Source organism: Streptomyces sp. NPDC006872, from assembly GCF_040635845.1.
In the GTDB taxonomy this organism is placed as follows: Bacteria; Actinomycetota; Actinomycetes; order Streptomycetales; family Streptomycetaceae; genus Streptomyces.
Genome location: NZ_JBEYIL010000002.1, coordinates 868,843 through 925,883, shown reverse-complemented (window position 1 = coordinate 925,883; position 57,041 = coordinate 868,843). Strand labels below are relative to the sequence as shown.

Below are 57,041 nucleotides of genomic sequence, written 5' to 3'. Positions count from 1 at the left end.
TTCACCGACGCCGACGGTCACCCCCGCACCTTCGTCGGCCGCAAGGATCTGGCGCCCGGCGCCCCGGCCCGTCTGTGGACCGACACGACCAGGCTGGCCTTCCGCGTCGTGAACGGACACGTCCACGAACCGGGCGGGACCGACGCCGAAACACTGGGCACGGGGACGGCGAGTCTCGGCGCCACCGATCTCGCCCGCCTGCTCACCACGTTCCGCACAACGGGCCCGCACGGCACCGCGGCACTCACTCGCTTCGGCCACTTCTTCGCCGGCGAACTCTGGAACGCCTACGCCCTGCGGCGCCCCTGAGAAGCTCAGGCCTTAGGCGCCGGGTGTCGTAGCCGTTGTCGGAGGCGGGGTCTGGGCGGCGATTCGGTGGTGTTCGTGCTCAGCCAATTCGGACAGGGCGAGGGTCCCGCAGGTGTCCGCCAGGGCTTTCATCTGTTCCAACTCGGCGAGTGCTTCGGCCCGGCGGCCGGAGGCGGACAGCGCGGTACCGGCGGTCAGCCGGGCCATGGCCTCGTTGAGGGGCATCCGGGCCGCGCGAAACTCGGCAGCGGCCCGGCACGCGGTGGGACCCGCCGCCGGGTTCTGCCGGGCGAGTTGTACCTCTGCGCGGGCCAGCAACGCGAAACCGCGCCGGCCGACCGGCAGGTCGAGCCCCGCGGCAGCGGCTGCTCGGTCGGCCCACATCTCGGCAGCTGTCACGTCGCCCAGGGCCAGTTCCGCGACAGCCAGCAGCCGAAACCACATCGGACGGACCGGGGCTTCGAACCCGAGCAGGTGCGGGCCGCCGCCCGCTTCGAGCACCTTGCTGACACAGCCCTCCGGATCGCCGTTGAGCAGCAGCGTCTGGCCGAGCATCCCGACCATCGCCGACCGGTGCGCGACCGGTGCGGGGCCGGCCGAAGAGAGCGACTCCTCACAGATCTTCAGTGCTCCGACGAAGTCTCCCCGCCACATCAGGACTGCCGCGCTCACCACCTCGGCCAACGAGCGCGGCTCGCCGCTGCCGACGAGTGACGCCGCCTCCAGGGCGTCTTCGGCGTAGGCCGCCGCATCGTCCAGGCGTCCGAGCCACAGGTAGGCATAGGCGGAGGCGGCGAAGAGATCGGCGAGCACGAGGCTCTGGCCGGTGCGGCGGGACACTTCCAGGCCTCGGCGGAGATGGCGCAGTGCGCGGTCGTAGCGTCCGTTGAGCGTCTCCGTCCAGCCCGTCATGACGAGCGTGTCCATCTGCCCGGCCAGTTCCCGGTCGTCGGTGTCGTCGAGCACTTCCACCACGGGGTCGAGGTGGTCGGCCACCCGGGCGTCGCCCGCGAAGGTGTGCGCCAGGGCCAGGAGAGCGCGGACCGCGGTGGTCTGCGGCGGGTCGCCGATACGTTCCGCCGAACGCAACGCGCGTTCGCCCCAATCGATCGCCGTGGAGAAGTCGTTCTTACGAAGCGCCACCACCGCGACCCCCAACTCCAAAGTGGCGGTCTCAGGCTGCAGTTGGCCCTCGTGGTCCGCCAACTCCCGCAGCAGCAGCGCCGTGGCCTCTTCGTACCGGCCGAGCGCCCACTCCATGGTGGCTCGGAGGGCGGTCACCCGGGCCCGTCGGCCCCGGGCCTGCGCGGGCAGTAGCGAGGCGGCCGTGCGCAGGATGTCGCGGCTTTCCAGCAGTCGTCCGGCCATGCCCAGCGCATCGGCCTGCTGGAGCCACAGTTCGGGCCGCATTCGGCTCTGTTCACCGAGCAGTCGCAAGGCTTCCTGTGTCCAATGCGCGGCAGCGGCCGGTGCGATGGTCATCACCTGACGGGCGGCCCGTACAAGGACGTCAACGGCATGTTCGTCTCCTACGCGCGCCGATCGCTGAACGTGCGACGCCTGGGCGGTCAGCGGTGCGCCGTGCAGTGCCAGGCCGTCCGCGGCCCGGGTGTGCGCCTCGATCCGCCAGCCGGCGCCCGCCCCCTGGTACACCGCTGCCCGCACCAGCGGATGGCGGAACCGGAACTGGCGCGTGGAGCCTATCTGGCGTACCAGGTCCCGCTCCGCGACTTCGTCCAGGGCGGCGAGGGCCTGTGCCTCACCGGTTCGCGCCACCACTGCCACCATCTCGGCTTCGAAAGAGTCGCCGAGCACCGCGGCCGCCTGTATGCAGACCCTCGCGGTGGCCGACAGACCTCCCAGCTCCTCCAGCAGCGCGGCACGCACCGGCTGCGGCAGATCGTCGGCCACAGGCACCGAGTCGGCCGGGGCCGCCGGCGGGCCTTCCCTCCCGGCGCTTCGGGTCAGCGCCTCCAGGTAGAACGGGTTGCCGCCGCTGGCCTCGTACAGTCGCTGGAATCGCCAGTGATCCGGCCTGGCCCCGCACAGCTCCGCTCCCTCGGCCGGGGACAGCGGACCCAGCTCGACCCTGGCCACTCTTCCCTCCGCTCCTGCCCGGGCCAGCGCCGCGGCCAGCCGCTGCGGGGCCTGCCGGGGACGGTAGGCGAGGGCGAGCAGCAGCGGTCCCCTTGGCGGGTGCCGTACCAGATGGTCGATCAGCTCGGCTGTACCGTCATCCGTCCACTGCAGGTCGTCCAGGCTGAGCACGAGCCCGCCGTCCATACTCAGCGTCTCCAGCAACGTCCGCACCGCCCGGTGGAACCAGTACCGTTCAACCGTCACCGGATCCGGCCCGGCCGGGAACCGGTCGCAGAGCGCGGGGAAGACCGTACTCAGCAGGGCGAACGCGCCGGGCGATGACCCGTCGTGCCGGAGCCGCAGGAAGTCCACATGGCCGAGGTGGTCGTCCAGGGCGTCCACGAACGCACCGTACGGAGCCTGGTCGAACTCCACGCTGCGGCCGGCCAAGGACACGAAACCGCGCTGTCTCGCGCGCTCGCCCAGTTCGCCGAGCAGCCGTGTCTTTCCGATACCCGGTTCCCCGACCACCTCGACCACCCCCGGCGCACCGGCCAGGGCATCCTCGATCGCGCCGTCGAGAACCGCCAACTCCGCGGCCCGCCCGATCAGGCGGCTCCCCGTGCGGGGCCGCCGCGGTGTCGGTGAAACGGGCAGGGCGCCGCCGTCCGGTGCGGTGGGCACCGGCGGCGGCGTGGGTAACGGGCGCGGCACGAGAGCGGGTACGGCTCCCGGAGCGCGCCCGGCAGCGGGACTGGGCTCTGGGACGGCGGCGGGGCTGACTGTTGGGACCGCGGCGGGACTGAGTGTTGGGACCGCAGCCGGGACGTTCAGTGCGGGGTCGGTGGTGAGGATCTGCTGGTGCAGCTGCCGCAGCGGGAGGCCGGGGTCACAGCCGAGTTCCTCGGCCAACAGCAGCCGGATCTGCTGGTAGTGGTGGAGGGCATCGGCCGGGCGACCACAGCGGTACAGAGCGAGGATGAACTGGCCGGCCAGCCGTTCGTCCAGTGGGTGCATCTCGACCCGGGCGGACAACTCGGCCAACAGTCCTCTGTGCTGACCGCAGCGAAGCCGAACGTCCGTGTGGTCCAGCTCGGCCGCAATCCGTTCTTGGCCGACCACGTCGCGCAGCGCGTTGATCCACGGAGTGTCCAGACCCGCGAAGGGGTTTCCCCGCCAGAGGCCGAGTGCCTGCCCGAACAGGGTTGCGGCCTGCTCGTCCTGCTCGTTGCGGGCGGCCTCGCGGGCCCGTGCGGTGACGTCATGGAAGCGGTGCAGATCCACTGCGGTCGCCTCGACGTCGAGGACATAGCCACCGGATCGCCGGACGATATCCGCCCCCTCGGCGACGGCCAATGCTTGCCGCAGACGGGAGAGGTAGCCGTAGAGCGTGTTCCGGACCCGCTGCGGATGACGGTCGGCCCAGACGCGCTCGACAAGCCGGTCCACCGAAACCACCCGGTTGGCATCCACCAGCAGCACTGCGAGCACACACCGCTGCCGGGCGTGACCCAGATCGACGATGCGGCCGTCCACACGCGCCTCGACGCTGCCGAGCAAAGCGAACTCAACCGTCACCGCACTCCCCCGAGTCTCAAGTCCCCACCCTGGCATAGCACCTTCGACCAGCCGATTCAACGTTTGTCCAAGATTCACCGACGGTCGGCCACGCACCTTGGTCCAGGACAGGAAAGAGCGCGACACACAACCCTCCGCCAGGACTCGAACCACCCGACCAGGGGAGCAAGCAGAATGCAGAGAATCCTTGCCAAGGCAGGCATCACGCTCGGCGCACTCGCGCTGGCAGTCGGAAGCGCCACTGTCATAGCGCCGACCGCCCAGGCGGCCGGGACGTCGACCATCGCACCGACTGCCCAGGCGGCCGGGACGTCGACCATCGCACGCTTCGAGGGCAAGACGATCGACCTGTCCAAGGGTTGGGGCGCTGCCAAGGCCTGCAACGTCCAGCGCGGCGTCATCGAGTGCTTCCGCACCGCCGAAGCGAGCGACACAAGGGCCGCTCAACAGGCCAAGACCGCAAGCCCCAGCGCTGCCCAGGGCTACTGCTCCACCCCGCTACGCCTGTACGAGCACGCCAACTTCAACTCTGCCCCCTTCCCCGCGGGTCGGATCCTGTCGTTCTACGACAGCGGTTACTGGCAGAACCTCGACGTCTACGGCTTCAACGACCAGACCTCTTCCTACAGGACCGGCAGCTGCTACACGTCCTTCGCGGTTGACAACGGTGGCTGGGGAAACCAGGCCGACGTCGGACCGTGGCAGTCCGACGGGTACATGGGAAGCGGCAGCTGGAATGACCTGGTGAGCTCGATCGCGCTCTACTGACCCATGGGCGCCGACCGCAGGAGGGCCGGTTCAGCATGGCGTACCTCCTCAGCCGGGCAGAGACCGCAAGAAGAGGGGGGTGTGCCACGGCTCGCCGACCACGACCACGGGACCTGCAACTGACAACTGACAGCTGACAGCGCACGCTGAGCGCACCATGCCCGTCCTCCCCAGGGAGGACGGGCCACCCGGCTCGCCAAGATGTTCGAGTTCTTCAACGAGCAACCCGCCGACCCGCCCGACATCTCAGCTGCGCGGGAGGTGCACCCGGCCTGATGACGCTGGGAACCTGGCTGCGCAGCACCGGATGGAAACCGAACCCGGGAAACGAGGAGACATGACCGATGGCCTGCTGCTGCCGCCGGGTGGCGGCCGCCGGATCCAGACCATGACCCTGAAAGCGGGTGCCGAACGGTCGACGACCTGGTCGACGTTCGAGGCCGAGGTCGCGCCGGGATTCGATGTCGGAGCGCACCTGCACCACCAGGCCGAGGAGGTGTTCTACGTCCTCGAAGGCGAACTTGACCTCCTCGCCTTCCACCCCACCCCTCAGGCCACGGGCGACTGGCGTTCCTGGGAGTCCGAGACCGGCGCGAAGGTGTTGCGGGGCGGACCCGGGAGCTTCATGTTCGTACCCGCCGGATGCCCTCACGCCTTCTCCAACCCTGGCGCCGAACCCGCCCGGATGCTCTTCCTCGTGTCCCCGGCCGGGCACGAGACCTACCTCCAGGAACTCACCGACCTGCTGAACGCCTCGGGGCCGCCGGACCAAGCCGAGATCGCGGCTCTACGGCTCCGCCACGACATCCACCAACTCACCCCGCTCACCTCACCAGCCGCCGACTGAGGCTGCATAGCTCACCGAACGTCAGCGCAGGTGAACCGGTCGGGGGCCGCGGGTTTCTCCCATGGCCGGCGGAGGACCCCGGTGAGAGGCCGGGCGAGCCGGAACCGGGCGTGGGCAATGATCAGGATGCAACGCCGGCGGTCGCCGATCCCCTACGCCGCAGCCGGGGCGTAGGCCCTCCGGGGCGGGCGCGTACCTGCGTAGGCTCAGCCCTCGGCCCGAGGCACCACCAGACCCGATTCGTAGGCCGCCACCACTGCCTGTGTGCGGTCGCGCAACCCCAGCTTGGCCAGGACACGGCTCACATGTGTCTTCACTGTCTCCTCGCCGACGTGCAGCCGGGCTCCGATCTCCGGGTTGGACAAGCCCCGGGCGACCAGCCTGAGCACCTCCGTCTCGCGGGGGGTGAGTCCGGGCAGCCCCGCCGGCAGCGGCGGGGACTTGGGCCGGTGCCTGGCGAACTCCTCGATGAGCCGCCGCGTCACCGTCGGCGCCAGCAGCGCCTCGCCGGCCGCGACCACGCGTACCGCGTCGAAGAGCCGCTCGGCGGTGACGTCCTTCAGCAGAAAGCCACTGGCTCCCGCGGCCAGCGCGTCGTAGACGTGCTCGTCCAGGTCGAAGGTGGTGAGGATGAGGATGCGCGGTCCGGCGCCGTCCGCGGTGAGGTGCGAGGTCGCCTCGATACCGTCCATACCGGGCATACGGACGTCCATCAGCACCACGTCAGGGCTGTGCTCGGCGCAGACGCGGACCGCCTCGGCGCCGTCGCGGGCCACGGCCACGACCGTGAAGTCCGGCTGGGTGCCGAGGAGTCCGGCGAAGCCGGCCCGTACCACCTCGTGGTCGTCGGCGACGACGATGCGGGTCTGTGCAGGGCTCACCGGGTGTCCTCCGTGGTGGCGGGCAGGGTGGCCTCGACCAGGAAGCCGCCGCCCGGCGCGGGCCCGGAGCGCAGCCGGCCGCCGACGGTCGCGGCACGCTCGCGCATGCCGAGCAGGCCGTGGCCGGAGCAGTCCGAGGCGGGCGTCTCGCGGTCGGGGCCGGGCCCGTTGTCGCGGATACGCAGGTCGAGGGAGTCGCCCGTGTAGTGCAGTTCGACGTCGACGGCGGCGCCGGGGGCGTGCCGACGGGCGTTGGTCAGCGCCTCCTGGACGATGCGGTACGCCGTGAGTTCGATGCCGGGGTCGAGCGGGGCGACCGGGCCGCTCACGATGAGCCGGGTGGAGGCCCGGCCGGCGTCGCGGGCCTCGTCGAGCAGCTCGTTGAGCTGGGTGAGGCCGGGCTGCGGGCGGCGGGGCTCGGCCGGGGTGCCCGCGTCCTCCCGCAACACGCCGAGCAGTCGGCGCATCTCGGTGAGCGCGGCGCGGGCCGTGTCGCCGATGTCCAGCAGCCGTTTGGCACCGGCCTCGGGCAGGTCGGGGGTGGTGAGGCGGGCGGTCTCCGCCTGTACGGAGATCATCGAGATGTGATGCGCGACGACGTCGTGCAGCTCGCGGGCGATCCGGGCCCGCTCGCCGCGCGCGGCATGCTCCAGCAGCGTCTCGGCGATGGCGCGCTCGGTGGCGCTCTGCGCCAGTGCCTCGCTGCGGGCGCGGCGGCCGATCGCCGCGGCGGCCACCGCGGCACCGCACGTGGCCAGCAGGATCGCGGGGATGCGGATGCCCGCGAGGTCGGGATTGCCGAGCGCCGCCGCCACATAGGGCGCCACCAGCAGCAGCGGAAGGAGGCGGGCGCCGGATCGGCCGAGCAGATAGAGGACGAGCAGCTGTGCCCCGGCCCCGCCGAGGGTCAGCGCCTGATAGCCGGTCAGGGCCAGCACGCTCATGCCGGTGACGCCGACGGCTGCCACCACGATGTTGGTGCGCACCAGCGCGAACGGCGTGGTGGTGCCCAGCGCCAGCAGCAGCGCGAGCGGAAGCTCGGTGTGCACGCTGTCCGCGCGGACGATCATCTCGAGCGACGCGAGCAGCGCGAGCACGGACGCGGCCGTCGCGGGGGTCTCGGGGGCGGAGTCCATCGCCATGCCGAACCGGCGTGCCAGACGGCTGCCCGACCGGATGCCCCGGGGCGGCCGCCCGGCCGGGGTCGTGCGCTCAAGTCCCGTGCTCACGACGACCATTGTCGCCGCGTCGGCCTCCTCCCGCGTCCCTCTGCGGACGTTCCGTACGTCCCTCGCGCGGGGGACGACGGGCGCTGCCGGTCCCTCACGCCAGGGACGGCGAAGTGTGCTCTGCCGCGTGACGACCGCGGTGCCCGCCGCTGCCTAACCTTCGTCGTCATGGAAGCAACGATCCAAGTGCAGGGACTGCAGAAACAGTTCGGGCAGACCGTCGCCGTGGACGATCTGTCCTTCACCGTGGAGCCCGGCCAGGTCACCGGCTTTGTCGGGCCCAACGGCGCGGGCAAGTCCACCACCATGCGCGTCCTGCTCGGCCTGGACTCGGCCGACGCGGGCCGCGCGCTGATAGGCGGCCGGGCCTACGCCGCACTGCGCCATCCGCTGACCGAGGTCGGCGCACTGCTGGACGCCGCCGCGGTACACCCCTCCCGGCGCGGCCGCGACCATCTGCTGTGGCTGGCCCAGACGCACGGGCTGCCGGCCCGGCGGGTCGACGAGCTGCTGGAGGTGGTCGGGCTCGCTTCGGTGGGGCGCAAACGGGCGGGCGGCTACTCGCTCGGCATGCGGCAGCGGCTGGGGATCGCCGCCGCGCTGCTGGGCGACCCGCCGGTGCTGCTCTTCGACGAGCCGGTCAACGGCCTCGATCCGGAGGGCATCCGCTGGATCCGCGGCTTTCTGCGGTCGCTGGCCCGCGAGGGGCGGGCGGTTCTGGTCTCCAGTCATCTGATGAGCGAGCTGGAGGACTCCGCCGACCATCTGATCGTGATCGGCAGGGGCCGGCTGATCACCGACACCTCCGTGGCCGAGCTGCTGGCCACGGCCTCCGGCGACCGGGTGGCGCTGCGCACCAGCGCCCGTACCGAGGCGATGGCGGTGCTGGCCCGCGAGGGGGCCACCGTCGCCGCCAACGGGAAGGAGAGCCTGTCCGTCACCGGACTGCCCGCGGAGCGGATCACCGCGCTGCTGGCCGCGGGTGGCGTGCCGTTCTCCGAGGTCAGCGCACACCGGGCGACGCTGGAGGAGGCGTACATGGAGCTCACGAGGGATGCCGCGGAGTTCCGGGCCTCGGCCGTCGAGGAGGACCTGCGATGACCGCGCCGGTGAAGACACCCCCGTACCGCTCCCAGCTGACCTCCGCCCGGGACGGCTTCGGGCAGCTGCTGCACGCGGAGTGGACCAAACTGCGCACCGTGCCCCGCTGGGGCCTGGTGCTGCTCTCCGCGATGACACTGACCGTGCTCATCTCCGTGCTGGCGGTCTCGGGAAGCTCGGTCGAGGGCGGCGGGCCGGCCGTGACCGTCGGCCCCGACGGCACGGCCGTCAGGGACACCATGCACCTCGTCCACGAGGAGCTGCCCGGCGACGGCAGCGTCACCGCCCGGGTCTCCGGTCTGAAGAACCTCAAGCCCTCCGCGCCCGACGGCGGACGTGCGGGCGCCTCGCCCGGGGTCTACACCCGCACGACAGCGGGCTGGACCAAGGCGGGCGTCGTCGTCAAGGCGAACACCAAGACCGGCAGCAGCTATGTAGCGGTGGTCATGACGTACGGCCACGGCGTACGCATGCAGTGGGACTACACGCACGACCTCGCGGGCAGCGCCACCCCGCCGCAGGAGGACCGCTGGCTGCGGCTGGTGCGCAAGGACGACGTCCTGACCGGCTACGAGTCGGCCGACGGCAAGGACTGGCGCCGAGTCGGTTCGGTCCGGCTCGCGGGACTGACCGGCACCGTCGAGGCCGGGGTGTTCACGGCCGCGGCGCCGAACACCAAGGCGGATCGCATGCTGGGCGGCACCAGGGTCGCCCAGGGCGCCGGACAGGCCACCGCGCACTTCGACGAACTGGCGGTGAACGGCGGTGAGGGCGGCCGGCAGCAGGCCTCGATCGGCGGGCCCGGCCTGCAGACCGCGGTCCCGGCCCAGGACGCGGTCCCGGCCGCGGACCTCGCCGCCGGCTCCTTCGACCTGCACGGCTCCGGGGACGTCGCCCCCCTGCAGGCGAACAGCGACATCACCAGGGACACCCTCAGCGGAGCGATGATCGGGCTGATCCCGCTCTCCGCGCTGGGGGTGCTGTTCATCACCGCCGAGTTCCGGCGCGGCATGATCCGCACCACGCTGACCGCCAGCCCGCGCCGGGGACGGGTGCTGGCCGCCAAGGCGATCGTGCTGGGCGGGGTGACCTTCGTGGCCGGGCTGATCGCGACCGTGCTCTGCTTCCTGATCGGCGAGCCCATCACGCGGCGCAACGGGCACAAGCCTCCCCTGTGGCCCGAACTGGCGCTCACCGACGGCCCGGTGCTGCGCGCCGTCATCGGCACCGCCGCGCTGCTCGCCGTCGTCAGCGTCCTCGCCCTGGCCCTGGGCGCGCTGCTGCGCCGTACCGCGGCGGCCATCACGCTCATCGTGGTGGTGCTGGTGCTGCCGCAGATCCTGATCAGCGGGTTGCCCCTGGGCGCGGCACACGCCCTGATGCGGGCCACGCCGCTGGCCGGCTTCGCGATCCAGGACACGATCACGCGCTACGACCAGGCGTCGGCGGTCTGTCTGCCCGAAGAGGGCTGCTATCCACAGGGACCCTGGTCGGGCTTCGCGGTGCTGTGCGCGTATGCGGCGGTGGCGCTGGGGCTGGCGATCTGGCGCATGCGCCGGCGGGACGTGTGATCCTCATGCGAGCGATACGGGCCGAGTGGACGAAACTGCGTACGCTGCCCAGCAGTTGGTGGCTGCTGGCGGCCGTGATCGCGGTCACGGTGGCGATCGGGGGCGCGGCAGCGGCGGCGGTGACGACGGACCAGTGCTACCCCACGCCTGCCGACTGCCAGGAGGACACGGTGAAGCTCAGCCTCACCGGCGTGTGGGCCGGGCAGGCGGCGGTGGCGGTCCTCGGGGCTCTCGCGATGAGCGGCGAGTACGGCACCGGCACCATCGGAGCGTCGCTGACCGCGGTGCCCCGGCGCGGGCGGCTGCTCACCGCGAAGGCATCGGTGGTCGGCGCGCTGGCGCTGGCCGCGGGCGCCCTCGGTGTGCTCGGCTCGCTGCTCGTCGGCCGCCTGGTCCTCCCCGGCAACGGATTCACCGCCGAGGCCGGCTATCCGCCACCGTCCCTGACGGACGGGCCGACGCTGCGGGCCGCGGTGGGGTCGATGGTCTACCTCGGGCTGATCGCCCTGTTGGCGCTGGGCGTCGCGGCGCTGGTCCGGGACACGGCGGGGGCGATCACGACGGTACTGGCGCTGCTGTACGCGTTCCCGGTGCTGGTCGAAGTGGTCTCCAGTGGGAAGTGGCGCGAGCGGCTGCAGGAGTGGGGGCCGGTCTCCGCCGGGATGGCCGTCCAGGCGACCAGGAATCTGGACAGGCTGCCGATCGGACCCTGGCCCGGGCTGGGGGTACTCGCCGCGTACGCGGCGGCCGCGCTGCTGGCCGGTGGACTGGCATTCCGGTTCCGGGACGCCTGAGCAGCGCCTCGGCGTCACCTTCTCCATCGAGGACTTCCATGCCCGTCGCCGGTGCGCGAGAGGGTCACGTGAACGTGGTTCAGCTGACGGACGAGGACACCGATTGAAGGCGGCACTGGATGACACCTACGCGTGGTGTCCCATGCCGGACGGCGTCTATCGTCCCTCCCGCGTCGTTCAGGAGCGTCGCTGCGGCGCAGCTGGCTGAGACAGCCCCGTCCGACTGCCTGCGTCCTGCCGGCGTCCCGAATGCAGCACCCAAGCGCCTGAACCCGCCCAAGCACACCGACTTCGCCGGCTCCGTAACGGCACCTGTGTACAGGTCAGAGCCGGAATGTCGTACCCCGCTTCTAGGATTGCCCGATGACGACCGAGACGACCGACCGCGAGAGCTTCGCCCCTCTGGTGTTCCTTGCGTACGATCACGCCCCCGGCACCTATGGCCTGATCCTGAGCGACGGCATGGACGCCACCGCCGCAGTGTTCGACGAGCACGGCCACGAGGGCGGCGGCTACGACTGGGAGGCCATCGCCCGCTCCGCCGTGCAGTCCCGCGCCCCGGAGTTGGCGGACCGCGTTGCCTACGACTGCGAGGCGGGCATGTTCGCCGCCCACGGCAAGGACGCCGAGGCGCTGCGGCGCCTGGGTGTCCTCCTCCACGAAGCCCACCGTGACCCGGCCGTCCTCGCCGCGCACATAGCCGCTGCGGATCCGGACTGGTTCGACTGATCCGCGGCGGCCCGACGGCTCCCCGGACTTGATTTCGTTTCGAAAGTGCTGGTCACAGCCACTCGTTGCTGGCTGCGACCAGGAGGCCCGATGCCGCCGGAACGTCAGGTTCAGGAGGAGTCGTCGGAGTCGGCCGCGAGCGCCTTGCCCACGATTCCCGACCGAGTGACGCCGTCGACTGCCACACAGATACCAAAGACACGATCGTGGCTGGTCCAACCGTTGACGCGGCCACGGTTGTTGCTGATCTGCACCCGCTTCCTGGCGAGGTCCACGGACAACACCAAGTGCAAGTAGACCGTCCCGGCGACACGGGCGAGGACGATGTCCCCGACCTCCAGCTTCGACGGGTCGACCGGGGCAACGACCACCTGCTGCCGGCTGCGTATCAGCGGGACCATCGAGGAGCCGCTGGGCCGGAACGTCACGGTGGCCCCGCCGGCAATCCTTCCTGCCACTGCATCCAATGCACCCATCCGACGAGCGTGGCAGATTCCCCTGCATCACCCCACCGATTTACTTCTCCGTGCTCCACCAGCGAGGCTCCGCCCAACGGATTCATCGACCTGCACACCACGCCCCACTGACCGGACTCCGTCAGACGGAGCCACGCGGTACCGTCACCACGTGCTTGCCCACGACGCCGCCGCGCTCGAACGCCTGGTGCGCCGCGGCGATGTCCGCGAGCGGGTACACGCTGTCGATCACCGGGCGCAGCGCACCCGACGTGACATGGTCGGCCACATCACGCAGCACGGCGCTGCCCGGGTTGGCGCTGAAGGTGCGGATACGGCGCGAGCCGTGCACGCTCGACGCGGCGATCGCGGCCAGGGCCGACGCGGACAGTCCGACCGTGACCATCCGCCCGCCCTTGGCCAACCGGCTTCGATAGCAGTGCAGTTCCGTGCCGACGGTGTCGACGATGACGTCGTACGGCCCGATCAGGTCCGAGGTGGTGGAGCGGTAGTCCAGGACCTCGTCGGCGCCGAGGTCGGTCAGGAACTCGGCATGGCGGTCGCGGGCCAGCGCGGTCACGTGACCGCCCAGGGCATGCGCCAACTGCACGGCGGCCGTGCCGACTCCGCCGGCCGCGCCCCGCACGAGGACCCGATCGCCGCCCACGAGGCGCACACTGTCGCGCAGCGCGATCAGCGCCGTGGCACCCGTGACGACCAGGGAGGCCGCTTCGACCGACGAGAGGTCCGCCGGGGCGTGCGCGATCCGTTCCGCGGAGACCACGACGTACTCGGCCGCCCCCGCGGTCGTGTGCCGCTGCCGGGGATGCACCATGCCCCACACCCGGTCCCCGACCCGGAAACCCTCGGCACCGGCACCGGTCGCAGCGACAGTGCCCGCGAAGTCCAGGCCCACACCGATCGGGAACCGGCGTCCCGACACCATCTTCAGCTCCCCCGCCCGGACGATCACATCGTGCCCGTTCACGCTGGACGCCTCGACCGACACCAGGACCTCCCCCGCGCCGGGAGCTGGGCGGTCCACGTCATTGATCCGCAGTACGTCCGCCGTACCGAAACTCGTGATCTGAACGGCCTTCATGTCGCTGTTCCCTCCGTGACCGGCTGTGGTGCGTCTGATGTTGGACCCCGCACGCGACATCACGGTCGTTCTCCTTTTCCTGGGTCTGGCAGACCCACCCTCGCGGGCCGCACCGACGGCATACTGGTGTCGTGCCCGATCCCTCCCAAGTCATGAGTGACGATCCCCGACGCGAACTCGCGGAGTTCCTGCGCACCCGCCGAACTCGGCTGCGGCCAGAGGATGTCGGGCTGGAACCCGGGCCGAGGCGGCGCGTCGCCGGGCTGCGGCGTGAGGAACTGGCCCTGCTGGCCGGGGTGAGCTCGGACTACTACCAGCGCATGGAACAGGGCCGCGACGTACGCCCCTCCGAACAGGTCCTGGACGCCCTCGCGCGCGCCCTGAACTTCTCCGCCGAGGAAACCCGGCACCTCCACAGCCTCGCTGCCGCCACACGCACCCCGGCCCGTCTGCCGCGTTCGTACGAGCCGGAGGAGGTACCCGGCACTACGCTACGACTGCTGCGCAGCATGACCTCGCCCGCTCTGGTCATCGGCCGTTTCCTGGACGTGCTGGCCTGGAACCCGCTCGGCGGCGCCCTGCTGGGAGAGTTCACCCGCCGGCCGCAGCGGGAGCGGAACCTGCTGGCGCTGTTCCTGCGCCCCGAGGCCGACCGGACCTGCCCGAACCGGGCGGCCACCGTCGCGGAGCTGATCGGGATGCTGCGGACACAGGTCGCCGCCGATCCCGGCCACCCGCGCGCGATCGAGCTGGTGGGCGAACTCGCCGTCCACAGCGACGAGTTCGCGGCCCTGTGGGCCCTCCACGACGTGGTGGAACCCACCCGCGGACAGATGCGCCTCACCCACCCCCAGGTCGGCGAACTGAACCTGGACTGGGACGCCTACCCGATACCGGGCAACTCCGGCCCCGCGCTCATGGTCTGCACCGCCGCCGAAGGCAGCCCCGACGCCGAACGACTCCGGCTCCTCGCCGGCCGGCTCGGCACCCACTGACCCACCGCAGAATCCACCCGTGGACTCGGACAGGATTCGCACCGGAAGACAGCCCAGACTCTCGGCCCGCCCCGGCCGCCTCCCCGTCGGATCAGACCGTGAACTCCCGGATCACCACGTTCCGGAACACCGCCTGCCCGTCGATCGTGAACAGCGCCAGTGCGGTGTCGGACGGGTCGGGGAAGGCCTCGGTCGAGTGCACGTACCGGCCGTCGCCGACGAACATCTCGACCGACGTGCGGTCGACGAGGATCCGCAGGCGGACCGTGCCGGCGGACAGGTCGAACGGCGTGCGGCTCTCCTGCCAGCGGCCGGAGGTGTCGGGGCTCACGGTGTAACCGCGGTTGACGAAGGCGTAGTCGCCGTAGACTCCCGCGTCGATGTGGCGCCCACCGTCCGACGACCGTCGCAACTGGAGGCCGGCGCCCAGCAGTTGGTCCCAGGTGATCTCACAGGTCAGCTCGTACGCGGTACCCGTGTAGTCGAGCGGTCGTGTGCCGTCGACCGCGATGTCGCCGAGGTCCACCATGCGCGACACATGGTCGCCCAGGGCCGCCACCGGCTGGGACGCCAGGTAATACGTACCCGACGCGTGCTTCAGTCGTATCTCGCGGACGATCGAGTCGGTGCCGTTGAAGCCGTCGCACTCGACGGTGGGCGTGGTGTTCGCGTAGTCCCAGTGGTTCATCCAGCCGATCGCATACCGCGTGTCAGGGTCCAGGACCCCGCTCGCGTCACGTTTGTCGAAGGTGACCGCCGCGTACCAGTCCCAGCCGTGGTCCAGCCACTGGGGATCGGACGCGTCGGCGGTGAAGGTCGTACCGTCGAAGGAACCCGTCCAGTACGCGAACGTGCTCGGCAGCCCGGAGCCCTTGCCGTTGGCGCTGACGCCCAGCACCCACTTCCAGGTCCCGTCGTCCGCCCTGATCCGGAACAGGTCGGGGCACTCCAGGACGCCGATGCCGCCCTTGATGAAGCCGCCGACGTACGTCCACGCCTTGAGGTCGGCGGAGTGGTAGAAGCCGACTTTGTCGTTCTCGGCGAGCAGCATCACCCACCGCCCGTGCTCCTCGTCGCGGATCACCTTGGGGTCGCGGAAGTCCCGTACGCCGGGGTTGGGGAGGACCGGGGCGGTGCCGTGGTTGGTGAAGGTGCGGCCGTCGTCCGTCGAGTAGTACAGGTACTGGGCCTGGGTGACGTCGTCGGGCGCCATGGTGGCGAGGACGATCACCGCGCCCGCGCCGAAGCCCGCCGTGTCGTCCGTGTCGACCACCGCCGAGCCGGACCAGACATCGCCGTTGGGGGTCGTGTCCTTCGGCACGGCGATGCCCCGGTCGGTGAAGGAGACGAGGTCGGTGCTGGTGGCCAGGCGCCAGGCGGTGCCGGCCGTTGTGCCGCCCGTCGAGTAGTCGGGGTTGTAGAGGTAGTAGTAGTGGTACTCGCCGTCGATCCAGATCGGGCGCTGCGGGTCGTTCATCCACTGGTCGGGGACCGTGAAGTGGTACTCGGCGCGGTAGCTGCCCGTGCACGCGGCCGTCGCCTCGCGGGGCACCGCCACCGCCGGTCTCACGAGGTCCGGCAGCAGAACACCGGCGGCGCCGACGGCCGAGGCCGTCAGCAGCGACCGCCTGGACAGTGTCGCCCCTGGGCCGAGCGAACTCCTCTTCATGCCACGCATCGTGCGGCTCCCTTCCCCGACGTCGTCGTCAGGACGCGGCTCATGGGACCGGAACCGTATACCTAACTCGTTAAAGGTCAAGCCCTCGCGCACCGGCCGTTCGCAACTTCCTATCCGCACTTCCCATCCGCGTACATCCCTTGACAGAGCCTCAGCGGGGTTCTCATCATCGTGGAATCACACTTCGGCTAACACGAGTTAGGCTCGCCGATGACCGACTCGCTCCTCTCCCGACGGGCCCTGATGCGCTACGGCGCGTACGGCGCCGGAGCCGCCGCTCTCGCCGGTGTCGCGGCCGGCTGGGACCGCCTCACCGGCGCCGACATCCCCGGCCGCGACGACGGCTCGCTCGTCATCGCCACCCTGGGCTCCGCCTTCAACCCCGAGGCGCAGCGCGCCCTGCACGACGGATTCCGCGAGGTCCACCCCGACATCAGGATCCGCATCAACCCCGTACAGGCCTACGACTGGTCGGACTTCTTCTCCAAGATCCTCACCCAGATCGCCGCGGGCACGGCACCCGACCTCGTGTACGTCGCCACCGAGGGCGTGCAGCTCTTCGCCCAGCGGCTCGGCGTACCGCTGGACAGGTGGGCGAAGCGGGACGCGGCCGAGCTGCGCACGTACTTCGCCGACGTCCATCCCTCGCTGGTCGAGTCGATGATGTACGAGGGGAGCCTCTACCAGCTGCCGGTCGAGTTCAACGCGGCCGACATGTACCTCAACAGCCGGGTCCTCGAACGCGCGGGTGCCGACCTCCCCGACGACGACTGGACCCACGACGACTTCACCACGCTGCTGCGCGCGATGAAACGCAGCAACGGCGACCGGTTCACCCCGTACTTCTGGACCAACCGGCTGTGGGGCGGAGTGGTCCCCTGGCTCTTCGCCAACGACACCAACCTCCTCACCGAGTCCAAGGCCCCCGGCGGCGACTGGCTCTGGAACTCCTTCTATCCCGAGGCACAGCGGCGTGGCCGGGGCGGCGGCTACCGGTGGACGACACCCCTGGCCGACTCCGACCGCGTCGCGGAGGTCTACGACTACCTCTCCTCCCTCGTCCAGGAGGACCTGTGCACCCGGCCGGAGGGCGGCGACGGCCGCAACCTCGTCGGCGTCTTCTCCACCGGCCGCGTCGGTGTCACGCCCGCGGGCGGCTTCTGGGCGGGCGGCCTGCATCAGGCGGGCATGAAACCGGCCGACTACGACGTGCGGTACTTCCCGCGTTGGCGTACCCGGCGTCACCAGTTCGGCGCCGCCGGGTACGCGATGCTGCGCACGTCGAAGATGCGGGACGAGGCCTGGGAGTTCATCAAGTACACCGCCCGCAAGGACGTGATGACCCAGCTCTTCGCGGCCAACCAGACCACTCCGGCCCGCCGTTCCATGGTCGACGAGGCCCGCTACCGGGAGACCGGCCCGGCCCACTGGCAGGTCTTCTACGACACCCTCGACAAGATCCCCAGCACCGGCCCGATCCCGGCCCCGCCGCAGGTCAACGAGGTCGAGCAGCTGCTGATCAAGCACACCGGAACCGCCCTCGCGAGCCCCGGCGCGGTGCGTCCCGCGCTGCGCCGGCTGCAGGGGGACCTGGAGAAGGCCATGGAGCGTGAAGTGTGACGAACACCGAGATCAGGCCCGTGGGGCCGGAGCCCGCCCGCACCCGCAAGAGCCGCGGGAACCGCGGGACCGGTCGGACCCGTAAGGCATCGAAGTCCACGGCCGCCACCGCCATCCGCGCCCGGGGCACCCGCCTCCTCGCCGTACTGTTCCTCGCGCCCACCGTCGTCGGCATCGTCGTCTTCACGGTCGTACCGATCGTCGGCTCGGTCGTCCTCAGCCTCTTCCAGTGGGACGTGATCGACGACCCGCGGTGGGCCGGAGCGGCCAACTACCGGGAGATCCTGACCGATTCGACGGTCCTCGTCTCCTTCCGCAACACGCTCGTCTTCATGGTGCTCGCGGTCGCACTCCAGTTGCTGATCGCGCTGGTGCTGGCGATCGCGGTGAACGGCCGGATGCCCAAGTGGCTGCGTTCCGTGTTCCGTTCGGCGTTCTTCTTCCCGCTGGTGCTGTCCGCCGCGTCCATCTCGGTGGTGATGAAGTACCTGTTCAACCAGGACTTCGGCCCCGTGAACTGGCTCCTCGGCACCGTCGGTATCCCCTCGGTCCCGTGGCTGACCTCGGAGAACGGGGCGATGGCGGCCGTGGTCCTGGCGTACGTCTGGCAGCAGTTCGGCTTCTCGTTCCTGCTGTTCGTCGGCGGCCTGAACAACATCCCGAAAGAGGTGCACGAGGCGGCTTCGCTGGACGGCGCGAGCGGGGTGCGCAAACACCTCGCCATCACCCTGCCGCTGCTGTCGCCCACGCTGCTGGTGGCGTCCGTGGTCGGCATCATCAACGCCCTCCAGGTCTTCGAGCAGCCGTACGTCCTCACGGCGGGCGGTCCCGGCGACTCGACGCGCACGGTCGTGATGGTCATCTACGAGACGGCCTTCGAGCAGCTCCGCTTCGGCGAGGCGTCCGCCGTGGGCGTCCTGCTCTTCGCCCTGATCATGGCGGTCACCGCACTCCAGTTCCGGCTCAGCCGGCGTTACGTCCACTACCAGTGAGTCGGGTGAGTCAGATGAGTACGAGTTCCCTCTCGGGTTCGGTATCGGGTTCGATACCGGGTTCCGTATCGGGTTCGATGCCGGGTCCCCGCATGAGCCCCACCGCGTCACGCGTACGGCACGGCCTGGCGCCCTGGGGCCGGATCGCAGGCCTGGCGCTGTGCGCCCTGTTGACGCTCGGCCCAGTCATCTGGACGGTGTCGACGTCACTGCGCACGCCGGCGGAGTCCTTCGACCTGCCGCCGAAGATCATCCCCACAGACCCCACCGTCGACGCCTACCGCGGGGTCTTCGACCAGATCGACGTCTGGCTGTACGCACTGAACTCCACCCTGGTGACCGCGCTGATCGCAGCCGGCCAGATGATCACCGCGGGCCTGGCGGGCTATGCCTTCGCCCGCCTCGAATTCCGCTTCAAGAAGCCGCTGTTCGCGCTGGTCCTGGCCACGATGATGGTGCCGTTGCAGGTCACGATGGTCCCGGTCTTCCTGGAACTGAAGACGATGGGTCTGACCGACACCCTGCTCGGCCTCATCGTCCCGGCCTTCCCGACGGCCTTCGGCACCTTCCTGATGCGCCAGTACTTCCTGGGCATGCCGAAGGACCTGGGCGAGGCGGCGATGATCGACGGCGCGGGTCCGTGGCGCGTCTTCCGGTCGGTGTACGCCCCCTTGGCGGCCCCCGGTCTCGCCATCGTCGGCGTGCTGGCCTTCAACTACCACTGGAACGAGTTCTTCCGGCCGCTGATCCTCGAAACCTCCACCGAGAACCTCACGCTGCCCCTGGGCCTGGTCTCCCTCCAGGGCAACCTCGGCACCGGCTCGATCTCCGTCGTCCTCGCCGGAGTCGTCCTCTCCATGCTCCCCGCCGTCGTCGTGTTCGTCGTCGGCCAGCGCCCTCTGCGCGAGGGCATCACATCCGCAGGAGTCAATCGTTGAGTTCCGTGAGCCGGTCGACCGACGCCGACAGCCCGCGTTTCAGGGTCCGCCCGCCGGCCAACTGGATGAACGACCCGAACGGCCCGTTCCGCTGGGGCGGTCGATACCACCTCTTCTACCAGCACAACCCCGACGCCCCCGTGCACACGAACGTTCACTGGGGCCACGCCTCCAGCCCCGACCTCGCCCACTGGGACGACCACGGGATCGCCCTGCGCCCCACGCCCGACGGCCCGGACGAGGCGGGCTGCTGGTCCGGCTGCGTGGTGGACGACGGTGGTGTGCCGACAGCGGTGTACTCCGGGATCGACCACGACCACCAGGGCCTGAGCGCGATCTGTCTCGCCGTGACCGAGGACGACGGCCTGCGGAAGTGGAAGCAACTGCCGGTGCCGGTGGTCGCCGGCCCACCACCCGGCCTGGACGTGACGATGTTCCGGGACCCTTTCGTCTTCCGCTTCGCCGGACGCCGCTGGGCGCTGATGGGCGCCGGCCACGCCGACGGCACCCCGTCGGTCCTGGTGTACGACTGTGAGGACCTGTACGACTGGCGGTTCGCCGGGGTCCTGCTGGACGGCCGGGACCCGGCGGCGGCCCGGGCCTTCGGCAAGCGGGCGATCGGCTGGGAGTGCCCGCAGTTGTGGGCGACGCCCGGGGGCGACTGGGTGCTGGCGGTGGCCCTGTGGGACGGCGACCCGCTGAGCACCGCGTACGTCACGGGCCGTCTGGTGGAGCAGGCGGACGGCGGACCGAGGTTCGCGGCCGGTACGGGCGGCGGACCGCTGGACCTCGGCCGTGACTTCTACGCCCCTGCCGTCCTCCAGGACACGGAGTCCGGCCGCGCCCTGCTCTGGGGCTGGTCCTGGGAGTCCCGCCCGCCCGAGGAGGTGGACCGCGCGGGCTGGTCCGGCGTCCTCACGGCACCCCGGGTGATGGACACCCACGAGGACGGCACGCTACGGGTCGTACCGGCTCCCGAGCTCGAACTACTGCGAGCGGCCGTCCCGTTCACGGCCGCACCAGGACCGCACCGGCCACTCCCCCTCGCATACGACCTGCTGGTGACCGCCCGTTCAGCGGCGACCGTGAGTCTGCTGCGGGCCGCGTCCGGGGCCGAACTGACCGTGCGACTCGATCCGGCGTCCGGCACGGTGACCCTGGACCGCACGGCCTGGCCGCGCTCCCGCCCGGACGGCACAGCCCCCCTGGTCCTGCCGACCCCGCCGGGCGAGACCCTCACCGTACGGATCCTCGTGGACGGCTCCCTGCTGGAACTGTTCGCGGGTGACCGGGCGACGGCCACGGAACGGGTGTACCGACGGGCCGACGACATCGCGGAGCTGACCGTGCGGGGGACGGACGTCGAGGTCACGGGCTGGGAGCTGGTCCCACCGAACCCCGCGTGACGACGGGGCACTCCAGCCGCCGGGTGGTGACCGGCGGCGCGGTCCCGCTGTCGATGGCGTCCAGGAGCAGGCGGACGGCCGTCTCCCCCATCGCGCGATGGGGCAGAGCGACCGTGGTGAGGGGCGGGCTGAGGAAAGCCGCCATGTGTTCCTGGTCGTCATAGCCGACGACGGACAGCTCGGCGGGCACGTCGAGGCCCAGGCGCGCGGCGGCGTGGAGGACGCCCGCGGCGACCCGGTCGTTGTAACAGACGATCCCCGTGGGCCGCCGGTCGGCGGGAACACCGTCCAGCAGCCGCAGCGCGCCCTGGTACCCGGCGGAGATCTCCCCTCCCGTCCGCATGATCCAGTCCTTCTCGGCGGTCAGCCCCACCGTCCGCAGCGCGTCACGGAAGCCGCGCAGCCGTTCCGCGGTCGCGATGTCGTCCAGACCGCCCACCAGGGCGACACGGCGGTGGCCCGCGTCGAGAAGGACGCGCGCGGCGCTGCGGCCACCGGCCCGCTCGGCGGGGATGACGGCCGGGAGGGAGCCGTCCTCGGGGAGGCAGTTGGCGAGCACGGCGAACGTGCGGTGCAGCCCTTCCGGGACTCGGGCGCGGCGCAACGACAGCGCGGCGTAGATGATCCCGTCGACCCTCCGGTCGAGCAGTTCGGCGACAGCCGCGTCCTCGGCGACCGGGTCCTGCCCGGAGTCGACGGTGAGCACCAGGTGCTCACTGCTCCACGCCATGTCCATGGCCCCGCGCAGCAGCCGCCCGGCGAACGGCGAGGTGGCGATCTCGTCCGTGACCAGACCGATCACGGCGGTACGACGCCGGCGCAGGCCACGGGCGACCGCGTTCGGCCGGTAGCCGAGCTGTTCGGCCGCCTTGCGGATCTTCTCCTGCGTCTCGGCGGAGAGGTTGCCCTGGGCACGCCCGTTGAAGACGAAGGACACGGCCGTGTGCGACACCCCGGCAAGCCGGGCGACATCCCGCGAGGTCGCCCGCTCAGCCCCGCCACCCCGCGTCTTCTCGACCCCGCCCATGCCTCGTCCCCGCCGACTTTGCCTGATCAGGCAAAGCCTACCCGCGGGAGATGTCGCGGAGCCCGCCGCCGCAGACCGAATGGGACACCGCGGTGGAACAGCCGCTGGCCTCGGCACGCCGGGGTGCGGGTCGCCGTGCGACCGTGGACGTCCGACCGCCGTCCCTCGCGGCTGTCGGCACGCCTCAACGAGACTCGGACGCCGTTGGCGTATGCCTCTACCACTCCGCAGGGGTTCGGTTCGGGTTGAACGAGGTACCAGGCGTGGTCTCAGCGGCTGAAGACGAGTTCGGCCTGGTCGCGCTTGGTGGTGTGCAGGTCCCAGTAGACCGGGGAGATTTCCTCGGGCTGGGCCGTCGGGAATCCGGGGACGACCGACATACCGATCGACACGTCGATGCCGACATGGGCGGCCTGCACGCCGGTGCCGTCCAGTTCCCTGTGCAGGTTGAGCGCCCAGTTCCGCAGCGCCGCAGCAGCGGCGTTGACGTTGCCGACCTGCGGGACGGGGTCGATCGAGCCCGCGCCGGTGGTGTAGAGCAGGGTGCCGGCGCCGACCTCGCGCATCGCCGGCAGGACTGCCTTGGTGGCGGCCATGGCGCCGTAGAGCTGAAACTCGATCTCGTGTTGCACATGGCCAGGTTCGGTCTCGATCGGCGTGGTCAGCACAGTGGAGCCCATGGTGCCCACCGGGGAGTACTCCAGGACGTCGATGCCGCCGAACTGCGCGGCGGCATCCTTGAGGGCTTGAGTGAGGGCGTCGCGATCGAGTACGTCCGCGGGGAACGCGGCAGCGGTGATGCCCTCGGCGGTGAGCGTGCCGACGAGATCGTCGAGCTTGGTGCGGTTGCGGGAGATCAGGGCGACGTCGAAGCCCTGTGAGCCGAAGGTACGGGCGATGGCCAGACCCAACTGAGGGCCGGCTCCGACAATGGCGATGCTGGTCACAGCGATCCTTTCGTAGAACGCCGTCGAGGCGACGGACGCGTCAAGAAGACGGGGCGTTACGGAAAGGGCTATCCGTTTCGCCGTCCGATCCGGATAACCCTTTCCGTTTCGCTGCGACCACCGTAGCACGGGAAATGGATAGGCCTTTCCGATTGCTAGACTGCCCGTCATGAACCCCGGCGACCAACACCACGACGCCCCCGCCGCCCAGCCTGTGCGCAGTGACGTCGAGCGCAACCGCGGCAGGATCCTCGCCGCCGCGCGCACCGTGTTCGGACGCGACGGCCTGGGCGCGTCCATGGCCTCCGTGGCGCGCGAAACGGGCGTCGGGATCGCCACCGTCTTCCGCCACTTCCCCACGAAGGAGGAGCTGGTCGCCGCCGTCTTCTCCGACCGCATGGACGCCTACGCCGACGCGGTCGCCACCGCCCTCGTCGACCCTGACCCCTGGCACGGCTTCGTCGGCTACATCGAGGCCGCCTGCGCGATGCAGGCCGCCGACAACGGCTTCGCCGACGTCCTGACCATGACCTTTCCCACCGCCAGGGCCATGGAGGAGCGCCGCAACGAGGCGTACGAGGGCATGGTGGAGCTCATCGGCCGCGCCAAGGCCACGGGTCGGCTGCGTGAGGACTTCGACCCCTCGGATCTGGTGCTGCTGCACATGGCCAACCTCGGCGTCGTCAACGCCTGCGGCGATGCCGCTCCCGATGCCTGGCGACGCGTCGTCGCGCTGATGATCCAGTCCTTCGAGGCCCCGGCGCGAGCCCCCCTGCCCTCCTCGCCCGAGCACGACGCCCTCTACAAGGCCATGCTCCGCACCGCCCCGGCGGGCAAGACCGCGCAGAAGCCCGACCGGAACAGCTGACCCCTGAGCGCCTCCGTGAGCCGACGGAGGGTGCTGCCGGCAGGTCCTCGTAGGCGGCCAGGGGAAGCGAGGATGTGCAACCGGTCGCGGCGGCGGGGCCGGTCCGTCCACACCGACACCACTTCCCCCGGCCGGCTCGGCCTGCAGCCCGGGGCGTAGCGCCTCATGTCCATGGTCGTACCGACCCTCCAAGGCATGATCGGTACGGTGGTACCGGGACGATCAGAGGGGCGACGCGACCGTGGGCGAGCAGACGGAGATCACGACGGCGAAACAGGCCGCGGACCACGAGCTGATCCTGGCGTTCGGCCGGCTGCAGGGCGCGGCCAACCGGCTGGAGTACATCCTCGGCCGGGCGCTCGAGGTGGAGTGCGGCATCAGCCACCTGATGTTCGAGGTGCTGCTGATCCTCGGCCGGGCGGGCGAGCCGGGACTCTCCATGCGGGCCATCGCCCAGGAGCAGGTCCTGACCACGGGCGGCGCCACCCGGCTGGTGGACCGGATGGAGGCGGCCGAACTGGTCGAGCGGGCAGCGGATCCGGGCGACCGGCGCGCGCGACTGGTCCGGCTGACCGCATGGGGCGAGGAGACCGTCGTACGCGCGTCCCGGGTCCACCTGGAGAACATCAAGCGGTACCTCGTGGACCCCCTGCCCGCAGCGGACCGGAAGAGGTTCTCGGAGGATCTCCGTATCCTCAGCCACACGGCCCGGGACCTGCTGCCCCGCCTGCCCTGACCTGCGGAGCGGCGGCAACGTCGGTGTAGTGACGTTGTCAGCCACGCCCATGTGCCCCACCTCACACGAACCTCGAAATATCTGACACGTCAGTTACTGTTCTGTCAGATGAATCGCTCGCAACCGGCGAGCGCGCATCCCTGCCGAGGTCCTCGATGAAGCTCGTCTACGTCTTCGACGCCTATTGCGGCTGGTCGCACGGGTTCTCCGGAACACTGAGCGAAGTCGCCTCCCGTCACCCCGAACTGCCGGTCGAGGTCGTCTCCGGCGGCCTGTTCACCGGGTCGCGCCGGGTACCCGTCCGCGAGTTCGGCCATGTCCAGGGCGCGAACGCCAAGATCGCCGAGCTGACCGGCGCCGAGTTCGGCGAAGCGTATGAGCGGCTGATCGCCGACGGCTCCTTCGTGATGGACTCGGAGGCCGCCGCGCGCGGTGTCGCCGCCCTGCGCCAGGCCGCACCGGCCCGCGCGGTGGAGCTGGCGATCGCCCTGCAGCGGGCCTTCTACGCCGACGGCCTGAGCCTGTCCGAGGCGGCCACCTACCGGAAGGTCGCCGAGGAGGCCGGACTGGATGCCGACGCCGTGGTCACCGCCTTCGAGGGATCCGAGGTTCGGGTGGCGGCGGGCGCCGACTTCCACCGGTCCGCCTCGCTGGGCGTCACCGGCTTCCCCACGCTGCTGGCCGTCGACGGCGACTCCGTCACTGCCGTGGCCCACGGCCACGGCACCGCCGACGAGATCGACCAGCGGCTCGCGGCGCTCCCCACCCACTGAACCTCCCGCTCCCCACCCCCTCCCCCTCCCCGCAAGGAGTCATCGATGAGCACCCTCTCCTTCAAGATCCTCGACCTGGACTTCCCGGCCGGCAGCAAGAACAAGACCGCCACCCTCGTCACCGGCGAGCACGAGGCCCTCCTGGTCGACGCCGCCTTCACCCGCGCCGACGGCCACCGCCTCGCCGCCGCGATCCTCGACTCCGGCAAGAAGCTCACCACCGTGTTCGTCAGCCACGCCGACCCCGACTTCTACTTCGGCGCCGAAGTCATCGCCGACGCCTTCCCCGACGCAGCCTTCGTCGCCACCCCGATCGTCATCGAACACATCCAGCACTCCTACGAGGGCAAGCTCAAGGCGTGGGCCGCGCTCGGCCCGAACCTGCCCACCCGCCTGGTCGACCTCACCCCGCTGACCGGCGACCTCACCCTGGAGGGCCACCGCTTCGAGCTCAAGGGCGGCCCGGCCGCGCTGCCCGACCGCCACTACCTGTGGCAGGCCACCCACCGCGCCCTCCTCGGCGGCGTCCTCCTCTTCCAGCAGGAACACGTCTGGGTCGCCGACACCCCCACCCCCGGCGACCGTGCCGCCTGGATCGACCTGCTCGACGAAATGGCCGCCCTGCAGCCGGAGTTGGTCGTCCCCGGCCACCGCCTGCCCGGCACCGCGGCCGATGCCTCGGCCATCTCCGCCACCCGCGCGTACCTTCTGGCCTTCGAGGAGGAGCTTGCCACGGCGGCCGACGGTGCGGCGCTGACCGAGGCGCTGGTCAAGCGTTACCCGGACAATGGCATGCTGATCGCCGCCCAGATCGGTGCGAAGGTCGCCAAGGGCGAAATGAAGTGGGGCTGACATGAGCGAGTTCGCGACCTCCACCGCCCCCGTCGACGTCGTACGGCGTCAGTACCTCGCGTCCGCGGCAGGTGACCTGGAGGCCCTTCGGGCCACCCTCGCCCCCGACGTCGAGTGGACGGAGATGGCCGGCTTCCCCCTCGCCGGCACCTACCGCACCCCCGACGGCGTCACCTCCAACGTCATGGAGAAACTCGGCCAGGACTGGGACAGTTGGACCGCCCACGACGACACCTACGTCGTCGACGGCGAGAACGTCGTCGTCCTCGCCCGCTACACCGCGACCAACAAGGCCACCGGCAAGCCGATCGACATCCGCGTCGCCCACCATTTCGTGGTGCGTGGTGGGCTCATCGTCCGCTTCGAGCAGTTCGTCGACACCGCCCTCGTCCGCGAGGCGATGGCCGGCTGAGCGGTTCGGATCCGGGCGTCGGCCACACGGGGTGTGGCCTACTCGCCCTCGGTAACGACGCCCGGACCAACCGCGTGGACGAACCGAACGAGCATGTCTGACGGCCGACCGGCCGGGTGGGCCCCTCTTTGGGCCACTGAGCACCGCGCCGGTAGTGACGGTCGGACTCCTCACCCCGTACCGGGCCGTGGTGACGAAGAAGCGGTTGTCGCCAGGATGCGGGCACACCGACGTGGGGTGCGGGGCACGGACATCTCGGTGTGGAGCAGGCGGCCGTCGGGGATGCGATCGGATCCCCTCCGACTGCAGCGGGCTCGCGGTCGGGCCGGCGGGACGCAGCCGCGTCCACGGCACTCGCGTCGATGTCGGCGGAGGGTGACAGCGGTCCCGGATTCAGCGAAGGCACGGGCAGTGGCCAGGCCCATTCCGGAGCCGACACCGGTGACGAAGGCGACCTGGCTGTCGGCCCGGTTCTCAGCCGGCAGCCCCGTGGACCGCAGCCCATGCCGCGCAACCAGCGGATGAATCGCCTCGGAGACACCGTCGGCCTGGACACGGCCGCGCCGCCCCGCCCCCTGTACGGCCCCTGGGTCATGTCATCGGCCCTCAGGGCAGTCGCCCGTACGGCGAGCGCCAACCTCGATCACGTGCTCCGCCGCAGGTCAGAGGGGTGGGAACTCCCCCGACCACCGCCGGACTCCAGACCAGCGAGCAGCGGATCGAGTCCGTTCAGGCAAAATTGACGCTCCGACACCCAAAAAGAACGTTCCGCAGGTCAGAAGCCTGCGCAGGTGGGGCGGGCGGGACTCGAACCCACGGCCGACGGATTATGAGTCCTTTGAGGATCTTGGCGGTCCTTGCCGATCTACGCTCATCCACGACGTTTTTGCAGGTCAGACACCATGAGTCGTGTCCGCTCTTCTCGACCTTTGCCTGTCTGTTCCTCTCCTTGCGTCCCGAACGTGTCCCGAACGCGTCCAGGATGGACCGGCTCGGTCGACGCGGAGCCGGTTGGGCCAAGCTCAGGGAAGAGGCTCGATCTCGCCCGCAGCGGATTGTCATTCCACCGCTTCGCAGTCACGCCCGCGGCGGTGCCGTGCTCCCCCTGATGACGAGCTGCGTCGGTACGACCACATCGCGCTCGATCTTCTCGCCGCTCAGAATGCTCAGCAGCATCCGTCCAGCAAGCTCCCCCTGCTCCCGCACCGGCTGTCGCACGGTCGTGAGGTCGGTCAGTTCGGCGACGGGGTGGTCGTCGATGCCGATCACCGACAGGTCCTCCGGGATGCGCAGGCCCGCCCGGCGCAGGGTGCGGATCGCGCCGAGGGCCACCTCGTCCGAGTGGGCGTAGACGGCGGTGGGCGGCTCCGGCTGGCTGAGGAGCTTGGCCATGGCGTCCGCGCCCTGCCCCCCGCCCCAGTCGACGGTGACGACGAGGCGTTCGTCCACGTCGATGCCCGCGTCGCGCAGCGCGGCGTAGTAGGCGTTGGAGCGGCCCGAGGGCTGGACCTCGTCCGGCTGGTCGGGGTCGACGGCCGCGATCATCGCGATCCGGCGGTGGCCCAGGAAGAGCAGGTGGTCCATGGCCTGGCGGCCCGCCGTCTCGTCGTCGATGGAGACGTTCGGGTAGGGCGCGTGCTGGCCGCCTGCGGCGATGACCGTGACGCCCATCAGCTCCAGCCGCCGCTGCTCCTCCTCGCCGACCGGGAACGCCAGCACGACCACCGCGTCCACCTTGCGCCTCGCAGGCAGCCGGTTGAAGAAGTCGTGCCGGTCCTCGATGCCGTCGACGTGGTACAGCAGAACGTCCAGGTCGGCCGCGCGCAGCACCGACTCCAGCCCCTCCAGCAGGGCCGCGAAGAACCAGCGGGAGATGTGCGGCACGACGACCGCGATGCGGCCGGTGTCGCCGCCGGCCAGGCGGGACGCCTCGGGGGAGACGACGTAGGAGAGCTGCTCGGCGACCGCGAGGACGCGGCGTCGGGTGGACTCGGCGACGCCGTTCTCGTTGTTGAGCGCGCGTGAGGCGGTGGCCATCGAGACGCCGGCCTCGCGGGCCACGTCCGCCATGTTGATCTTCTGGGAGCTCTGCGCCATGCCGGAAGGTTAACTCACCCGCAGAGGGTTTCGGAAACGCTTCCATGATTCCCGGAAGGGTTTCCGAAGTGGCTCAATGTCGCCTCACCTCGCCCCGTACGGCCATCTGATCATTTCAGCACGTCAAATGCATGTTGCGTTTTCGTTACTTGACAGACCTGCTGGGTCACCTCAGTCTTTCGGCAACGGAAACGCTTCCGAAACCCGCCTCGCACCCTCTGCGGTCTGGTCCGGGAAGCACACCGACCTCTGACTGCCGACCATGGAATGGAGCGGCAGCCGCATGAATGCGAGGAGGCATCATGCCTGAGCAGCACCCCACCTCCCCCGCCAGAACCGTCGGCCGCCGTCTGCGCGCCCCGCTGGCGGCCGTAGCCGCCGCGTCGGCGCTGGTCACGCTCGCCGCGTGCAGCGGGCCCGGCTCCGACGCGGGCTCCGGCTCGTCGGCCGACGCGACCCCGACCGCCGTGAACACCGCCGTCGCCGACACCCCGGCCACGCTGACGCTGTTCTCCGCGGCCGGCCTGGAGACGTACGAGCAGGGCCTGGCCGACGCCTTCCAGGCCAAGTACCCGAAGATCAAGGTCAAGCTGCGGGTCGAGGCGGACAACAACTACAACACCGTGCTGCCGCGGCTGCTGGCCTCCGACTCCGCGCCCGACCTCGCCGCGCCCTCCGACCTCCTCGGCGGGGTGAAGGACAACCTGCTCACCAACCTCGACGCCTACGACAAGGCGTACGGCTGGAGCGGCAAGGTCCCCGCCTCCGCGCTCGCCCCCGGCCGGGTGGCGATGGGCGTGATCGGCGCCGGGTCGCTGTACCAGGCGGGCGGTTCGGCGGGCCCGCTGGTCGGCGTCTTCTACAACAAGGAGCTGGCCGCCAAGGTCGGCATGAAGACCGTGCCCGCCTCGATCGCCGAACTCGAGGCCGTCATGGCCAAGACGAAGAAGTCCGGGATCACCCCGATCGTGGCCTCGAACCAGGACGGTCTGATCGGGCACCTCTACAACCTGCTGCTCGGCGACTACATGGGCGCCCAGAAACTCAGCGACATCGTCTACCACAAGCCGGGCGCCACCCTGGACACCCCGGCCGCGGTCCAGGCCACCGAGACCCTGCAGAAGTGGATCAAGGCGGGTTACTTCGCCTCGGACGTCAACGCCCTCAACCAGGAGGCGTCGTACGGCCAGTTCACCGGGGGCAAGGGCCTGCTCTTCTTCCAGGGCAGCTGGATCACGCAGACCATCGACAAGAACTTCAAGGGCAAGTACGGCGTGTTCCCGATGCCGCCGGCCACCGAGGGCGGACAGTACGCCGGGATGACCAGCAACACCCTCGCCTTCTCCATCGCGGCCCACTCGAAGAACAAGGACGCCGCCGCCCTGTTCCTGGACTTCCTCACCACGCCCGAGGCCGCGAAGGTCGCCGTCGACAACGGGTACGCGGCGCTGACCTCCGGTACGGCCGCCCCGAGCAAGCCGTCCCTGTCCGGCACGTCGACCGAGCAGATCCAGACCGGCTACGCCGCCATCGCCGCCGACAACGGCTTCGACAGCTGGCTGCAGAACTCCGCCCCGGCCGTCAACACCAAGCTGACCCAGCAGCTCCAGCTCCTGGTCTCCGGCAAGGTCGAGCCCGCCGCGATGGTCAAGACCCTCCAGACCACCTACGCCGACGCCCTCAAGAGCAGCTGAGCACCATGCCTTCCACCCGACCGACCAGGGAGGGCGCCGCCGCCCGGAGCCGCCGCAGGCTCCGGGCCCGGCGGTGGGCCGGCTGGCTCTTCGCCCTCCCCGCCCTCGCCTTCTACGGCCTCTTCAACTTCTACCCGGTCCTGCTGTCGATCCAGTACTCGTTCTACGACTGGGACGGCATCGGCGCCTCCACCTGGGTGGGCCTGCAGAACTACACCGAGGTCTTCACCGACTCCGAGCAGCTCAACTCGCTCCTCCACGCCTTCTACCTGATCCTCTTCTTCACCGTCCTGCCGGTGACCCTGGCCCTGATCACCGCCTCCGTACTGCGCCAGATCGAGGGCCGCTTCAGCGGCGCACTCGCCCGCACGCTCCTCTTCCTGCCGCAGATCATCCCGGGGGCCGCCGCGGGTGTGGCCTGGACGTGGATGTACTCCGACAACGGTGTGGTCAACCAGACCCTGCGCGCCGTCGGCCTCGGCGACCTCGCCCGCGCCTGGCTCGCCGACTACACCTGGGCCCTGACCGCCGTCGGATTCATCGGCACCTGGCTGTCCACAGGGCTGTGCACGATGCTGCTCCTGGCCGGCATCGGAAAAATCGACATCAGCCTCTACGAGGCCGCCCGTATCGACGGCGCCGGACCGATCCGCCAGTTCTTCGCCGTCACCCTCCCTGGCCTGCGCAACGAGATCGGCGTCTGCGTCACCATCACGATCATCGCCGCCCTCGCCAGCTTCGACGTCGTCTACCTCGCTACCCAGGGCGGGCCCGGCACCCAGACCATGGTCCCCGGCGTCGCCGTCTACACCCTCGCCTTCAACGACAGCCGCCTCGGCGCGGCCTCCGCGCTCGCCGTCGTCCTCGCCCTGATCGTCATCGCGGTCGTCGTCCCGCTCCAGCGCCTGTTCCGGGAGAAATGACCATGCCCGAACGAACGCAGACCGAACGCACGCCGCAAGGAGCGCAGACCGCACGCGCGACGCAAGGTGCGCAGACCGCACGGACACTGCGCCGCCGCGCCCCCGGACTGATCCTGATCGCGGCCGCCGCGCTCTACTCGGTCGTCCCGCTGCTGAGCATGGTCAGCGCGGCCCTGGCGCCCCAGGGAACCTTCCCCTCGGGCCTGAGCTGGCCGTCCGACCCGCACTGGCACAACTTCGTCGACGCCTGGAACGTCGCCAACATCACGATCCTGCTGAAGTCCAGCACCCTCATCGTGCTCGGCGTGGTCCCGGTCGCGGTCCTGATCTCGACGATGGCCGCGTACGCGATCGCCGTGCTGGAGATCCCGCTGGGCCGCGTCTTCTACGTCGTCCTGGTGATGACGCTGACCCTGCCGTACGAGATCGTGATCGTCCCGCTCTACGAACAGACCAAGGCCATGGGCCTGTTGGGCAGCCAGTGGGCGCTGATCCTCCCCCTGATCGGGATGAACATGCCGTTCGCGGTGTTCTGGATGCGAGCCCACTTCGCCGGCGTGCCAAGGGAGTTGTCGGAGGCGGCGGGCATCGACGGCGCCGGGCCATGGCGGGCCCTGTTCCACATCCACCTGCCGCTGGCCCGCCCCGCGATCGCCTCCCTGGCCCTGCTGATGTTCCTCTCCACCTGGAACCAGTTCCTGCTGGCCCTGGTGCTGATCGACGACCCGGACAAGCGGACGATGGCCGGCGCGCTCCAGGCGTTCACCACCAAATACGCCACCGACCAGGTGCTGTTGAACGCCGGCGCCCTGCTCATCATGGCCCCCACGATCCTCGTGTTCCTGTTCCTGCAACGCCACTTCGTCAAGGCGCTGCTCCAGGGCTCGGTCAAGGGCTGACCCCCCACCCCCCACCACCCTCTTCTTCAGACAGTCAGGACCGAGCACCATGACCGACCCCACCCCCACCGCACCGCACCCCGACGCCGACGCCGACTGGTGGCGCACGGCCGCCATCTACCAGGTCTACATACGCAGCTTCGCCGACGGCGACGGCGACGGAACCGGTGACATCGCGGGCTTGCGCTCCCGCCTGCAGTACCTGGCCTACGTCGGCGTGGACGCGATCTGGATCAATCCCTGGTACCCGTCCCCGCTGGCCGACGGCGGCTACGACGTCTCCGACTACCGGGACATCCACCCCGCGTACGGCACCCTCGACGAGGCGAAGCAGCTGATCACCGAGGCCCACGAGGTCGGCCTGCGCGTCATCCTGGACATCGTCCCCAACCACACCTCCGACCAGCACGTCTGGTTCCAGCAGGCGTTGGCGGCCGGGCCCGGATCCCCGGAGCGCGACCGGTTCATCTTCCGCGACGGCAAGGGCGAGGACGGAAGCGAGCCGCCCAACGACTGGCACGCGGCCTTCGGCGGCCCCACCTGGACCCGCACGGCCGACGGCCAGTGGTACCTCCACCTCTTCGCCCCCGAACAGCCCGACCTCAACTGGGAGAACCCGGAGGTCCGCGCCGAGTTCGAGTCGATCCTGCGCTTCTGGTTCGACCTGGGCGTCGACGGTTTCCGCATCGACGTCGCCCACGGCATGGTCAAGGACCCGGCGCTCCCCGACCTCGGCCTGACCGAGTTCTCGGTCCTGACCGGGGAGGACCAGCAGGACCACCCGCACTGGGACCGCGACGGTCTCCACGACATCTTCCGCAGCTGGCGCGCCATCGCCGACAGCTACCCCGACCCGCGCGTCTTCGTCGCCGAGGCCCACGTCCGCCCCAGCCGGATGCCCGAGTACCTGCGCCCCGACCAGCTCCACACCGCCTTCAACTTCGACTTCCTCAAATGCCCCCTGGAAGCCGACAAGCTGCGCGAGGTCATCGACCGCAGCATCACCACCCTCGCCGCCGTCGAAGCCCCCGCCACCTGGGTGCTGTCCAACCACGACGAGACCCGCCACGTCACCCGCTACGGCCGCGCCGACACCGGCGTCCAGGCCCTGTTCCGGGACAAGCCCATCCCCACCGACCTGGCCCTCGGCACCCGCCGCGCCCGCGCCGCCGCCCTCCTGATGTTCGTCCTGCCCGGCAGCGCGTACGTCTACCAGGGCGAGGAACTCGGCCTCTACGAAGTCGAGGACATCCCGGAGGAACTCCTCCAGGACCCCATCTGGGAACGCACCGGCCACACCGTCCGAGGCCGCGACGGCTGCCGCGTCCCCCTCCCCTGGACCGGCGACACCCCGCCCTTCGGCTTCAGCACCTCAGGCGCGCCGCCGTGGCTCCCCCAGCCGCAGGACTGGAAGGCGTACACGGCAGAAGCGAACCAGGCCGACCCCGCCTCCATGCTCCAGCTCTACCGCTCCGCCCTGCGCCTGCGCCGCACCCACCCCGGCCTCACCGGCGAGGACTTCCGCTGGCTCGACAGCCCCGCCGACACCCTCCTCTTCGAACGCGGTGAGGGCCTCCTCTGCGCGGTCAACCTCTCCGACCGGCCCATCCCCCTCCCCACCGGCTACGGCCCCCTCCTCATCTCAGGCCCCCTGGACAAGGACGGCCTCCTGCCTCCCGACACCACGGCCCTGCTGTACCGCGACTGACCGACGGACGGCGACGGAATCACCCGCCGACCTCCCCCACGCCCAGTCGCGCCCTTATCCGCCAGGGCCTGTCCGGTGTCCACTCCCCGCCGACCGGACAGGCCCTGGTCTCCACCTACACGAGTCCACCGGAGGTGCCGAAAACGAAGGCAATGACAGGCCGCCACGAGAACGGTCGCCGCATAGCGGACCGCGCCCTCGTCGTACCTCGCGGCCTCGACCCGAAGCCCCGTGACGGCGTCGACGACATGACAACGGACGAGCGGCTTCCGTTTCCCTGCGTCCTACGAGCGTCCCGAATTCGACGTCCAGCCGCTCACACTGACCGTATTCGGCGACCTCCCGAACCGTGGCGCCACCGCATCTGTGCAGGTCAGCCGAGCTCTCACTGCTGCCGACGGCAACGACGCCGAGCCCACGAGCAGCGGATTCGGCCCGCCCAGGCAAAGTTGACGCCCCGACACCCAAAAATGAACGTTTCCGCAGGTCAGAAGACTGCGCAGGTGGGGCGGGTGGGACTCGAACCCACGGCCGACGGATGATGAGTCCTTTGAGGATCTTGGCGGTCCTCGCCGATCAACGCACATACCTGACGGCGGTATCGGTTCACCTCCGCTTGCGCGGAGAGCACCGTCATCTGCTGGCCTTCCGGTTCAGTAGGTGTTTTTCAACTCGCTTCCTTGGACTGCGTCCGGCAGTCCGGGAGCGGTTGATCTTTGTTCCGGAACGGGGTGTGCATGCCGCAGGGACTTGATGGACCGGGGCGATGAAGATCCTGTCGCCTCGTGTCCTGCGGGCTTGAACGGTTCAACTCCGCTTGTCCCTGGGATCACAACACGGTCCCGGCTCAGCTGTTGGCCGCTGTTGGTTACTGGGAGGACCGGTCGCGCTCGCCCGTATTTGTTGTCGGTCGAGTCACCCATACCTGCACGTGTCGCGGTAAGGCGACGTATCGGGGTCCTGGCAGCGCGAACTGGTGGTCCGGGGTTCAGGATCCGGTGCGATAGCGGGTGAGCATGAGGGCGACGGCTTCGTCCACGATCGTGGTGTCGGTGGGGTCGGGCGGGACGAAGTCGGTGCGTACGAGTTGAGGCCACAGGAGCTGGCCGCAGATCATGCCGAGGAACTGTTCGGCCACTGCGGATGCCGGTTGTGGCTGTCCGTCGGCCGAACGGAAGTCGAGTGTGCCGGCCTGCGCTTCGGCGTCCAGGTAGTCGCGGAGCCGGTCGAAGAAGGGTCCGCGGTCGATGGCGAAGCCGGTGCCGACGATGTCGGCGAGTTCCGGCATCTGGGGAAGTTCGGTGATGATGAGGCGGCACAGCGCCGCCGTGCCGGGCCGCGAGACCAGGCAGGCGTAGTCGCGGCCGATGTGGTCCAGACCGTACCGGGGATCACCGGGCGGGGGCGGTTCGGCGTACTGCACGTCCAGCTGCCACTGCTCGGAGGTGACGGCCGCGAACAGCGCGGCCTTGGAGGGGTACCGCTTGAAGAGGGTGCCGGTGGAGACGCGGGCCTCCCGGGCGATCTGGGCCAGGGAGGCCTTGTCGTATCCCCGGGCGAGGAAGAGGTCGCGGGCGGCGCGGATGATGCGCGCGCGGTTCTCCGCTTTGATCTGCGCGTGATACCCGGCCTGGCACGTATCGCCACCGGTTTCCGCTCGGTCACGGTCCGCCACCGACATACCCACGCCCCTCGCCCGTCTCCCAGCCGCATCCTCACTGTCAGAGAACGGTCTGGCCACCGTCCAGGATAAGGTCCTGGCCCACGGTGAAGGCCGAGGCATCGGAGGCCAGGTACACGACGGCTTCCGCGACCTCCCCAGGCATACCCATGCGTTCCAGAGGGATGCCGGAGCTGATCGCCTCCAGAACCGCCGCCTGCTGCGCGGGATCCTCGATCCCGAGCTTCGAGTACAGCGGGGTGTTCACCGGGCCGGGGCTGATCGCGTTGAACCGGATGCCGTGCGACCTGAGCAGGTCCGCGTTCCACGACCGCATCAGGGAACCGACAGCCGCCTTCGTCGCGGCGTAGGCGTTCGACTGCCCGTAGCCGCCGTGCGCGCTGTTGGACGCGTTGAGGATGACCGAGGACGAGTCGGCCAGCACGGGCACAAGGGCCTGTGTAAGAAAGAAGACGCTCTTGACGTTGATGTCGAAGAGCCGGTCGAAGCTGTCCTCCGTGTGGTCCTCGAACGGCCTCCAGTCCGAGACTCCGGCGTTCAGGAACGCCACGTCCAGCTTCCCGAAGTGCTCACGCACCCGCTCCGCCAGGCCGCGCTGCGCATCGAGATCGCGCGCATCGGCCTGCACCACCGGCACCTTGTCCCCGAGGATCTGCCGCGCCTTGTCGATGCTGGCCGGGGTGACGCCTGTGACCAGCACGTCGGCCCCCTCCGCGATAAAACGCTGCGCGGTCTCCAGACCGATCCCACTCGTGCCGCCGGTGATGAGGGCGCGCTTGCCCGCAAGACGATTCATGTTCATTGTTCCTTGCCGAGTCGTGAGGTAAGTCGATGGACTCACCACTTGAAGGTAACCTCCGCGCCACCCTTGAGGCAAGTCGTTCCACTTACCATCTGTGGCCTGGACCGGTTCGGCCACGCCTGGAAAGGGAGAAGGTGGCCGACACCGGCTCGAAGGCCATGTCGCTGCCGTCCGCGAGGAGCCGGGCGATGGTGGTCTTCCCGACGCCGGGCGGCCCGCAGGATGGTGGGGCTGAGGCGCTGCTGGACGACCGTGCGGGCCCGGCAGCGGTGTCCGCGGCCAAGAGGTGGTCCAGCCCGACGGCGTCGTCCAGCTTTGTGGGGCGCAGGCGGTCGGCGACCGGCCGGGAGGGCTCCTCGTCGAAGAGCGGCAGGATCACCACGGTCGGTTCCATCGGTCTCTCGGGTCGCAGGCGGGCGTGTGCGGACGGGGCGAGCCCTTTCACGGGACGCTGACGAGCGAGGGCTCAGTCGTTCGCGGGGAAGCTCGCGGCGCTCATCGGGCACCGGCGCGGTCGCGTCGCGGCAGCCGCTCGGCGACGAGGTCGTAGGAGTCCTCGACCGCGTCGGTGACCAGCCGCTCGGTGATGCCGGGTCCAGGCCCGAGCGAGATCCAGTGCCTTTTGTCGAGGTAGCGGCCCGGTGTGATCGAGGCGTGGCCGCGTACGTGAGCGCGGGCGTGCTCGGGTTCGCACTTGACCGTGATGATCTGCTCGTCCGGGTCGTCGGTGACGATCAGGAACACCTTGCCCGCGACCTTGTACACGTCGAGTCCCGGCGTGAAGGGGTAGCCGTGGCTGACGTCGGGGAGGGCCAGGGCCGCCTGGCGGGCGGTGTCCTGGAGCCGGTCACCGGCCGCGGTCACCGGCCCGCCCGCGTGCCGGTGCCGTAGGTGCGCGGGTCGACAGGCCGCTCGGCCCTGGGCAGATGGGCGACGACGAGCCGGTAGGAGTCGGTGACGAGTTCCCCGACGAGCTCCTTGTCGACGCCTTCTCCGCGCTCCAGGGTGATCCAGTGCTTCTTGTTCATGTGGTAGCCGGGGGTGATGTGGCTGTACTGCTCCCGCAGGGCGTCGGCCTCGCCGGGGTCCGCCTTGAGGATCACGACGGGACGCCCCGGGACATCGGTCATCAGCATGAACACCTTGCCGCGCACCTTGTAGACCTCCCAGTCGGGGCCGAAGGGGTGCTCCAGCTGGGCTCCGGGGAGTTCCTCCGCGCAGTCGGCGGCGGTCTTGTGCAGGGCCGATCCGTTCATGGGTAGTGGGCCTTCTCGGGTGGTGACGGACTGTGGCATCGAAGGAGGCGGAGGGCGCGCCGCGCGGACGCGGTGGCTCGTCCCATCCTTCCGTCGAAGCCGACGGGAAGGGCGGTAGGCTGCGGACACGTGATGGTCGACAAGCGACACTCCGGGCCGAGCGGGCCGAGCGGGCCGAGCAGGCAGGCCGGACCAGCTGCGGTTCCGCTGTACGGTTTCCAGCCCCCGGTCGGTACTCCGTACGGCCTTGAGGTGAGTACCGTCGAGGATTTCTTCGCCCAGCACGACGACTGGCCGTGGAACCCGCCCCGTCCGGGCCGTGCCACCTTCCACTACCTGATCCTGGTCACCGAGGGCGAGTTGCGGCACGACGTCGACTACGTCACGCGGACCGTCGCCCCCGGCCAGTGGCTGTGGGTGCGTCCCGGGCACGCTCAGTGCTGGCATCCGCCCGGCGCGGCCCGCGGCCCGTTCATCCTGTTCGAACCGGACGTGCTGCGGCCCGACCTCGCCCGTCTCCTGGCCCCGCTCACCGCGCATGAGGCCCCTGCCGTGCTCAGCCCGCACCCCGACGACACCGCCTGGCTCCAGCAGACGGCACTCCAGCTCCTGGACGAACACCGCGCACTGGGGCGTCGCCCCCTCGTCATCCACCACGCCCTGCAGCGCAGCCTGCTCGAATCGCTGCTGCTGCGCCTGGCCAACTCCCCGGGCATCGTCCCCGTCGGCACGGCCACGGCCGGCACGGGCCGTGCCGACAGGTACGGGCGCTTCCTGGACGCCTTGGAGCTGCACTTCCGCGAACTGCACCAAGCCGCGGACTACGCCGAGTTGCTCGGCTGTTCGGTCCGCACCCTGAGCCGTGCCGCCCGGGACGCCACCGGCAAGGGGGTACGTGAACTCATCGACGAGCGGCGCCTCCTGGAAGCCCGGCGCCTGCTGGGAGGTGCCCGGTGGGATGCCCGGACCGTGGCCGCCCACCTCGGCTTCACCGACCCCGCGAACTTCGGCCGCTTCTTCCGCGACCGCACCGGCCTCACCCCGGCCGCCTTCGCGGCCGGCGAGGCCACGACCGTCCCCCCTCCTCTCCCTGGTTGACGATCCCGGTGGTCTCCGGCTGGGTCTCAGTCGACGGCCTCGATGGTGACGTCGACCGTGCCGTCGTACTTCTTGAGGGCATCGGCCCCCGAGTCGACCTCGCCGAGGACGATGATGCCGGGGTCGGGGATGGACTGGCCGTCGTGGTCATAGAAGACGGCCATGTCGGGACCGGGTGACCAGTAGGCGATGTCGCCGATCGCATAGCTGGACCGCGGCTCGCCGCCTGCGGTGAGAGACCGGGGCAGGTGACCGTACTTCTCGCGCTTGAACAGGTCGTTCATCTGCAGCGTCAGCGGAAGCAGCGAGGCGAAGTCGCGTGCCGTCGCGTTGTCGTCGAGGGTTGCGTTGAGGACGGTTTCTCCGGCGGTCAGTCGGATTCTCATAGGGGTTCTGCCCTCTGGGGTGTTGTGGGAGTGATCGTCGGCAGGACGACGACGTGCTTGCCCGGCGTGGTGCCGGACTCGACGTCGGCCTGGGCGTCACGGACCTGTTCCAGGCCGTGGTAGACCTTCGCGACCGGGACTTCGAGGCTCCCTGCGGCGATGGCCTGGAGCTGGCGGGCGAAGACGTCGGCCGGGAGGTCGGCGGCCTGACCGCCGTAGGACGTCAGCCGCACCCCGTTGGGGATCATGAACGGGGTGAAATCGGGGATCGTCCACTGGCCCGCCAGGGCTCCGGTGAAGCAGACCGTGCCGTGCCGGCGGACGGTGCGGAGGGTGTCGGCGAGGACCGAGCAGCCCACCAGCTCCAGTACGGCGTCGACACCCTCCGGCATCAGCTCGCGCACCTGGTCGGCGATCGTGCCGTTGTCGACGAGGGTATGGTCGACGCCCGCGGCCCGCAGTCCCCCGGCCCTCTCCGGGCTGCGGGTGGTGGACAGCACGGTGGCTCCGAGGTCCTTCGCGATCGTGGCCGCGCTCAGCCCGACCGTGGAGGTGCCGCCGCGGATCAACAGCGTCTGCCCGGCCTTGAGGTCCAGGCCGGTGGTCAGCGATCCGTAGGCGGTCTGGAACATCTCCGGCAGCGCACCGACGACCTCCCATGGCAGGCCGGTCTCGAACGGGATGACCTGTGCCGCGGGGACGGTCACGTACTGGGCGTAAGCACCGTCGTACGAACGGCCCATGCCGCCCATCATCGTGGCCACCTGCTGTCCCGGCCGCAGCGCGCTGTCCTCGTCGGCCTCATCGACCACGCCGACGCCCTCGATTCCGGGCACGCGCGGGTAGGTGACCACCGCGTCCGACTCGCCCTTGCGGGTGGTGACCTCGGACTCGTTGACGCCGAACGCCTTCACCCTGATCCGCACCCAGCCGGGCTTGCGTACGGGCACCGGAACATCCTTGATCTCCAGTGCGTCGAGGCCGCCGGGCCGGGTGACGACGACGGCCCGCATCGTCGCCGGTGCGGCGTCGCCGGCTGCTGTCGGTCGGCTCATGTCGAGTTCCCTAACTGTGGTCGCCAACTGTGCTCGCCCCCAGGTGCGTTGTTCCGGATCGCCCGGTGGCCGTCAGGGGCGGGCTATGTTCTCGAACAGGTCGAGGACCGCCTGGTAATGGGCGCTGGGCTCGTAAGGAGGGTTGCCGACACTTCCCGAGGTGGGCCGGTCCGTGACGGCGGGCCACAGGCGGGTCTGCTCGCCGGTGACGAAGTCGAGGACGATGTCGCGGATACGCGTGTCACGGTCGGCCTGTTCAGGGCTGCGGCCCGGCTGTTCCTGGCCGACCAGGGCGTACATCTCGGTGCCGTGCACGGCGGGCGCACCCTCGGCGGGCCCGATCATGAGGAGATGGGCGTTGCCGCCCGCGGCGGCGTGGGCCAGAGCACCGCGAGCGGCAGGGAGCGTGAAAATGTAGTCCGTCAGGGACGCGGCGCGGACCTCGGCAGGGGTGCGGCCGTCCTGGTCGTAGGTATCGACGATCTTCTTGGCGCGGGAGCGGGGAATGCGCCACCCCGCGAATTCGTCGGTGACGCGGTCGACGGCGTGCGGGTCGAACCGGTCGAGGTCGTTCGCCACCCACCAGCCCATCTCGTCACTGGCCGTGCTCAGGAGGACGTCGATGTCCCGGTGCGAGCCCGAGGCCAGGACGTCCAGGGGGTGGGCGTGCAGCACCCCGCCGGGCTGTTCGGCGTCCAGGACGACGCCGAGGCTCTGGTTGTCCATCCCGCCACGGACTCCGAGATCCGTCGGACAGACCGTGCGCAGGGCGGCCACCAGGGAGGCCGCGTCGAGATCGATCAGCTTGTCGGGGTTGCCCGCGACACCGAGTTCGGTGACGAACCGCTCCGCGAGCTCCTCGGCCCACCAGGCCGGGACGAGACGCGAGGGCGCGCCGGAGAACCCGGCCAGCCGCCGGTACAGGCCGTCCGCGGAAGAAGCACCGAGCAGCCCGAGGGTGGAGTAGGCGCCGGCGCTGTGGCCGAAGACGGTGACGTCGTCGGGGTCGCCACCGAAGTGGGCGATGTTCTGCTTGATCCAGGCAAGCGCGGCGATGACGTCCTGCAGGCCCAGGTTGCTGGCCTCGGTGAGCCGCCCGCCGTACTGCGAGAGCGAGAGCGCGCCCAGTGCGCCGAGCCGGTGGTTGACCGACACGCTCACCACGCGTCCCGTCGCGGCGAGACCGGCGGCGTTCGAGGTCGTCTGCGTGTTCGCGCCGAACTCGAATCCGCCGCCATGGATGTACACGGCCACCGGCAGCGTCTTCCCGGCCGGCCGCTCGGGGGCCCACACGTTCAGGTTCAGGCAGTCCTCGCCCGTCCCGCTGTCCGCTTCGAGCCAGTCGCCGCTGTCGGGCTGGACGGGGGCGACGCCCTTGCGGTCATAGGGGCGGTCCGGATCGAAATCCGCGACCACGGGCCGGCGGTACCGCTCGGCGGTGGCGAACGGGATTCCCCACCAGGACCGCACCCCTGGTGCAGTCGGAGCCTTGGACGCGGTCGCGGTCATGACGTGAGATTCCTTCCGGTGCGGTCGGGTATTTCGCGCGGCGTGACGGCGGCTGATCGCTCGCAATGACGCTCCCCAATCATTTCCCGTGACCCCACAAAGCACCTGGCAGACAGCGGTCACCTAATGGTCACCAGGCGACACTTGTCTGCTCCTCCTCTTCTTCTCGTGGCCGTCGCCACCGGGCAGGCGAGGGCGACCTGAGGCCCTGCCGTCAGCGGATTCCCTGGCTCGCCACGCCGACTTGCCCAGGAGAGCCGGTACAACTCGCGGGCCCGAGCATGCCCGCTGATCATGCTGCCGCATCGGGCGGTGATCTTCCCGGCCTCGCCCAGGAACGCGAGCCGGCTGCAGAAGTCGACGGGTGTGGTGTGACGTGGCTCGGGAGGGCTTCGTTGATCTTCTGAGGTTCGTTCTCGGGGGGCCTGTACCCACCCTAGAAAACAGCCCGGCCGGCACACTTCTCTTCGAACGCGGCAACGGCCTGCTGTGCGCGATCAACCTCACCGACCACCCGATCCCACTCCCCGACGCCGGCAGCCCCCTCCTCGCCTCAGGACCAGTGACCGAGGACGGGCTGCTGCCGCTGGACACCACCGTCCTGCTGCACCTGGACTGACGGGCGGACCGCGACGGGATCACCCCAGCCAGCCTCCCCCGCACGGTCAGTCGCGCCCGAAGACGAAGGCATGGCGGGCCGCCACGAGAACGGTCGCCGCTAGCGGACCGCGCCCTCGTCGTACCTCGCGGCCTCGACCCGAAGCCCCGTGACGGCGTCGACGGCGTCGACGGCATGACAACGGACGAGCGGCTTCCGTTTCCCTGCGTCCTACGAGCGTCCCGAATTCGACGTCCAGCCGCTCACACTGACCGTATTCGGCGACCTCCCGAACCGTGGCGCCACCGCATCTGTGCAGGTCAGCCGAGCTCTCACTGCTGCCGACGGCAACGACGCCGAACCCACGAGCAGCGGATTCGGCCCGCCCAGGCAAAGTCGACGCCCAAACACCCGAAAATGAACGTTTCCGCAGGTCAAGAGCCTGCGCAGATGGGGCGGGTGGGACTCGAACCCACGGCCGACGGATTATGAGTCCTTTGAGGATCTTGGCGGCCCTTGCCGATCCATGCTCATCCTTGACGTTTTTGCAGGTCAGAGCAGGTAAGCCGTGTCGGCATGCCCTTGCCTTTGTGGGTCTGTTCCTGTCCTTGCGTCCCGAACGCGTCCCGAACACGTCCCGTGAGGACCACAGCGGAAGCACAAACGGCCTAAATCGCGAGCTCGCGGGCGGAGTTCGAATCCGGCCGCAGCGGATTTCCCTTCCCACGCGCAGAGGCTCTGCCCGGGTGTTGGGGCAGAGCCTCTATGGCAGTGGTCACAGGTCAAACGTCTACGCGCAGCCTAGCCGAGTTCCAGTGTGGCCGACTGTGTGGCTGAGGCGGACAATTCGGGGAAATGGCGGGCGGCGGCCAGGAGAAGAACCGCGAGGGCGGCCGGTGCCGCGTAAGCGAGACGGAACTGGCCGGTGGAGCCGAGGAGTCCGCTCACCGCGCCACCGGTGATGACGCCGACGTAGTTGAAGAGGTTCAGTCGCGCCAGGACCGCTTCCGAGGCGGCGGGGCGCAGCCGCGCGGCGGAGGCCAGACACAGTGGAGCCAGGACGGACGCCCCCAGGCCCACGCCCCCGGCCGCGAGAACGGCGAGCGGCCAGCTCGGTGCGGCGGCCATGCCTGTCAGTGCGCCCGCGACCAGGAGTGCCGCGGTGCGGACGACCGCGACCGCACCGAGCCGTTGCACGAGGCGGTCGGTGGCGGCGCGACCGACGACTGTGCCGGCCTGGTAGGCCGCGTACGCCAGCGGCGCGACCGTGAGGGAGGCGGCGAGGTTCTGGCGCAGGTAGACCGCCGACCAGGCCGAGACGGTCGAGTCGACGACGTAGACGACGAGGAGGACCAGGCCGAAGGGGATGAGCCGGATCCACAGGCGGCGCCCCAGCGGCGGCTGCGCGACGGTGGCCGACGCCCCCGCGGTGGAGGAGGGGAGTGCGTGTGTGCGTATGCAGACGGCGAGGAGCACCACGAGGCCGGCCTGAACGCTCAGGCCGGCGGCTACGGGCCACTCCAGCCGGGCGGCCCCGGCGGTGAGCAGGGCCGCGACCACGCCGCCCACGCTCCATCCCGTGTAGAAGGAGCCGAAGACGCTGCGGCCGTAGGCGCGTTCGATCGCCGCTGCCCGGGTGTTGACCCCGACATCGAGGGCGCCGACAGCGAGCCCGAAGACGATGTACGCGCAGATGACGCTCACCTCGTCGGGGGCCCACCCGATGAGCACCAGCGCGGCGGCGGCCGTCATCACGGCCCCGCGCATCGTGGCGACGGGACCGGCGCGGCGGATCGCCGCCAGGCCCAGGAAGCTGCCGCCCCCTGCCATCAGCGCGACCGCGACCATCAGGGCGGTCGTCAGGAGCGGAGCCAGTTTCAGGTGTTCCGTGACAGCGGGGACGGTCGTGTACACGGCGGCGACGGCCACCCCTTGTGCGGCGAACGCGAGGGTCGCGCCCCTTCGGGCGCCCGTCTTGGAGACCGGGTGCCCGGCGACTCCTGCCCGGGTTGGAACGTTAAAGGACATGATGCTGTCGCGCCTTCATTCCTGTGTGCGTCGAAGTGAGCAGTCGAGGACCAGCGAGTCGAATGCGGTGCGGGTTGCGGAAACCGTAGCCAGGCGCGGAAGTCAGGCTCAGGACGCCAGGGGCCGTACAGGGGACTTCAGCGGCCAGGACGGGCGACCGATGGTGCCCGGTGCCTACGGTGGTGGCCGAGGAGAAGGTGAGTGCGATGTCCCCTGCCCCCGGCCCGGCGGACGCTCCCGGGACCAGCCGCAGCACGTCGGCGACGATCCAGCCGAACATCCTGCGCTATCTCGTCGTGGTCGCCGACGAGCACGGCGTCGATCTGCGGCCCCTGCTGCTGCGGATGGGACTGGACGAGACGGTCATGCGTTCCGCCGCGCTGCGGGTGTCGTACCGGCAGGGCAGTGCGGTGATCCGTCGTGCGGTGGAGCTCACCGGGGACGAGCGCCTGGGGCTGAGGGTCGGCGCGGCGCAGCACCTGACCGCGTGGGGTCTGCTCGGCTTCGCCCTGATGGCCGACGACACGCTGCGGCACGCCATCGAGACCGGAGTGAAGTACCAGAACCTGTCCGGGGCGATGGTGGTGTGGTCCGCCGGTGCGGGTGAGGAGGACGACGCGTTCGTGCTGCGCGCCGATCTTCCCGATCCCGCCATGGACCCGGCTGTGGCTGCGTTCCTGAGCGAGGAGGCGTTCGCCTCCGTGGTCACCCTGTCCCGGCTGACAGTGGGCCCGGCCTTCGTACCGAGGGCGGTGGAGTTCTCCTTTCCGCCGCCGCGCCAACTCGACCTGTACGACGCCCTGTTCGGCTGTCCGGTCCGCTTTGGCGCCCCCGCCAACCGCATGGTCATCGACTCCGCGTGGGCCCGTACCCGGATGCCCGGCCGGGATCCGGTGAGCTACGCGTCGACGCTGGAGATGCTCGACGCGCAGCTGGCTTCCCGCCGTGACCAGCAGGATCTGCTGGAAGTGCTGGAGATCTCCGTCGCGCAGGGCCTGCCGGTGGTGCCTTCGTTCGGTGAGCAGGCGCGGCGGCATGCGACGAGCGAGCGGACGCTGCGCCGGCGGCTGGCCGACTGCGGCACGACGTACGAGGCACTCGTCGAGGGAGTACGCCGGGAACGCGTCGAACAGCTGTTGTTCCGCCCGGAACTGACACTACGTGACATCGCCCGCCGGGCGGGATTCTCCGATGAACGGGCGATGCGCCGCGCGGTACGCCGCTGGCACGGCACCTCCCCGGTCCAGCTGCGGGAACGGATGCGTTCGGATCGCCTCTGAGTCCGCGGTCGAGGTCGAGGTCAGCGGGTGCGGATCCAGATCGTCTTCTCCCTGGTCCATTGGGTGAAGGCGTCGGTGGACTTCTCCACGCCACCGAATCCGGACTGCTTCCAGCCGCCGAAGGGGGTGGTGATGTCGCCCTCGCTGTAGGCGTTGACGGAGACCACGCCGGCCTCGATGCCGCGGGCCAGCCGCAGCGCGCTGTCGAGGTCGCGGGTCCAGACCGAGGCGGCGAGACCGTACTCGGTGGCGTTGGCCCCGCGTACCGCCTCGTCCTCGGAGGCGAAGGTCTGGACGGTGACGACGGGACCGAACAGCTCCTTGGTGAGGACGTCGCTGCCGTCGGGAGCGTGAGTGATCACGGTGGGCGGGTAGTAGGCGCCGCGCGATGGCAGCCCGTGGGGCAGTCCCCCGGTGTGAATCTGGGCTCCGCCGGCCCGGGCGGCCTCCACGGCGCCCGCGACCCGGTCGAAGGCGGTGTGGTTGATGAGCGGCCCCATCTGCGTGCGAGGGTCGGCCGGATCGCCGATGACGAGCTTTCTCGCGGCGGCCGTGAACCGCTCGAGGACCTCCTCGGCGATACTGCGGTGCACCAGGACCCGGGAGCCGGCCGTGCAGTTCTGCCCCATGGTCAGGAACGCGGCCTCGATCATGTTGTCGATGAGCTCGTCGCCGTAGGAGAGCGCGTCGGCCATCAACACCTGGGGGCTCTTGCCGCCCATCTCCAGCGAGACGCGCTTGAAGTTGCTCTCGGCGGCGTCCTTGAGGATGCGGCGGCCGGTCGCGGTGGACCCGGTGAAGGAGAGCGCCCCCACGAGGGGGTTACGGGCGAGGGCCGCCCCGGCTTCCTGGCCGTACCCGGGCAGTACCGTGACCACACCGTCGGGCAGGCCTGCCTCGGCTGCGAGTGCGACCATGTGCAGGGCCGAGCGCGGGGTCGCCTCGGCGGGCTTGACCAGCAGGCAGTTGCCGGCGGCCACGGCCGGTCCGACCTTCCAGGCGGTCATGGCGAGCGGGTAGTTCCACGGCAGGATCGCCGCGACGACCCCGACCGGTTCGCGGCTCATGAGACCGAGACCGTCGGGCCCGCTCGGCGCGACCCGGCCGAAGACCTTGTCGGCCGCCTCGGCGAACCAGCGGATCGACTCGATCGCGCCCGGTACGTCGCCCGTACGGCACTCCGTGATCGGCTTGCCCGCGTCCTCGCTGTCCAGCCGGGCGAGGATCTCGGCGTCGCGTTCCATGAGCTCGGCCAAGCGCAGCAGCACCGCGCCGCGCTCCCGGACCGGCAGCCGCGACCACATCCCGGTGTCATGGACCTGCCGGGCCTCCTCGGCGGCCTTGGCGACGTCGTCGGCGCTCGCGGCTGGCAGGGTGGTGATCAGCTCCCCGGTGGTGGGGTTGACTACCTGCAGCGTCTCGTTCTGCATCCCGTTCCTGGTCATGCTTCCTCCACCAACTCCCAGCGCCCGTCGGTCCGGCGGGCCAGTCCGCGTCGGCCCAGTTCCTCCAGATAACGGACCATGCCGCGGTCACCGCGCTTGCGGAACAGCGGGAAGAGCCGGGGCAGCAGGTTGGGCATGAGCATCGCAAACCGCACCAGACGGGACTGACCGGGCCGCGGGTAGGCCTCCAGGCGGGGCCTGTCCAGCAGGCTCACCACGGCCTCGACGACATCGGCGGGCTGCTGGGGCCGGTCCTGGAACTGCATGGAGTTCCCGCCGTCCACGGCCTCCTGGCGCAGCATCCGGGTGTCGGTAGCCGACGGGAGCACCGACCCGGCCAGGATGCCCTTGCTCCTGAGGTCGAGCCCGATGGCGAGCATCGCGCCACGCAGCCCGAACTTGGAAGCGGTGTAGATCGGGGTCTCGCCCAGCGGGAAGATCCCGCCGAGGGAGACCGTGGTGACCACCCGGGCGTCCCGGGAAGCCAGGAGAAGAGGAACGGCGATCCGGGTCGCGACCAGCGGGGAGGTCAGGTTGAGGGTGATCTCCCGCTCGATGCTCTCGACGCTGCGGATGTCGAAGCGTTCCGCGCTGGTCATGCCCACGTTGTTGACGAGTACGTCGAGCCGGCCGTGATCCCGGGCGACCACCTCGAACAACCGCTCCACCTGGGCGCGGTCCACCAGGTCACAGCCGATGCCCGTATGCCCGGCGCCCGGAAGGTCCGCGGCTACCCTCATGGCGCGGACCCCGTCGATGTCGACGACGACGCAGCGGGCGCCACCGGAGGCGAAGCGGCGGCACAGCGCGCTGCCGATGCCGCCCGCGCCGCCGGTCACCAGCATGACCTTGTCGGTGAAGTCGAACCCGCTCATGCCGTCGCCTCCGCAGGGCGAAGGGACCGTACCTGCGGCGGCCGGCCCTCGGTGCGCCAGCCCATCTCCCCCGCGACCTTGCCCAGGTACTTCACGAAGGCCCCGCTGTCGACGTAACCGGTGTGGCGCGGCGAGTCGACGAACTTCAGCCCGCCGGACAGATCCGGGCGGTCGGCGCGGATCCTCTGGGCGAACCGCTCCGCGTTCGGCAGCCGGTGCCGCTCGTCATGGAGGTACCCGGCGATCAACTGCGCCTGGGAGTCGAAGAGCTGGTACGCACCCGAGTTGGTCTCGACGAAGCCGATGCCGAACAGGCCCTCGTGCTCGCGCGAGAACGACGACAGGTACAGGTCGGGGTGCTGCTCGTCGCCGAAGTACCGCTGCGCGACCGGAACTTTGTGGACGTAGCCCGTGGCCAGCAGGACGAGATCGAAGTCGTCGCTCGTGCCGTCGGTGAAGTGCACGATCCTGCCCTCGGTGCGGGCGATCCCGGGTTTGGCGGTGATGTCGCCGTGCTGGAGGTGGTGGATCAGCATCGAGTTGATGGCCGGATGGGTCTCGAACAGCTTGTGGTCCGGCTTCGGCAGCCCCAGCCGTGTCGGGTCGCCGTTGATGATCCGCAGAAGGGCGCCGAAGACCCGCTGCGCCAGCCACATCGGCAGGTGCGGCCCACTGTTGGCGATGGTGTCCACCGGCCGGCCGAACAGGTGCTTGGGGATGAACCAGTACCCGCGCCGCATGCTGATCACCGCGTGGTCCGCGGTCCGGGCGGCGTCGCAGGCGATGTCGCACCCGGAGTTCCCCGCCCCGACGACCAGGACGCGCTTGCCCCGCAGCTCCTCCGCGCTGCGATAGCCGACGGTGTGCCGGACCTCCCCGCTGAACTCACCAGGGAGGTCAGGGATGTTGGGATGCCACTGCGAGCCCGTACACACGACGACCTGCCCGTGCACGCTTTCCCGACCGTCGGCCCGGGTGACCGTCCAGGTGCCGTCCGCGTTCTTCTCGACGTTCTCGACCTCGACGCCGAACTCGATGCGGTCCGTGAGCCCGTAGGCGTCGGCGAAGGACCGCAGGTACGACAGGACCTGCCGGTGCGGCGGGTAGTCCGCGAAGTGGTCGGGCATCGGGAAACCGCCGAAGCCCGACAGGGTCCTGCTGGAGATGAAGTGGGCCGACTCGTACATCGGGCTGCCTGGACTGTCGATGTCCCAGATACCGCCGGGCGCGGTGTGCCGCTCCAGATGCGTGTACGGCAGACTCCGCTCCGCCAGGGCCCTGGCGACCGCCAGCCCGGCAGGTCCCGCCCCGATCACGCACGTATCAAACTGGCTGTCCGTCACGGGCCTGCCTCCTCGTTTCGTCCCGCTTCACGGGTGTTGAAGGAAACGTATGCACCCGCCGTTCAGCGGGAACTGACCCGCGCGGCCACGGACCGGACCTCAGCGGCCGCGCGACCACGGCATCCGTCTGCTCGAAGCCTGACCTGTTCGTGCGACTGGTTCATAGGACTAAGTCGGTATGATGCGGTCATGGCTCACGTTCCCGCGGCCGAGCGCCGCCCTCAGCTGATCAAAGCGGCCATCGACTTCATGACGAGGGAAGGAGTCGCGGCCGGGAGTACCCGCGCCATCGCCGCCGAGTTGGGGGTGGCCCAGGCCACGGTTCACTACACCTTCGGCACGAAGGAAGGGCTGTACCGCGCCGTCATGGAACAGCTCACCCAGGATCTGATCACACAGGTCGAGCAGGCCGCACCGGCCGACGCCGGATTCGAGGAGACGGCCGGCGCGCTGGCCGCCGCCCTGTGGCGAACGGTGCGTGAGCAGCCCGCCAGCCATCAACTCCTCACGGAACTGACCCACTTCGCGCTGCGCACCCCCGCCCTGAGAGAGGCCCTCGAGAGCCACTACCGGAGCGTGACGGAGGTGACTGCGAGGCTGGTGACCGAGGCGGCCGAGCGCACCGGCCAGCCTCTTGCCCAGCCCGCGGAGACGATTGCACGGTTCTTCCTCGCCGGCTTCGACGGGCTCACCATGCAACACCTCTCCCACCCCGACGAGGAGGCCGAGCGCACCTGCCTCCAGGCCTTCGTGTCCGCCGTGGTGGCCATGGCGGAGGGCCGGCTGGACCTGGTGCCCGTACCCGCGAGCTGAGGGCGGTCGGGCGCACCCGTACATGTGCGAGTGCGGTGCGCCCTCGGTCCCCGACCGGGGGATGCCAGGTTCACCGACGGGCTGGCCATCGCCGGACACCTCGCACTCGCAATGATGAGCCTCTCCGCGGCAGACCCGAGCCGCGCAGGCCGTGCGCCCCCCGGATCGGTTGCCCTGGACGGCCAAGCCCTTCACAGGCGCGCCGAAGGGCAGCTTAGGCGTGACGAAGGGCAGCAGCCGGAAACAGCTGGTCATGCCGCTACGGCAGCGGTCGGCCCCGGCAGTCCCCGCCCTGCGCAGCCGGGCCTCGCAGGGCATGCTGTCCGGCTCAAAGGCGTTCGAGGCTCTGCCACGCCGCCGCCGGGGGCACCCTGACCGCCGCCTGTGCGATGCCGACCAGGGCGCGCTGCCCGTGTCCGGCAGCGCGATCACGTCAGGGAGTGCGCGCTCGAAGAACCGCTCGGCTGCAACGACACGTCATGCGACCCCTCTCCCCCTGTCTCCCCCTGGACAGTGGCCTGGTTCGTGACGGACACCCCTTCCCAGGCCGGCGACATGTGGTCCCGACGACCGGCCGGGACTTGCCGACCACGAGGAGATCCCCCGCCGCGGTCGGCCCCGCCGCCCCCGCTCCGACCACGGACGACGTCCGCCTCCCGGCTCCGACGACCTTGGTGGCCTGCATGCCGCGCGTACCGGTCACGGTCGCGCACCCCGGGGCACCCTCACCCACCTTGTCAATCGACAAGGTCGATCGATTTCCTCACCTGCACACTCTGCGCGGCCTGCGCTTTCGATGAAAGTGGCACGCCTAACAGTCGATTGACTCGGTCACCCGACTTGAGCGGGTGATAAAGTCGGTCTATCGATCGAAGTGCCGTCGGCATCGGCCCGTCACGTGCCCGGAGTCCGCTCCGACCGGCGCCCCCTCCGCTTCCCCCGCCCCGCGTCCGCACTCGGGCGGGCGGGATTCCACCGTCCTAGGGAGTTCGTCATGGCCGTCCTGCTCCACCGGCTGGGCCACAGCGCCTACCGGCACCGAAAGCTCGTCCTGGGTATATGGCTCTTCGTCCTGGCCGCGCTCATCACGTGCGTCAGCGTCTTCAGCGGCAAGCTCGACGACCGCTTCGCAGTGCCCGGCACCGAGTCGCAGCGTGCGCTGGACAGCCTGAGCAAGACCCTTCCGGAAGCGTCGGGCGCGGGCGCACAGATCGTCTTCACCGCCCCTGAGGGCCACCAGGTCACCGAAGCCCCCTACGCCACGACCATCGCCCGGACCGTGGCGGAAGCCAAGAATGCTCCCCAGGTCAGCGAGGTCGTCGACCCCCGCACCTCCAGCGCCGTCTCGGCGGACCGGACCACGGCGATTGTCCAGGTCCAGTACCCCGTGCAGAACACGGAGGTCCGTCCGTCATCGGTGGACGCGATCGAGGACGCGGCCAAGGCGGCGGAGAAGGACGGGCTGCAAACCTCGGTGGGCGGGTCCGTCTACAGCAGTAAGGGCGTCCATGTCGGCCCGTCGGAGATCATCGGCGTGGCCGTGGCCCTGCTCGTCCTCGTCGTCACGTTCGGTTCGCTGCTGGCCGCCGGCATGGCACTGCTGCCCGCGCTGATCGGTGTGGCGGTCGGTCTGGCCGGGCTGCTCGCCCTCGCGCCCGCCGTCAGCATCTCCTCCACGGCCGTCACGCTCGCCCTCATGCTGGGCCTGGCCGTCGGCATCGACTACGTCCTGTTCATCCTCTCCCGCCACCGGCAGCAACTGGCCCGCGGAACCGACCCGAGGGAATCCGTCGCGCTGGCCACCGGCACGGCCGGAAGCGCCGTGGTCTTCGCCGGGACCACCGTGATCATCGCGCTCGCCGCGCTGAGCGTCATCGGCATACCGTTCCTGACCACGATGGGTCTCGGAGCCGCCGGAGCCGTCCTCATCGCCGTGCTGGCCGCGATCACCCTCGTCCCCGCCGTCGCGGGATTCGCCGGCTCCCGGCTCGCCCCCAAGCCCGGCAGCCGCGCCGCCCGGCGGGCCGCCGACGCCGAAGGATCCACCGGCCGCACCCCGATGGGCACCCGCTGGACCAAGTGGGTCATCGCCAAGCCGCTGCTGACGGTGCTCGCCGTGCCGGGCATCCTCGTAACCCTCGCCCTGCCCGCCACGGACATGCGTCTGGCCCTTCCCGACAACGGCTCCGCCCCGCACGCCTCCACCGAGCGCAGGGCCTACGACACGATCAGCGACAAGTTCGGTCGCGGCTTCAACGGCCCGCTCCTCGTACTGGCCGAGACCAAGAACGGCACGGCTGCCGCGAGCGCGCAGGCCGGCACCCAGGTGGCCCAGAAGCTGCGGACCCTCAAGAACGTCAAGGCGGTCCTGCCGCCCCAGCCCACCAGCGACCCGGCCCAGAGCGTCATCACCGTCCTGCCATCCTCCAGCCCGGACAGCGTCCGCACCGGCCAACTCGTCCGTGACATCCGCGGGACGGGCGCCGACATCCGCGCTACCACCGGCGCCTCCATCGCGGTCACCGGCACCACCGCCGTCAACATCGACGTCTCCAGCCGGCTCAGCGACTCGCTGCTGCCCTTCGTCGCCATCGTCGTCGGGCTCAGCCTGCTCCTGCTGATGGTCGTCTTCCGGTCACTGGTCATCCCCGTCAAGGCCGCCGTCGGCTTCCTGCTCTCGGTGGGCGCCTCGCTCGGCCTGGTCGTCGCCGTCTTCCAGTGGGGCTGGCTGGCAGACATCCTCGATGTGCCGCACAGCGGCCCCGTCGTCAGCTTCCTGCCGATCATCCTGACCGGCGTGCTGTTCGGACTGGCCATGGACTACGAGGTGTTCCTCGTGTCCGGGATGCGCGAGCAATGGGCCCACACCGGCCGGGCCCGCCAGTCGGTCATCGACGGCGCACGCCACAGCGTACGGGTCGTCACCGCGGCCGCACTGATCATGTTCACCGTCTTCGCCGGATTCTTCCCCCTGGACGACTCCCTGATCAAACCCATCGCGTTCGCCCTGGCCGTCGGCGTGGCCATCGACGCCTTCGCCGTCCGTATGACCCTCGTACCCGCGGTGCTCGCCCTCGCCGGCCGGGGCGCCTGGTGGCTGCCGGCCTGGCTGGACAGGATCCTGCCCGACCTCGACGTCGAGGGGACCAGCCTTCAGAAGGCCCCTGCCCTCCTCCCCACAGGCCACGACACTGCTGTCTCTGCGCCGCGCCACCGCCCACAACAGGCTCGCCGCCATCGGTGACACACCCGCCGAGGAGATCAGTTCACTCCTGCATGTCGGAGTCACCGGCATCCTCAACCCACCCATCAAGGCTGCCCCCTTCTCGGCGGCACTCGCGCTGATAAGCCAAGGGGGCCCCGGCCGCGACTCGAGCCCCGTGACGCCACTCATCGAGAAGTCTCTGGGCCGTTTCCAGTACGGGCCGTGAACCCTCGCTCCGGCCGACCTCAGCAGCGGCTCTGTGGTCAGGGAGCCCAGAAGCAACGTCCTGCCACCCGCCATTCCGATGCCCCTGCCCACCCCTGGCAGGCGTTGACGAAATACAGCAGAACAGTGGCTTCCGTTTCCTTGCGTCCTGCGAGCGTCCCGAATTCGACGTCCAACCGACGGACCGGCCGCACTCGGCGACTTCCCGAACCGCGACGCCCACGAATCTCTGCAGGTCAGGCCAGCTCGTCCTACTACAGACGGCCACGACTCCAAACCCACGAGCAGCGGATTCAGTCCGTTCAGGGAAAGTTGACGCCCCGACACCTAAAAATGAACGTTTCCGCAGGTCAGAAGACTGCGCAGGTGGGGCGGGTGGGACTCGAATCCACGGCCGACGGATTATGAGTCCGCTGCTCCGCTCCACGACGAGATTCGCCTCCTCAACGCTCCCCGGTCACCGACATCCGGCGGGCTGCACCAGCACCAAGAATGGTGTCGTAGCACCACCCACTGGGCCTTGCCGACCCTGCAACAAGGTGCGTCGGCAAACCGCCCGCGTAGTCCCAAGCGGTCTCAACATCCGCCTGTTCGGTCCGGTCAAGCCCTTGTCGAGCGGCATCGAGCGTAGGTTCTGGCCGAGGAGGTGCCAGCGTGGCACCGAGCCGATGAGATCCGCTCCTTCTGCCGCGCGGCGCCGGGCGAACCTTGGCCCGGCTTCTCGACGCCGGGACTCGCCTTGTCGGCGTCGTCGGCCACCTGGGCCCGCTCGGCAGTGCGCAGGCCTTCGGCCGCCGTGGGGCGGGATCGACTTTCGACCGCGTGATCGCCGGTCTGTACCGCTGCCTGGACGCCGAGTGGGAAGCCGACCCCGCCCTCACGACAACTCCCGTCGCGAAGACCTCGGCGGCCCGCCGGCGGCAAGGCCGCCGTGCACCTGGCCTCGGCGGACAAGGCCGCTGCCGGGCCGGCCGGTTCCGACAGCCCGGGTTCGGACAACCCGGTGGCGGGTCCTATGTCCGCTTCCCCTCCCCCTCGTCGCGGGGCATCAGGGCGCCGTCCAGCCAGGCTGTCGTCAGTTCGACGCGGGAGCGGCGGCCGGTGCGTTGGAAGAGCCGGGTGAGGCGTTGTTCCACGGTCTTCTCGCTGCATGCCAGGCGGGCGGCGATCTGACGGTTGGTCGCGCCTTCACCGACCATGGTGATCAGTTGTACGTCCTGCTCGCTCAGGCCCGGGCCGGCCGGGCGGCGGGGCACTGGCATGCCGTTGCGGTGAGCCGTACCGGACAGCGGGGTGCGGGCAGGGCCCGCCAGGCCCAGCCGGGCCGTCCCCCGTGCGATGTCGGCCAGCCAGGGCTTGGGGTCGGTGTCGAGGTCCGCCAGGACGCGGGAGCACTCCAGGGCCAGCGGGAAGTCGCCACGCCCGCTCGCAGACGTGTGAGCCGCTCGCGCGCTCTCCGCGTCCCGGTGCACCACGCCTCGCGCCAGCAGCAGTGCCTCGTACGCCAGGGGGGAGCCCGTCTCGTCGTGCAGAGCCGCCAGTTCCCGTACGACGCGTCGGGCCTCCGGCCGGTCGACGTCGAGACCGCCACCGACACCGCCGTCCGCACCGTTGTGCGGACGGCCGTTCGGAGCGTTGTGCGGTCCGTTGTCCAGGGTGAAGCGCAGGATGCGCAGCAGAAGCCGTTCTGTGCCTGCTGTCAGGCCGGTCTCCTCCCGCGCCCGTGCCACATCCCGCCAGGCGCGTTGCAGGGCCTCGTCCGGGCGTCCCGACCAGGAGCGGACCGTCAGGCGGACCCGGGCGGCCAAGGGGTGGGCGATCGTGTCGGGGATCAGTTCCAGCCAGCTGCGGGCCCGTGTCAAGTCGCCCCGGAAGCAGTGGATTTCGGCTGCCAGGGCGCGCACGGCCGGGTGACCGGCAGACGAGTCGGGGTGCGTGGCGCGGGTTCGTGCCTCGATGCGTCGGGCGGTGGACAGGGCGGCGTCCCAGTCGCCCGTGTGGTAGGCGAGGACCATGGCGTGGTGGCGGGCGGCGGCGCTGTTCCCCGTCGCGCGGTAGCGGTCGCCGAGCACCGCTCCGAGGCCGCCTGCCAGGTCGCCGTACGATGCGGCTGCCCGCAGCCGGAGTTCGGCCGCCCCGTCCAGCGCCTCCGGGGGCAGGGCACGGCGGGCGCGGTTCCACAGGGAGCGGTTGCCTGTGGCTGCGGACAGCAGGCGCAGTTCGGCCGGGGTGGGCAGCGGCGCTTCGGAGGTTCGGGCGGCCGGTGTCGCGGTCGGACAGGGGGCAGGTGGAGCCTCCGGGCCGATTCCGTACCGGCTTGCCGTCGCGAGCAGTTCGGCGGTGAGCGCGCGGTGGCCGGGGGGATCGGCCGGGAGGGTGTGCTCGTGCAGGGCGGACAGGGTCCAGGCCTGCGCGGTGAAGTGCAGAGCTGCGGTGGCCTCGACGCTGTGCCGGTCGTGCCGGGCGGTGTCCGGAGCGGTTTCCAGGGCCGCGCGCAGGGGTTGCTCCAGTTCCAGGACCTCGGCGTGGGCCGCGCGGGCCAGACCCAGTGCGGCGGCCCGGCGCAGTATGTCGGGGGTGCGGGGGTCGTCCGGGGGCAGGCGGCGGAGCGCCGATGTGTAGGCGCGCAAGGCGCGGGGCTGGTCCGCGCGGGTGTCCTTGCGGGCGGCGGCGAGGAGCAGCGGAATGGCTGTGGCGTCCTCCAGGGCCTGGCCCGCGGCTGTCACATGGTCGGTGAGCCGGGGGTAGCCGGTTCCTGCGGCAGCCGGGCCGAGGTGGTCGGCCAGTGGCCGTACCACGGCCGCGTGGAGGGCGGGGATCGTGCGCGAGGGGTGGCCGGGGTCGGGCAGGGTCAGCAGTGCGGTGGCCAGCGCGGGCACCGCGAAGGCGATGCGTTCGCCCCGGTCGCGGTCCAGGGTCAGTACGCCGCTTCGGAACAGGGCGTCCATGGCCTGGGCCGGCGTCCCGGCGTCCGTGCCGGCGTCCGTGCCGGCGTCCGTGCCGGTGGCTGTCAGGCGGTGCAGGTCGGGCAGGAACAGTTCGGCGCGGTGGGTGAGGTGGGCCAGGGTGGCTGCCGCTTCCGTCGCCGTGGGGCCGGGGTGAGGGTGTCCCTGCCGGCCGAGACGGATCAGGCTGAGACGGATCAGGTCGTCGGCGTGTGTGGTGACCGGCAAGGGGAAGGTGACGGCGCCACGGGCCTGCGGGGGGCCCAGTCGGCCGTCCACCTCCGGCAGTGCGGCGCTGTCCGCCAGGTCGGCGAGGAGGGCCAGGAGGGCTTGGGGGTTGCCCGCCAGGGTGCCGAGGTCATGGGTCACCGCCTCGACCAGTTCCCGTTCCACCGGTCGGCCCAGGCGACGCTCGACGAGTGCGGCCACGGCTCGGGGCTGCAGGGGCGGCAGGTCGAGGACCTGGTCGACCGCGGCAAGCAGGGGCGT

General features: G+C 70.3%; 48 protein-coding genes and 1 pseudogene (2 of these 49 only partly in view). 26 read left to right on the top strand and 23 right to left on the bottom strand.

Going from position 1 to position 57,041, the window contains the following annotated elements:
• Positions 1-309 carry the 3' end of a GMC family oxidoreductase gene (locus ABZ725_RS08925; RefSeq protein WP_358802044.1) on the top strand. 2,043 nt of this gene lie to the left of the window's left edge, so only the last 309 of its 2,352 coding nucleotides appear in the window; its start codon lies beyond the left edge, outside the window; the stop codon is at positions 307-309.
• Between the two features lie 12 nt (positions 310-321).
• Here the strand turns inward: ABZ725_RS08925 and ABZ725_RS08920 are convergent, their stop codons facing one another.
• Positions 322-3,966, bottom strand: coding sequence for a BTAD domain-containing putative transcriptional regulator (locus tag ABZ725_RS08920; RefSeq protein WP_358802043.1), 3,645 nt, complete (start codon positions 3,964-3,966; stop codon positions 322-324).
• A gap of 174 nt (positions 3,967-4,140) precedes the next feature.
• Here ABZ725_RS08920 and ABZ725_RS08915 point away from each other — a divergent pair, with 174 nt between their 5' ends.
• Together ABZ725_RS08915 and ABZ725_RS08910 are read left to right on the top strand one after the other, a co-directional pair.
• Positions 4,141-4,734, top strand: coding sequence for a hypothetical protein (locus ABZ725_RS08915; protein WP_358802042.1), 594 nt, complete (start codon positions 4,141-4,143; stop codon positions 4,732-4,734).
• Positions 4,735-5,071: 337 nt separating this feature from the next.
• Positions 5,072-5,581 (top strand): cupin domain-containing protein, encoded by a 510-nt coding sequence (locus ABZ725_RS08910; RefSeq protein WP_351912893.1) that lies wholly within the window; start codon positions 5,072-5,074, stop codon positions 5,579-5,581.
• A gap of 206 nt (positions 5,582-5,787) precedes the next feature.
• Here the strand turns inward: ABZ725_RS08910 and ABZ725_RS08905 are convergent, their stop codons facing one another.
• Both ABZ725_RS08905 and ABZ725_RS08900 read right to left on the bottom strand, forming a co-directional pair.
• Positions 5,788-6,462, bottom strand: coding sequence for a response regulator transcription factor (locus ABZ725_RS08905; RefSeq protein ID WP_358802041.1), 675 nt, complete (start codon positions 6,460-6,462; stop codon positions 5,788-5,790).
• The gene (locus ABZ725_RS08900) at positions 6,459-7,691 is read right to left on the bottom strand and encodes a sensor histidine kinase (protein WP_358802040.1); all 1,233 of its coding nucleotides are present in this window, start codon (positions 7,689-7,691) and stop codon (positions 6,459-6,461) included. The genes ABZ725_RS08905 and ABZ725_RS08900 overlap by 4 nt, the downstream gene beginning before the upstream one ends.
• Positions 7,692-7,859: 168 nt before the next feature.
• Here ABZ725_RS08900 and ABZ725_RS08895 point away from each other — a divergent pair, with 168 nt between their 5' ends.
• From ABZ725_RS08895 to ABZ725_RS08880, 4 genes are all read left to right on the top strand, one after another.
• Positions 7,860-8,792 carry an ATP-binding cassette domain-containing protein gene (locus ABZ725_RS08895; protein ID WP_358802039.1) on the top strand — a complete coding sequence of 311 codons (933 nt, stop codon included), beginning with the start codon at positions 7,860-7,862 and terminating at the stop codon, positions 8,790-8,792.
• Positions 8,789-10,363 (top strand): ABC transporter permease subunit, encoded by a 1,575-nt coding sequence (locus ABZ725_RS08890; RefSeq protein ID WP_358802038.1) that lies wholly within the window; start codon positions 8,789-8,791, stop codon positions 10,361-10,363. Before ABZ725_RS08895 ends, ABZ725_RS08890 begins: the two co-directional genes overlap by 4 nt.
• Positions 10,364-10,368: 5 nt before the next feature.
• Complete coding sequence (locus tag ABZ725_RS08885) at positions 10,369-11,157, top strand: ABC transporter permease (RefSeq protein WP_358802037.1); 789 nt, start codon at positions 10,369-10,371, stop codon at positions 11,155-11,157.
• A gap of 363 nt (positions 11,158-11,520) precedes the next feature.
• Complete coding sequence (locus ABZ725_RS08880) at positions 11,521-11,886, top strand: Imm51 family immunity protein (RefSeq protein WP_358802036.1); 366 nt, start codon at positions 11,521-11,523, stop codon at positions 11,884-11,886.
• A gap of 110 nt (positions 11,887-11,996) precedes the next feature.
• Here the strand turns inward: ABZ725_RS08880 and ABZ725_RS08875 are convergent, their stop codons facing one another.
• Positions 11,997-12,344, bottom strand: coding sequence for a S26 family signal peptidase (locus ABZ725_RS08875; RefSeq protein WP_358802035.1), 348 nt, complete (start codon positions 12,342-12,344; stop codon positions 11,997-11,999).
• Positions 12,345-12,483: 139 nt separating this feature from the next.
• Positions 12,484-13,443, bottom strand: a complete 960-nt coding sequence (locus ABZ725_RS08870) for an NADP-dependent oxidoreductase (protein WP_358802034.1) — start codon at positions 13,441-13,443, stop codon at positions 12,484-12,486.
• Between the two features lie 152 nt (positions 13,444-13,595).
• Between ABZ725_RS08870 and ABZ725_RS08865 the strand changes: the two genes are divergently transcribed.
• Entirely contained in the window at positions 13,596-14,438 is an 843-nt protein-coding gene (locus tag ABZ725_RS08865) for a helix-turn-helix transcriptional regulator (protein ID WP_358802033.1), read from the top strand.
• 91 nt (positions 14,439-14,529) lie between these two features.
• Here ABZ725_RS08865 and ABZ725_RS08860 read toward each other — a convergent pair whose 3' ends face one another.
• Entirely contained in the window at positions 14,530-16,107 is a 1,578-nt protein-coding gene (locus ABZ725_RS08860) for a glycoside hydrolase family 32 protein (protein ID WP_358802032.1), read from the bottom strand.
• A gap of 219 nt (positions 16,108-16,326) precedes the next feature.
• On the opposite strand from ABZ725_RS08860, the gene ABZ725_RS08855 reads away from it, so the two are divergent.
• The 4 genes from ABZ725_RS08855 to ABZ725_RS08840 all read left to right on the top strand — a co-directional run bounded on the left by ABZ725_RS08855 (position 16,327) and on the right by ABZ725_RS08840 (position 21,072).
• On the top strand, positions 16,327-17,736 hold the full coding sequence (locus ABZ725_RS08855; protein ID WP_358802031.1) for an extracellular solute-binding protein: 1,410 nt from the start codon (positions 16,327-16,329) through the stop codon (positions 17,734-17,736).
• Positions 17,733-18,728, top strand: a complete 996-nt coding sequence (locus ABZ725_RS08850; protein ID WP_358802030.1) for a sugar ABC transporter permease — start codon at positions 17,733-17,735, stop codon at positions 18,726-18,728. Before ABZ725_RS08855 ends, ABZ725_RS08850 begins: the two co-directional genes overlap by 4 nt.
• Positions 18,729-18,820: 92 nt before the next feature.
• A complete protein-coding gene (locus ABZ725_RS08845; protein WP_358802029.1) occupies positions 18,821-19,666 on the top strand; it encodes a carbohydrate ABC transporter permease in 846 nt (281 codons plus the stop codon).
• 5 nt (positions 19,667-19,671) lie between these two features.
• On the top strand, positions 19,672-21,072 hold the full coding sequence (locus tag ABZ725_RS08840; protein ID WP_358802082.1) for a glycoside hydrolase family 32 protein: 1,401 nt from the start codon (positions 19,672-19,674) through the stop codon (positions 21,070-21,072).
• Here the strand turns inward: ABZ725_RS08840 and ABZ725_RS08835 are convergent.
• Both ABZ725_RS08835 and ABZ725_RS08830 read right to left on the bottom strand, forming a co-directional pair.
• On the bottom strand, positions 21,035-22,099 hold the full coding sequence (locus ABZ725_RS08835; protein WP_358802028.1) for a LacI family DNA-binding transcriptional regulator: 1,065 nt from the start codon (positions 22,097-22,099) through the stop codon (positions 21,035-21,037). The genes ABZ725_RS08840 and ABZ725_RS08835 overlap by 38 nt on opposite strands.
• A 269-nt stretch (positions 22,100-22,368) precedes the next feature.
• The gene (locus ABZ725_RS08830; protein WP_358802027.1) at positions 22,369-23,046 is read right to left on the bottom strand and encodes an SDR family NAD(P)-dependent oxidoreductase; all 678 of its coding nucleotides are present in this window, start codon (positions 23,044-23,046) and stop codon (positions 22,369-22,371) included.
• A 169-nt stretch (positions 23,047-23,215) separates the two neighbouring features.
• On the opposite strand from ABZ725_RS08830, the gene ABZ725_RS08825 reads away from it, so the two are divergent.
• The 5 genes from ABZ725_RS08825 to ABZ725_RS08805 all read left to right on the top strand — a co-directional run bounded on the left by ABZ725_RS08825 (position 23,216) and on the right by ABZ725_RS08805 (position 26,687).
• Complete coding sequence (locus ABZ725_RS08825) at positions 23,216-23,914, top strand: TetR/AcrR family transcriptional regulator (protein WP_358802026.1); 699 nt, start codon at positions 23,216-23,218, stop codon at positions 23,912-23,914.
• Between the two features lie 241 nt (positions 23,915-24,155).
• The gene (locus tag ABZ725_RS08820; protein WP_358802025.1) at positions 24,156-24,650 is read left to right on the top strand and encodes a MarR family transcriptional regulator; all 495 of its coding nucleotides are present in this window, start codon (positions 24,156-24,158) and stop codon (positions 24,648-24,650) included.
• Positions 24,651-24,805: 155 nt separating this feature from the next.
• The gene (locus tag ABZ725_RS08815) at positions 24,806-25,423 is read left to right on the top strand and encodes a DsbA family protein (protein WP_358802024.1); all 618 of its coding nucleotides are present in this window, start codon (positions 24,806-24,808) and stop codon (positions 25,421-25,423) included.
• Positions 25,424-25,468: 45 nt separating this feature from the next.
• A complete protein-coding gene (locus tag ABZ725_RS08810; protein ID WP_358802023.1) occupies positions 25,469-26,275 on the top strand; it encodes an MBL fold metallo-hydrolase in 807 nt (268 codons plus the stop codon).
• Position 26,276: 1 nt separating this feature from the next.
• On the top strand, positions 26,277-26,687 hold the full coding sequence (locus tag ABZ725_RS08805; RefSeq protein ID WP_358802022.1) for a nuclear transport factor 2 family protein: 411 nt from the start codon (positions 26,277-26,279) through the stop codon (positions 26,685-26,687).
• 334 nt (positions 26,688-27,021) lie between these two features.
• Here the strand turns inward: ABZ725_RS08805 and ABZ725_RS08800 are convergent.
• Positions 27,022-27,112 (bottom strand): annotated as a pseudogene (locus ABZ725_RS08800) (oxidoreductase); the annotation flags it as partial.
• A 652-nt stretch (positions 27,113-27,764) separates the two neighbouring features.
• A complete protein-coding gene (locus ABZ725_RS08795; RefSeq protein WP_358802021.1) occupies positions 27,765-28,784 on the bottom strand; it encodes a LacI family DNA-binding transcriptional regulator in 1,020 nt (339 codons plus the stop codon).
• Positions 28,785-29,086: 302 nt separating this feature from the next.
• Between ABZ725_RS08795 and ABZ725_RS08790 the strand changes: the two genes are divergently transcribed.
• From ABZ725_RS08790 to ABZ725_RS08775, 4 genes are read left to right on the top strand one after another with little or no spacing between them, the layout of a single operon-like run.
• Positions 29,087-30,478, top strand: coding sequence for an extracellular solute-binding protein (locus ABZ725_RS08790; RefSeq protein WP_358802020.1), 1,392 nt, complete (start codon positions 29,087-29,089; stop codon positions 30,476-30,478).
• Positions 30,479-30,483: 5 nt separating this feature from the next.
• Positions 30,484-31,401: a sugar ABC transporter permease gene (locus ABZ725_RS08785; RefSeq protein WP_358802019.1), complete on the top strand. Its 918-nt coding sequence runs from the start codon at positions 30,484-30,486 to the stop codon at positions 31,399-31,401.
• A 2-nt stretch (positions 31,402-31,403) separates the two neighbouring features.
• Complete coding sequence (locus ABZ725_RS08780) at positions 31,404-32,300, top strand: carbohydrate ABC transporter permease (protein WP_358802018.1); 897 nt, start codon at positions 31,404-31,406, stop codon at positions 32,298-32,300.
• 49 nt (positions 32,301-32,349) lie between these two features.
• A complete protein-coding gene (locus tag ABZ725_RS08775) occupies positions 32,350-34,008 on the top strand; it encodes a glycoside hydrolase family 13 protein (protein WP_358802017.1) in 1,659 nt (552 codons plus the stop codon).
• A 988-nt stretch (positions 34,009-34,996) separates the two neighbouring features.
• Here ABZ725_RS08775 and ABZ725_RS08770 read toward each other — a convergent pair.
• The 5 genes from ABZ725_RS08770 to ABZ725_RS08750 all read right to left on the bottom strand — a co-directional run bounded on the left by ABZ725_RS08770 (position 34,997) and on the right by ABZ725_RS08750 (position 37,747).
• On the bottom strand, positions 34,997-35,689 hold the full coding sequence (locus ABZ725_RS08770; protein ID WP_358802016.1) for a TetR/AcrR family transcriptional regulator: 693 nt from the start codon (positions 35,687-35,689) through the stop codon (positions 34,997-34,999).
• Between the two features lie 40 nt (positions 35,690-35,729).
• The gene (locus ABZ725_RS08765; protein ID WP_358802015.1) at positions 35,730-36,608 is read right to left on the bottom strand and encodes an SDR family oxidoreductase; all 879 of its coding nucleotides are present in this window, start codon (positions 36,606-36,608) and stop codon (positions 35,730-35,732) included.
• Positions 36,577-36,885, bottom strand: coding sequence for an AAA family ATPase (locus ABZ725_RS08760; RefSeq protein ID WP_358802014.1), 309 nt, complete (start codon positions 36,883-36,885; stop codon positions 36,577-36,579). Before ABZ725_RS08760 ends, ABZ725_RS08765 begins: the two co-directional genes overlap by 32 nt.
• 101 nt (positions 36,886-36,986) lie before the next feature.
• Positions 36,987-37,355: an MmcQ/YjbR family DNA-binding protein gene (locus ABZ725_RS08755; protein ID WP_358802013.1), complete on the bottom strand. Its 369-nt coding sequence runs from the start codon at positions 37,353-37,355 to the stop codon at positions 36,987-36,989.
• Positions 37,352-37,747: an MmcQ/YjbR family DNA-binding protein gene (locus tag ABZ725_RS08750; RefSeq protein WP_358802012.1), complete on the bottom strand. Its 396-nt coding sequence runs from the start codon at positions 37,745-37,747 to the stop codon at positions 37,352-37,354. The genes ABZ725_RS08755 and ABZ725_RS08750 overlap by 4 nt, the downstream gene beginning before the upstream one ends.
• 252 nt (positions 37,748-37,999) lie before the next feature.
• Here ABZ725_RS08750 and ABZ725_RS08745 point away from each other — a divergent pair, with 252 nt between their 5' ends.
• A complete protein-coding gene (locus ABZ725_RS08745) occupies positions 38,000-38,845 on the top strand; it encodes an AraC family transcriptional regulator (protein ID WP_358802011.1) in 846 nt (281 codons plus the stop codon).
• A gap of 26 nt (positions 38,846-38,871) precedes the next feature.
• On the opposite strand, the gene ABZ725_RS08740 is transcribed toward ABZ725_RS08745, so the two are convergent.
• From ABZ725_RS08740 to ABZ725_RS08730, 3 genes are all read right to left on the bottom strand, one after another.
• Positions 38,872-39,231, bottom strand: a complete 360-nt coding sequence (locus ABZ725_RS08740) for a cyclophilin-like fold protein (protein WP_358802010.1) — start codon at positions 39,229-39,231, stop codon at positions 38,872-38,874.
• Complete coding sequence (locus tag ABZ725_RS08735; protein WP_358802009.1) at positions 39,228-40,286, bottom strand: zinc-binding dehydrogenase; 1,059 nt, start codon at positions 40,284-40,286, stop codon at positions 39,228-39,230. The genes ABZ725_RS08740 and ABZ725_RS08735 overlap by 4 nt, the downstream gene beginning before the upstream one ends.
• A 72-nt stretch (positions 40,287-40,358) precedes the next feature.
• Positions 40,359-41,795, bottom strand: a complete 1,437-nt coding sequence (locus tag ABZ725_RS08730; protein WP_358802008.1) for a carboxylesterase family protein — start codon at positions 41,793-41,795, stop codon at positions 40,359-40,361.
• Between the two features lie 376 nt (positions 41,796-42,171).
• Between ABZ725_RS08730 and ABZ725_RS08725 the strand changes: the two genes are divergently transcribed.
• Positions 42,172-42,414 (top strand): hypothetical protein, encoded by a 243-nt coding sequence (locus ABZ725_RS08725; protein ID WP_358802007.1) that lies wholly within the window; start codon positions 42,172-42,174, stop codon positions 42,412-42,414.
• A 780-nt stretch (positions 42,415-43,194) separates the two neighbouring features.
• Here ABZ725_RS08725 and ABZ725_RS08720 read toward each other — a convergent pair.
• On the bottom strand, positions 43,195-44,421 hold the full coding sequence (locus ABZ725_RS08720; protein ID WP_358802006.1) for an MFS transporter: 1,227 nt from the start codon (positions 44,419-44,421) through the stop codon (positions 43,195-43,197).
• 206 nt (positions 44,422-44,627) lie between these two features.
• Here ABZ725_RS08720 and ABZ725_RS08715 point away from each other — a divergent pair, with 206 nt between their 5' ends.
• Positions 44,628-45,701 carry an AraC family transcriptional regulator ligand-binding domain-containing protein gene (locus tag ABZ725_RS08715; protein WP_358802005.1) on the top strand — a complete coding sequence of 358 codons (1,074 nt, stop codon included), beginning with the start codon at positions 44,628-44,630 and terminating at the stop codon, positions 45,699-45,701.
• Positions 45,702-45,721: 20 nt separating this feature from the next.
• Here ABZ725_RS08715 and ABZ725_RS08710 read toward each other — a convergent pair whose 3' ends face one another.
• The 3 genes from ABZ725_RS08710 to ABZ725_RS08700 are packed head-to-tail and all read right to left on the bottom strand — an operon-like array spanning position 45,722 to position 49,364.
• Positions 45,722-47,146 (bottom strand): aldehyde dehydrogenase family protein, encoded by a 1,425-nt coding sequence (locus tag ABZ725_RS08710; RefSeq protein ID WP_358802004.1) that lies wholly within the window; start codon positions 47,144-47,146, stop codon positions 45,722-45,724.
• Complete coding sequence (locus tag ABZ725_RS08705) at positions 47,143-48,021, bottom strand: SDR family NAD(P)-dependent oxidoreductase (protein ID WP_358802003.1); 879 nt, start codon at positions 48,019-48,021, stop codon at positions 47,143-47,145. The genes ABZ725_RS08710 and ABZ725_RS08705 overlap by 4 nt, the downstream gene beginning before the upstream one ends.
• Entirely contained in the window at positions 48,018-49,364 is a 1,347-nt protein-coding gene (locus ABZ725_RS08700) for an NAD(P)-binding domain-containing protein (RefSeq protein ID WP_358802002.1), read from the bottom strand. The genes ABZ725_RS08705 and ABZ725_RS08700 overlap by 4 nt, the downstream gene beginning before the upstream one ends.
• A gap of 189 nt (positions 49,365-49,553) precedes the next feature.
• On the opposite strand from ABZ725_RS08700, the gene ABZ725_RS08695 reads away from it, so the two are divergent.
• Together ABZ725_RS08695 and ABZ725_RS08690 are read left to right on the top strand one after the other, a co-directional pair.
• On the top strand, positions 49,554-50,177 hold the full coding sequence (locus tag ABZ725_RS08695; protein ID WP_358802001.1) for a TetR/AcrR family transcriptional regulator: 624 nt from the start codon (positions 49,554-49,556) through the stop codon (positions 50,175-50,177).
• A gap of 994 nt (positions 50,178-51,171) precedes the next feature.
• Positions 51,172-53,421, top strand: coding sequence for an MMPL family transporter (locus ABZ725_RS08690; protein WP_358802000.1), 2,250 nt, complete (start codon positions 51,172-51,174; stop codon positions 53,419-53,421).
• Positions 53,422-54,620: 1,199 nt separating this feature from the next.
• On the opposite strand, the gene ABZ725_RS08685 is transcribed toward ABZ725_RS08690, so the two are convergent.
• Positions 54,621-57,041, bottom strand: the 3' portion of a protein-coding gene (locus ABZ725_RS08685) for a LuxR family transcriptional regulator (protein ID WP_358801999.1). It continues 657 nt past the right edge of the window; only the last 2,421 of its 3,078 coding nucleotides appear in the window; its start codon lies off the right edge, out of view; the stop codon is at positions 54,621-54,623.

Bases quoted from the DNA above. Each gene is read 5' to 3' on its own strand.
- ABZ725_RS08770 (WP_358802016.1), bottom strand. From the start codon at position 35,689: ATGTCGGTGGCGGACCGTGACCGAGCGGAAACCGGTGGCGATACGTGC.
- ABZ725_RS08740 (WP_358802010.1), bottom strand. From the start codon at position 39,231: ATGAGAATCCGACTGACCGCCGGAGAAACCGTCCTCAACGCAACCCTC.
- ABZ725_RS08790 (WP_358802020.1), top strand. From the start codon at position 29,087: ATGCCTGAGCAGCACCCCACCTCCCCCGCCAGAACCGTCGGCCGCCGT.
- ABZ725_RS08835 (WP_358802028.1), bottom strand. From the start codon at position 22,099: ATGGGCGGGGTCGAGAAGACGCGGGGTGGCGGGGCTGAGCGGGCGACC.
- ABZ725_RS08795 (WP_358802021.1), bottom strand. From the start codon at position 28,784: ATGGCGCAGAGCTCCCAGAAGATCAACATGGCGGACGTGGCCCGCGAG.
- ABZ725_RS08775 (WP_358802017.1), top strand. From the start codon at position 32,350: ATGACCGACCCCACCCCCACCGCACCGCACCCCGACGCCGACGCCGAC.
- ABZ725_RS08780 (WP_358802018.1), top strand. From the start codon at position 31,404: ATGCCCGAACGAACGCAGACCGAACGCACGCCGCAAGGAGCGCAGACC.
- ABZ725_RS08880 (WP_358802036.1), top strand. From the start codon at position 11,521: ATGACGACCGAGACGACCGACCGCGAGAGCTTCGCCCCTCTGGTGTTC.
- ABZ725_RS08870 (WP_358802034.1), bottom strand. From the start codon at position 13,443: ATGAAGGCCGTTCAGATCACGAGTTTCGGTACGGCGGACGTACTGCGG.
- ABZ725_RS08815 (WP_358802024.1), top strand. From the start codon at position 24,806: ATGAAGCTCGTCTACGTCTTCGACGCCTATTGCGGCTGGTCGCACGGG.
- ABZ725_RS08805 (WP_358802022.1), top strand. From the start codon at position 26,277: ATGAGCGAGTTCGCGACCTCCACCGCCCCCGTCGACGTCGTACGGCGT.
- ABZ725_RS08720 (WP_358802006.1), bottom strand. From the start codon at position 44,421: ATGTCCTTTAACGTTCCAACCCGGGCAGGAGTCGCCGGGCACCCGGTC.
- ABZ725_RS08890 (WP_358802038.1), top strand. From the start codon at position 8,789: ATGACCGCGCCGGTGAAGACACCCCCGTACCGCTCCCAGCTGACCTCC.
- ABZ725_RS08895 (WP_358802039.1), top strand. From the start codon at position 7,860: ATGGAAGCAACGATCCAAGTGCAGGGACTGCAGAAACAGTTCGGGCAG.
- ABZ725_RS08710 (WP_358802004.1), bottom strand. From the start codon at position 47,146: ATGACCAGGAACGGGATGCAGAACGAGACGCTGCAGGTAGTCAACCCC.
- ABZ725_RS08705 (WP_358802003.1), bottom strand. From the start codon at position 48,021: ATGAGCGGGTTCGACTTCACCGACAAGGTCATGCTGGTGACCGGCGGC.
- ABZ725_RS08825 (WP_358802026.1), top strand. From the start codon at position 23,216: ATGAACCCCGGCGACCAACACCACGACGCCCCCGCCGCCCAGCCTGTG.
- ABZ725_RS08735 (WP_358802009.1), bottom strand. From the start codon at position 40,286: ATGAGCCGACCGACAGCAGCCGGCGACGCCGCACCGGCGACGATGCGG.
- ABZ725_RS08845 (WP_358802029.1), top strand. From the start codon at position 18,821: ATGAGCCCCACCGCGTCACGCGTACGGCACGGCCTGGCGCCCTGGGGC.
- ABZ725_RS08865 (WP_358802033.1), top strand. From the start codon at position 13,596: ATGAGTGACGATCCCCGACGCGAACTCGCGGAGTTCCTGCGCACCCGC.
- ABZ725_RS08760 (WP_358802014.1), bottom strand. From the start codon at position 36,885: ATGGAACCGACCGTGGTGATCCTGCCGCTCTTCGACGAGGAGCCCTCC.
- ABZ725_RS08785 (WP_358802019.1), top strand. From the start codon at position 30,484: ATGCCTTCCACCCGACCGACCAGGGAGGGCGCCGCCGCCCGGAGCCGC.
- ABZ725_RS08810 (WP_358802023.1), top strand. From the start codon at position 25,469: ATGAGCACCCTCTCCTTCAAGATCCTCGACCTGGACTTCCCGGCCGGC.
- ABZ725_RS08750 (WP_358802012.1), bottom strand. From the start codon at position 37,747: ATGAACGGATCGGCCCTGCACAAGACCGCCGCCGACTGCGCGGAGGAA.
- ABZ725_RS08910 (WP_351912893.1), top strand. From the start codon at position 5,072: ATGACCGATGGCCTGCTGCTGCCGCCGGGTGGCGGCCGCCGGATCCAG.
- ABZ725_RS08715 (WP_358802005.1), top strand. From the start codon at position 44,628: ATGTCCCCTGCCCCCGGCCCGGCGGACGCTCCCGGGACCAGCCGCAGC.
- ABZ725_RS08690 (WP_358802000.1), top strand. From the start codon at position 51,172: ATGGCCGTCCTGCTCCACCGGCTGGGCCACAGCGCCTACCGGCACCGA.
- ABZ725_RS08695 (WP_358802001.1), top strand. From the start codon at position 49,554: ATGGCTCACGTTCCCGCGGCCGAGCGCCGCCCTCAGCTGATCAAAGCG.
- ABZ725_RS08915 (WP_358802042.1), top strand. From the start codon at position 4,141: ATGCAGAGAATCCTTGCCAAGGCAGGCATCACGCTCGGCGCACTCGCG.
- ABZ725_RS08860 (WP_358802032.1), bottom strand. From the start codon at position 16,107: ATGAAGAGGAGTTCGCTCGGCCCAGGGGCGACACTGTCCAGGCGGTCG.
- ABZ725_RS08730 (WP_358802008.1), bottom strand. From the start codon at position 41,795: ATGACCGCGACCGCGTCCAAGGCTCCGACTGCACCAGGGGTGCGGTCC.
- ABZ725_RS08885 (WP_358802037.1), top strand. From the start codon at position 10,369: ATGCGAGCGATACGGGCCGAGTGGACGAAACTGCGTACGCTGCCCAGC.
- ABZ725_RS08855 (WP_358802031.1), top strand. From the start codon at position 16,327: ATGACCGACTCGCTCCTCTCCCGACGGGCCCTGATGCGCTACGGCGCG.